Annotated in this window: 48 protein-coding genes and 1 pseudogene (1 of these 49 running past the window's edge); 31 read left to right on the top strand and 18 right to left on the bottom strand. The window is 37.4% G+C overall.

Annotation, left to right across the window (positions count from 1 at the left end):
* Positions 1 to 757 precede the first annotated feature (757 nt).
* Together sucC and Q0252_RS11750 are read left to right on the top strand one after the other, a co-directional pair.
* Complete coding sequence (gene sucC / locus Q0252_RS11745; protein WP_297986551.1) at positions 758 to 1,948, top strand: ADP-forming succinate--CoA ligase subunit beta; 1,191 nt, start codon at positions 758 to 760, stop codon at positions 1,946 to 1,948.
* 102 nt (positions 1,949 to 2,050) lie between these two features.
* Positions 2,051 to 2,503 (top strand): hypothetical protein, encoded by a 453-nt coding sequence (locus Q0252_RS11750; RefSeq protein WP_297986553.1) that lies wholly within the window; start codon positions 2,051 to 2,053, stop codon positions 2,501 to 2,503.
* A 1-nt stretch (position 2,504) separates the two neighbouring features.
* On the opposite strand, the gene Q0252_RS11755 is transcribed toward Q0252_RS11750, so the two are convergent.
* From Q0252_RS11755 to Q0252_RS11780, 6 genes are all read right to left on the bottom strand, one after another.
* Positions 2,505 to 3,422, bottom strand: coding sequence for a mechanosensitive ion channel domain-containing protein (locus Q0252_RS11755; protein WP_297986555.1), 918 nt, complete (start codon positions 3,420 to 3,422; stop codon positions 2,505 to 2,507).
* A gap of 17 nt (positions 3,423 to 3,439) precedes the next feature.
* Positions 3,440 to 3,955 carry a hypothetical protein gene (locus tag Q0252_RS11760; RefSeq protein ID WP_297986558.1) on the bottom strand — a complete coding sequence of 172 codons (516 nt, stop codon included), beginning with the start codon at positions 3,953 to 3,955 and terminating at the stop codon, positions 3,440 to 3,442.
* 83 nt (positions 3,956 to 4,038) lie between these two features.
* Entirely contained in the window at positions 4,039 to 6,237 is a 2,199-nt protein-coding gene (locus Q0252_RS11765) for a TonB-dependent siderophore receptor (RefSeq protein ID WP_297986561.1), read from the bottom strand.
* Positions 6,238 to 6,387: 150 nt separating this feature from the next.
* The gene (locus Q0252_RS11770; protein ID WP_297986564.1) at positions 6,388 to 7,770 is read right to left on the bottom strand and encodes an APC family permease; all 1,383 of its coding nucleotides are present in this window, start codon (positions 7,768 to 7,770) and stop codon (positions 6,388 to 6,390) included.
* A 23-nt stretch (positions 7,771 to 7,793) separates the two neighbouring features.
* On the bottom strand, positions 7,794 to 9,704 hold the full coding sequence (locus tag Q0252_RS11775) for an ABC-F family ATP-binding cassette domain-containing protein (RefSeq protein WP_297986566.1): 1,911 nt from the start codon (positions 9,702 to 9,704) through the stop codon (positions 7,794 to 7,796).
* Between the two features lie 120 nt (positions 9,705 to 9,824).
* Complete coding sequence (locus Q0252_RS11780; protein ID WP_297986568.1) at positions 9,825 to 10,691, bottom strand: GH25 family lysozyme; 867 nt, start codon at positions 10,689 to 10,691, stop codon at positions 9,825 to 9,827.
* Positions 10,692 to 11,015: 324 nt separating this feature from the next.
* Here Q0252_RS11780 and Q0252_RS11785 point away from each other — a divergent pair, with 324 nt between their 5' ends.
* Positions 11,016 to 12,278: an NAD(P)/FAD-dependent oxidoreductase gene (locus Q0252_RS11785; RefSeq protein ID WP_297986573.1), complete on the top strand. Its 1,263-nt coding sequence runs from the start codon at positions 11,016 to 11,018 to the stop codon at positions 12,276 to 12,278.
* The gene (gene trmD / locus Q0252_RS11790; protein WP_297986576.1) at positions 12,275 to 12,952 is read left to right on the top strand and encodes a tRNA (guanosine(37)-N1)-methyltransferase TrmD; all 678 of its coding nucleotides are present in this window, start codon (positions 12,275 to 12,277) and stop codon (positions 12,950 to 12,952) included. The genes Q0252_RS11785 and trmD overlap by 4 nt, the downstream gene beginning before the upstream one ends.
* Before the next feature lie 66 nt (positions 12,953 to 13,018).
* Here trmD and Q0252_RS11795 read toward each other — a convergent pair whose 3' ends face one another.
* Positions 13,019 to 15,268, bottom strand: coding sequence for a chitobiase/beta-hexosaminidase C-terminal domain-containing protein (locus Q0252_RS11795; protein WP_297986579.1), 2,250 nt, complete (start codon positions 15,266 to 15,268; stop codon positions 13,019 to 13,021).
* A 203-nt stretch (positions 15,269 to 15,471) separates the two neighbouring features.
* Between Q0252_RS11795 and Q0252_RS11800 the strand changes: the two genes are divergently transcribed.
* From Q0252_RS11800 to Q0252_RS11815, 4 genes are all read left to right on the top strand, one after another.
* Positions 15,472 to 16,440 carry an endonuclease/exonuclease/phosphatase family protein gene (locus tag Q0252_RS11800; RefSeq protein ID WP_297986581.1) on the top strand — a complete coding sequence of 323 codons (969 nt, stop codon included), beginning with the start codon at positions 15,472 to 15,474 and terminating at the stop codon, positions 16,438 to 16,440.
* 10 nt (positions 16,441 to 16,450) lie between these two features.
* A complete protein-coding gene (locus tag Q0252_RS11805) occupies positions 16,451 to 16,921 on the top strand; it encodes an Lrp/AsnC ligand binding domain-containing protein (protein ID WP_297986583.1) in 471 nt (156 codons plus the stop codon).
* Between the two features lie 150 nt (positions 16,922 to 17,071).
* Entirely contained in the window at positions 17,072 to 18,070 is a 999-nt protein-coding gene (gene deoC / locus Q0252_RS11810; protein WP_297986584.1) for a deoxyribose-phosphate aldolase, read from the top strand.
* 178 nt (positions 18,071 to 18,248) lie between these two features.
* Positions 18,249 to 20,657 (top strand): aldehyde dehydrogenase family protein, encoded by a 2,409-nt coding sequence (locus tag Q0252_RS11815; RefSeq protein ID WP_297986586.1) that lies wholly within the window; start codon positions 18,249 to 18,251, stop codon positions 20,655 to 20,657.
* A gap of 53 nt (positions 20,658 to 20,710) precedes the next feature.
* On the opposite strand, the gene Q0252_RS11820 is transcribed toward Q0252_RS11815, so the two are convergent.
* From Q0252_RS11820 to Q0252_RS11835, 4 genes are all read right to left on the bottom strand, one after another.
* Entirely contained in the window at positions 20,711 to 20,968 is a 258-nt protein-coding gene (locus Q0252_RS11820) for a Txe/YoeB family addiction module toxin (protein WP_297986589.1), read from the bottom strand.
* 1 nt (position 20,969) lies between these two features.
* Positions 20,970 to 21,224: a type II toxin-antitoxin system Phd/YefM family antitoxin gene (locus tag Q0252_RS11825; protein WP_297986590.1), complete on the bottom strand. Its 255-nt coding sequence runs from the start codon at positions 21,222 to 21,224 to the stop codon at positions 20,970 to 20,972.
* 59 nt (positions 21,225 to 21,283) lie between these two features.
* Positions 21,284 to 23,716, bottom strand: coding sequence for a hypothetical protein (locus tag Q0252_RS11830; RefSeq protein ID WP_297986592.1), 2,433 nt, complete (start codon positions 23,714 to 23,716; stop codon positions 21,284 to 21,286).
* Between the two features lie 114 nt (positions 23,717 to 23,830).
* A complete protein-coding gene (locus Q0252_RS11835) occupies positions 23,831 to 24,187 on the bottom strand; it encodes a T9SS type A sorting domain-containing protein (RefSeq protein ID WP_297986594.1) in 357 nt (118 codons plus the stop codon).
* Between the two features lie 122 nt (positions 24,188 to 24,309).
* Between Q0252_RS11835 and hemB the strand changes: the two genes are divergently transcribed.
* Together hemB and Q0252_RS11845 are read left to right on the top strand one after the other, a co-directional pair.
* Positions 24,310 to 25,302 (top strand): porphobilinogen synthase, encoded by a 993-nt coding sequence (gene hemB / locus Q0252_RS11840; protein WP_297986595.1) that lies wholly within the window; start codon positions 24,310 to 24,312, stop codon positions 25,300 to 25,302.
* A 182-nt stretch (positions 25,303 to 25,484) separates the two neighbouring features.
* On the top strand, positions 25,485 to 25,781 hold the full coding sequence (locus Q0252_RS11845) for a hypothetical protein (RefSeq protein WP_297986597.1): 297 nt from the start codon (positions 25,485 to 25,487) through the stop codon (positions 25,779 to 25,781).
* A 16-nt stretch (positions 25,782 to 25,797) separates the two neighbouring features.
* Here the strand turns inward: Q0252_RS11845 and Q0252_RS11850 are convergent, their stop codons facing one another.
* Positions 25,798 to 26,091, bottom strand: coding sequence for a TM2 domain-containing protein (locus tag Q0252_RS11850; protein ID WP_297986599.1), 294 nt, complete (start codon positions 26,089 to 26,091; stop codon positions 25,798 to 25,800).
* A gap of 113 nt (positions 26,092 to 26,204) precedes the next feature.
* Between Q0252_RS11850 and lptB the strand changes: the two are divergent.
* From lptB to Q0252_RS11895, 9 genes and pseudogenes are all read left to right on the top strand, one after another.
* Positions 26,205 to 26,930 (top strand): annotated as a pseudogene (lptB, locus tag Q0252_RS11855) (LPS export ABC transporter ATP-binding protein); the annotation flags it as partial.
* A gap of 426 nt (positions 26,931 to 27,356) precedes the next feature.
* Positions 27,357 to 29,102, top strand: a complete 1,746-nt coding sequence (locus Q0252_RS11860) for a L,D-transpeptidase family protein (protein ID WP_297986603.1) — start codon at positions 27,357 to 27,359, stop codon at positions 29,100 to 29,102.
* An 82-nt stretch (positions 29,103 to 29,184) separates the two neighbouring features.
* Positions 29,185 to 30,996: an ABC transporter ATP-binding protein gene (locus tag Q0252_RS11865; protein ID WP_367174841.1), complete on the top strand. Its 1,812-nt coding sequence runs from the start codon at positions 29,185 to 29,187 to the stop codon at positions 30,994 to 30,996.
* Positions 30,997 to 31,086: 90 nt separating this feature from the next.
* Complete coding sequence (locus Q0252_RS11870) at positions 31,087 to 31,662, top strand: hypothetical protein (RefSeq protein WP_297986606.1); 576 nt, start codon at positions 31,087 to 31,089, stop codon at positions 31,660 to 31,662.
* A 20-nt stretch (positions 31,663 to 31,682) separates the two neighbouring features.
* The gene (gene cmoA, locus Q0252_RS11875) at positions 31,683 to 32,426 is read left to right on the top strand and encodes a carboxy-S-adenosyl-L-methionine synthase CmoA (protein WP_297986609.1); all 744 of its coding nucleotides are present in this window, start codon (positions 31,683 to 31,685) and stop codon (positions 32,424 to 32,426) included.
* Positions 32,423 to 33,145 carry an isoprenylcysteine carboxylmethyltransferase family protein gene (locus Q0252_RS11880; RefSeq protein ID WP_297986612.1) on the top strand — a complete coding sequence of 241 codons (723 nt, stop codon included), beginning with the start codon at positions 32,423 to 32,425 and terminating at the stop codon, positions 33,143 to 33,145. Before cmoA ends, Q0252_RS11880 begins: the two co-directional genes overlap by 4 nt.
* A 262-nt stretch (positions 33,146 to 33,407) precedes the next feature.
* Complete coding sequence (locus Q0252_RS11885; protein ID WP_297986614.1) at positions 33,408 to 33,980, top strand: cob(I)yrinic acid a,c-diamide adenosyltransferase; 573 nt, start codon at positions 33,408 to 33,410, stop codon at positions 33,978 to 33,980.
* Positions 33,981 to 34,160: 180 nt separating this feature from the next.
* The gene (locus Q0252_RS11890; protein ID WP_297986617.1) at positions 34,161 to 34,784 is read left to right on the top strand and encodes a thiamine diphosphokinase; all 624 of its coding nucleotides are present in this window, start codon (positions 34,161 to 34,163) and stop codon (positions 34,782 to 34,784) included.
* 80 nt (positions 34,785 to 34,864) lie between these two features.
* The gene (locus Q0252_RS11895) at positions 34,865 to 36,256 is read left to right on the top strand and encodes an arginine decarboxylase (RefSeq protein WP_297986620.1); all 1,392 of its coding nucleotides are present in this window, start codon (positions 34,865 to 34,867) and stop codon (positions 36,254 to 36,256) included.
* A gap of 55 nt (positions 36,257 to 36,311) precedes the next feature.
* Here the strand turns inward: Q0252_RS11895 and Q0252_RS11900 are convergent, their stop codons facing one another.
* Positions 36,312 to 36,971 (bottom strand): HAD family phosphatase, encoded by a 660-nt coding sequence (locus Q0252_RS11900; RefSeq protein ID WP_297986623.1) that lies wholly within the window; start codon positions 36,969 to 36,971, stop codon positions 36,312 to 36,314.
* Positions 36,972 to 37,145: 174 nt separating this feature from the next.
* On the opposite strand from Q0252_RS11900, the gene speB reads away from it, so the two are divergent.
* Positions 37,146 to 38,003 (top strand): agmatinase, encoded by an 858-nt coding sequence (gene speB, locus Q0252_RS11905; protein ID WP_297986626.1) that lies wholly within the window; start codon positions 37,146 to 37,148, stop codon positions 38,001 to 38,003.
* 252 nt (positions 38,004 to 38,255) lie between these two features.
* Here the strand turns inward: speB and Q0252_RS11910 are convergent, their stop codons facing one another.
* Positions 38,256 to 40,115 (bottom strand): CocE/NonD family hydrolase, encoded by a 1,860-nt coding sequence (locus Q0252_RS11910; RefSeq protein ID WP_297986628.1) that lies wholly within the window; start codon positions 40,113 to 40,115, stop codon positions 38,256 to 38,258.
* 66 nt (positions 40,116 to 40,181) lie between these two features.
* On the opposite strand from Q0252_RS11910, the gene Q0252_RS11915 reads away from it, so the two are divergent.
* The 4 genes from Q0252_RS11915 to Q0252_RS11930 all read left to right on the top strand — a co-directional run bounded on the left by Q0252_RS11915 (position 40,182) and on the right by Q0252_RS11930 (position 43,539).
* On the top strand, positions 40,182 to 40,817 hold the full coding sequence (locus Q0252_RS11915) for an alpha-ketoglutarate-dependent dioxygenase AlkB (RefSeq protein ID WP_297986631.1): 636 nt from the start codon (positions 40,182 to 40,184) through the stop codon (positions 40,815 to 40,817).
* Positions 40,818 to 40,941: 124 nt separating this feature from the next.
* The gene (locus Q0252_RS11920) at positions 40,942 to 41,415 is read left to right on the top strand and encodes a BON domain-containing protein (RefSeq protein ID WP_297986634.1); all 474 of its coding nucleotides are present in this window, start codon (positions 40,942 to 40,944) and stop codon (positions 41,413 to 41,415) included.
* A gap of 6 nt (positions 41,416 to 41,421) precedes the next feature.
* Positions 41,422 to 41,841: an SH3 domain-containing protein gene (locus Q0252_RS11925; protein WP_297986636.1), complete on the top strand. Its 420-nt coding sequence runs from the start codon at positions 41,422 to 41,424 to the stop codon at positions 41,839 to 41,841.
* A gap of 270 nt (positions 41,842 to 42,111) precedes the next feature.
* Positions 42,112 to 43,539, top strand: coding sequence for a cation:dicarboxylase symporter family transporter (locus Q0252_RS11930; protein ID WP_297986638.1), 1,428 nt, complete (start codon positions 42,112 to 42,114; stop codon positions 43,537 to 43,539).
* Between the two features lie 80 nt (positions 43,540 to 43,619).
* On the opposite strand, the gene Q0252_RS11935 is transcribed toward Q0252_RS11930, so the two are convergent.
* Positions 43,620 to 46,418, bottom strand: a complete 2,799-nt coding sequence (locus Q0252_RS11935) for a GH92 family glycosyl hydrolase (protein ID WP_297986640.1) — start codon at positions 46,416 to 46,418, stop codon at positions 43,620 to 43,622.
* A 128-nt stretch (positions 46,419 to 46,546) separates the two neighbouring features.
* On the opposite strand from Q0252_RS11935, the gene Q0252_RS11940 reads away from it, so the two are divergent.
* Both Q0252_RS11940 and Q0252_RS11945 read left to right on the top strand, forming a co-directional pair.
* Entirely contained in the window at positions 46,547 to 47,650 is a 1,104-nt protein-coding gene (locus Q0252_RS11940; protein WP_297986642.1) for an Mrp/NBP35 family ATP-binding protein, read from the top strand.
* Between the two features lie 81 nt (positions 47,651 to 47,731).
* Positions 47,732 to 47,980 carry a NifU family protein gene (locus tag Q0252_RS11945; protein WP_297986779.1) on the top strand — a complete coding sequence of 83 codons (249 nt, stop codon included), beginning with the start codon at positions 47,732 to 47,734 and terminating at the stop codon, positions 47,978 to 47,980.
* Between the two features lie 71 nt (positions 47,981 to 48,051).
* Here Q0252_RS11945 and Q0252_RS11950 read toward each other — a convergent pair whose 3' ends face one another.
* The 3 genes from Q0252_RS11950 to ppk1 all read right to left on the bottom strand — a co-directional run bounded on the left by Q0252_RS11950 (position 48,052) and on the right by ppk1 (position 51,675).
* Positions 48,052 to 48,465 carry a hypothetical protein gene (locus tag Q0252_RS11950; RefSeq protein ID WP_297986645.1) on the bottom strand — a complete coding sequence of 138 codons (414 nt, stop codon included), beginning with the start codon at positions 48,463 to 48,465 and terminating at the stop codon, positions 48,052 to 48,054.
* A 4-nt stretch (positions 48,466 to 48,469) separates the two neighbouring features.
* Positions 48,470 to 49,354 carry an exopolyphosphatase gene (locus Q0252_RS11955; RefSeq protein WP_297986647.1) on the bottom strand — a complete coding sequence of 295 codons (885 nt, stop codon included), beginning with the start codon at positions 49,352 to 49,354 and terminating at the stop codon, positions 48,470 to 48,472.
* A 254-nt stretch (positions 49,355 to 49,608) separates the two neighbouring features.
* A complete protein-coding gene (ppk1, locus tag Q0252_RS11960; RefSeq protein ID WP_297986648.1) occupies positions 49,609 to 51,675 on the bottom strand; it encodes a polyphosphate kinase 1 in 2,067 nt (688 codons plus the stop codon).
* Between the two features lie 583 nt (positions 51,676 to 52,258).
* On the opposite strand from ppk1, the gene dnaK reads away from it, so the two are divergent.
* The 5 genes from dnaK to Q0252_RS11985 form a co-directional block, all read left to right on the top strand.
* Positions 52,259 to 54,151, top strand: a complete 1,893-nt coding sequence (dnaK, locus tag Q0252_RS11965; RefSeq protein WP_297986651.1) for a molecular chaperone DnaK — start codon at positions 52,259 to 52,261, stop codon at positions 54,149 to 54,151.
* Between the two features lie 228 nt (positions 54,152 to 54,379).
* Positions 54,380 to 54,946 (top strand): helix-turn-helix domain-containing protein, encoded by a 567-nt coding sequence (locus tag Q0252_RS11970; RefSeq protein ID WP_297986652.1) that lies wholly within the window; start codon positions 54,380 to 54,382, stop codon positions 54,944 to 54,946.
* The gene (locus tag Q0252_RS11975) at positions 54,943 to 56,193 is read left to right on the top strand and encodes a site-specific integrase (RefSeq protein WP_297986654.1); all 1,251 of its coding nucleotides are present in this window, start codon (positions 54,943 to 54,945) and stop codon (positions 56,191 to 56,193) included. Before Q0252_RS11970 ends, Q0252_RS11975 begins: the two co-directional genes overlap by 4 nt.
* Before the next feature lie 5 nt (positions 56,194 to 56,198).
* The gene (locus Q0252_RS11980) at positions 56,199 to 57,020 is read left to right on the top strand and encodes a hypothetical protein (RefSeq protein WP_297986655.1); all 822 of its coding nucleotides are present in this window, start codon (positions 56,199 to 56,201) and stop codon (positions 57,018 to 57,020) included.
* A gap of 464 nt (positions 57,021 to 57,484) precedes the next feature.
* On the top strand, positions 57,485 to 57,671 hold the 5' portion of the coding sequence (locus tag Q0252_RS11985) for a helix-turn-helix domain-containing protein (RefSeq protein ID WP_297986657.1). Its footprint extends 155 nt past the window's final position; only the first 187 of its 342 coding nucleotides appear in the window; the start codon lies at positions 57,485 to 57,487; the stop codon falls past the right edge of the window.

The raw sequence follows: 57,671 nt of genomic DNA on the forward strand, positions 1-57,671 counted from the left end.
GCGACATGTTGGTAATATTTATTAAGAGGAAGAGTAGACGAGTGCTTTAATTGTATAGTGGTGTAGTTTTTTGTGAGCTGCGAAGCAGCGAAATGTTGGTAGCATTGCGGTTGTCATTTCTTAAAGGGAGCGCCGAAGGTGCGACATGTTGGTAATATTTATTAAGAGGAAGAGTAGACGAGTGCTTTAATTGTACAGTTGTGTAGTTTTTTGTGAGCTGCGAAGCAGCGAAATGTTGGTAGTTTTGCGGTTGTCATTTCTATAAGGGAGCGCCGAAGGTGCGACATGTTGATAGTCTTGACGTGCATATGAAGGAGCGCCAGAGGTGCGATATGTTGGTTTAATTCATTTTGTAGTGATTCGCATAGCGGTGAAAGATTTGTATGAGAGCTAATGCGCAAATATTGGGAGCGCCAGAGGTGCGACATATTGAATTCAAAAAAATTAAATTTACTCTGTGTTCTCGGAGCAAACCTCGGTGAAATCTGTGTCTCTAAAAATCGTGTGAGCGATGATAGCGGAAAGCCCACAGTAAGCGATGGCGCGAGCGAAGCGAGCGTAAATGGAACGAGGACTTGCAGCGGACGTAGCGACCTGAATGAAGAAATGGAGAACAGCGACGACGAAGGAGGAGCTGTTTGTAATGACTGAATGAGGGACACACCCAAAAAACTTGTAGTGTTATACTTCCTACTTCCACCAATTTTCACTATTTTTGTCCATCTTAAAAATCAGAAAAATCTAACAAAAAAATATTATGAATCTTCACGAGTATCAGTCTAAAGAGATTTTATCAAAGTATGGTGTTGCGATTCAGCGTGGTTTCGTTGCGAACAATGTGGACGAAGCGGTAGCTGCTGCAAATCAGTTAAAAGAAATGACCGGAGCCGAAGGGTGGGTTGTAAAAGCGCAGGTTCACGCAGGTGGACGTGGAAAAGGTGGTGGTGTAAAGTTTTCTCCAAATTTGGATAAACTGAAAGAAAATGCACAAAACATCATTGGAATGCAGCTAATTACACCTCAAACTTCTGCAGAAGGTAAAAAGGTAAACTCTGTTTTGATTGCGGAAGATGTGTATTATCCAGGAGAATCTGAAACAAAAGAATTTTATGTTTCTATCCTTTTGGACAGAGCTCAGGGAAAAAATACCGTGGTTTACTCAACGGAAGGTGGTATGGATATCGAGCACGTTGCGGAAGTAACGCCTCATTTAATTCACAAAGAAACAATTGATCCGGCTTTAGGATTGCAAGGTTTCCAGGCGAGAAAAATTGCGTTCAACCTTGGGTTGAGCGGAAATGCCTTCAAAGAATTTACAAAATTCATTACCAATCTTTATAACGCTTACGTAGGGATTGATGCTTCACTTTTTGAAATCAACCCTGTTTTGAAGACTTCTGATGATAAAATTATCGCTGTTGACGCTAAAGTAACTTTGGATGGAAATGCACTTTACAGACATAAAGATTTAGAAGTTTTGAGAGATACGAGAGAAGAAGATCCAATGGATGTTGAAGCTGGTGAAGCAGGCCTGAACTTCGTGAAACTGGACGGTGATGTTGCTTGTATGGTAAATGGAGCAGGTCTTGCAATGGCGACAATGGATATGATTAAACTTTCCGGCGGAAATCCTGCAAACTTCCTGGACGTAGGTGGAACTGCAGATGCTGCGAGAGTAAAAACTGCTTTCGACATTATCCTGAAAGACCCTAATGTAAAAGCAATTTTGATTAACATTTTCGGTGGTATCGTACGTTGCGACAGAGTTGCACAAGGTGTTGTGGATGCTTACAAAGAAATCGGACAATTCCCGGTTCCATTGATCGTAAGATTACAGGGTACTAATGCTGAAGAAGCTAAAAAACTGATTGACGAAGCTGGTCTTCCAATTCACTCAGCTATTACTTTGGAGGAAGCTGCTAATAAGGTAAAAGAAGTTTTGGCATAAGCTGAAATTTTGAATATATTTTGAAGAACGCGCTTTTCGGCGCGTTCTTTTTTGGTTAAAATCTTACGGAACATTTTTTGATGTTTTCTCAAAAAATTAAAAATGCAAAAATTCTCCATTCCTAATCCGTGTCATGAAAACTGGGAAAGGATGTCTCCGCAGGAAAAGGGGAGGTTTTGTGATGTATGTTCACAGTGTGTTTATGATTTCACAAGAAAATCAAATTCAGAGATTTCTCAAATTTTGAATGAAAATAATCATGTATGTGGAAGATTTAGAAAATCGCAACTTTATTCTAAAAATTTGGTTCAGAAATGGGCGTATCAGTTTAATGAATTTATCAGCTCCCGAAATTATAAATCCTCTGTTATTATTATGTTTGCTTCAATTCTTTTACTGATAACGGGATGCAGGAAAAGAGAAGCTTGCATATCAACTACAGGTGTTTTAGTTGTTGAAAATGACAATGGAAATATCATCGGCGAAACACTTATTGAGGAAGATAGTACTCAACACAATTTAAAAAATTTGGACAGTACAACAGTTGTCAAATAAATTAGACAGTGGCTGTCGGAACTGAAGTCTTAATTCCTTCCGCATCCAATCTGTTTTTCAGCTTAACGATGGCTTCACTTCGAACGTTTGAAATATTTTCGCCCTGTTTCATCCAAAATTTAGCCTGCAAACTGTAAACTCCCAATTTTTGTCGAACGAAAACCACTTCCGCTGTATCTAAATTTTCCGCAAAATCAAACGTTTTTATTTCATCCAAAAGTACTTTTTTGGCTGTTTCAAGGTTTTCGGTATTTGGAATTTCAAGGTCGATAATAATTTTTCGGTGCTGCGAAGCTGTTGTATTGGTGAAAGGAGCACTGAAAATTAACTGATTTGGAATGTAAACTTTCTTTCCTTCATCATTAATCACTTTTGTGGTGAGGAAACCTATTTCTTCTACTGTTCCCGAGATGTTATTTATTGTAACATAGTCTCCAACTTTAAAGGCTTTATCAACACTCACCAACATCCCTGAAAACATAGATGAAACAATATCTTTTAAAGCAACACCGGCAATAATACCCGCAACTCCCAAACTTCCCAGAAACTTCATGAAGAAGCCGTTTAAGCCCATAATTTCAAGCGCCATAAAAGTTCCGGCAAGAATAATAAGGAATCTAAAAATACCGATTAAAGAAACAACGGTATCCTGATTTCTACTTTTTGGAAACAGGTTTTGGAAAATTCTTAAAGCAATCTTACTCAGAAATTTGCTGAAGAAAAATATTGCGAGAAAAACAAGAATTCCAACGATGAGGTTGGGTGTATTTTCGGCAAATCTAATCCACCAGTTTTGTACTACTTTATAAACGATATCCACATATTTCCATTCGGTTACTTTCTCCAGTTGCATAATTTCTTTTTTCGAATTTAAGGTTTTTTGAAGCAAAAAATCTGCCGTAAGGGGCAGATTCTGCATTTTTTGAGCGTATTTATTTAAATCAAAAGTAAAATAATCGAAATTACTAAACCAGCGACTGTAAAAATCATTCCGCGTTTAAAAGCCTTTGTTTTCGGGTTGAACATCCAGAAACTCGACAATACAAAGAAGAATAAGCAAGTCCCAAATAGGACATTAAGTCCGCCTAATTTATCTTTCGAAGGAGATTTATGCAGCTTTGTCATTTTATCCAGAATAAAAGGAAGTTCCTTTTTATCGTATTTTGCTTCTCCAGTTGCTGCATTGTATGTTCCACCTTTGAAGTAGATAACGCCGTTTTCTGTTTTTTCCGCTTCCAGACCTTTAATTTTAAGCTCTTTGCCAAGTTCTTTCGCTTCCAGATTTTTGGAAATAACTTTTTCGTAGTGTTTTTCTTTCTTCAGCATATCGGTGTCCCGATATACGAGAAGAACGCCACTTACTGCATAAACAGTCATAATTCCTGCCATAAAATATCCCAAGTAACGGTGTACAACACGCATAAAGGATCTTGTGTTTTTAATTTCTGCCATTCTTTTTGTTCAAAGTTTAATGTTTAAAGTTCAAGGTTTAAAGTTTTAGATTATAAGTTCATCATCCAACATCCAACATCCAATTAAAGTTTATACGTCAAAGTAAAGTAAAAGTTCCTTGGTGTAATAGGATTTACCGAATAATTTTCATGAACATTATAGCTTTCTTGATCGAAAATATTACCCACTTTTCCTTGCAGTAAGAATTTTCCGTACTCATATCCCAATGAAAGATCTACTGTTGTAAATCCGGCTACATCAATCATTCGGGTTACTTGAGACTGGTTTTTAGTATCATTCCATCCTGCTTTTCTGTCACCGGTATAGAATGCTGTTGCTCCCAAAATCAATCCTTTCAAGGTATTGTCGAATTTATAGAAAGCCGAAGCATTTGCTGTGAAAGCAGGAGTTCTTACCAATTTTTGGTTTTCAACATATCCAAAACCATCGGGAGTTTCTGTATAAACGGTATGGTTATAAGATGCACCTCCAATTAAAGAAAGTTGCGTAGTAGGATTTCCTGTGATGTCCAATTCAACGCCACGGCTTCTCACTTTTCCGGCATATTCTCTGAACTGTGAATTTGTAATGGATGTTTGATAGGTGTTATTGTTATTGATTTGATAAGCACTAAGATTTAACGCCACTGCATTATTGAAAATATTTTTCTTTAAACCAACTTCATACTGATCAACATTCGATGGCTTTAATGCTTCTCCATTAATGTCCAATCCGCTGTTGGGCACAAAAGAATTGGTGTAGCTTCCATAAACTGTAAAATTAGCTGTAGGGGTGAAAATTAGGGCTGCTTTAGGAGAAAATGCTCTATCCACTGTAGCGGCGGTAGATTTTGTAGTGTCGGTGTAATTATTGAAGAAAGCAACTTCTGAAGCAGCATTTTCAAGGTAAGAATATCTTACACCGGCCAAAATTTTGAAGTATTTTGAAAGTTCAACAAAATCCTGAACATAAACACCGGCTCTTTTCGTTGGAACACGAACTCTTCTTGCTTCTGAAGTTTCCGGTTCTGCATAAGCTGTCCATGAAGCCGGATTATTTAAAACCCATTTTCCAATCGCATAGCTGCTGCCGAACAATTTTCCGTTTGCGTCTTTATAAACATAAGTATCTGCAGTTCCGTAATCGCCATCTGCACCAAAAAGAATTTTATGATTTACACTTCCTGTCGCAAATTCTCCATTAATATTGAACTGAAGAGAAGTGTAATTTTGCTCGTTGTAAGATTTGTTCAGGTACCTGGTCCAAGTTGGGGTAGATGTAGGAACCGTTCCATCATAAAGCCACTGAACTCTTTCCGCAGAGAAATAATCTTTTGTGTAATTTTGGTATGAAGCTACAGAATTCAAATACCATTTGTCGTTAAACTGATGATTCAGGATGATATCTGCAGTGGCCATTTGGTTGGTTTGATTGTTCCAATCTTCACCTAAAAAAGTAGTTTTGTCTAAACCAGTATCTAGGCTGGAAATTCCGGTTTTGGAATCCATGATAGAACCTAAACCGAAATCCGGAGTAAATTCATGTTTCAAATAATCTCCTTCAACAATAATTTGTGTTTTTTCGCCGATATTGAAGGCAAAAGAAGGATTGAAATATTGCTTTTTGGAATTCACTATATCACGGAAACTATCGGAATATTCATACGTTCCGTTTACTCGGAAAGCAACTTTTTCTGAAAGCGGACCGTAAACATCTACGGTTGGTTTGTAGGAATTCCAACTTCCTGCACTGATTCCTAAACTTCCGCCAAAAGTAAAGCGAGGTTTTTTGGTAATCATGTTTACAATTCCACCGGGACCAACGTTTCCGTAGAGCATTGCGTTGGCACCTTTTAAAGTTTCCACTCTTTCCAATCCGGAGACTTCAGGGAAGATACCGCTGTTTACTTTTACGCCGTTTTTAAACATATTTTCGTTCCCAAAAGTAAATCCACGTCCACCAAAACTGTCCTGAGAACCACCTCGGGAAGAAGTAATATAAACACCGTTTACATTTTTAATAACATCAGAAAGCTGTTTAGCCTGTTGCTGTTCGATAACTTCGTGCGTTACAATGGAAACAGGTTGTGGTGTTTCCATGACCGTAAGATTTGATTTTGCTGAGCTTACTCTCGCTTTGTTGGGATTTCCGGTTTTGTGAAGTTTTACATCTTCAATTTCCTGAACTTTTAAAGTATCACTAATTACTACGTTTGGACCTTTTTGTGCGTAAATAACTGCAGAACAAGCAAGAAAGCCTAAAGCTAAAATCTCTCTTTTCATATAATTTTATTTAGAATGAATTAAAATAACGATGCAAATGTAGAAATTGAGAATGTTTCCACAAAATTTATTTTGATTAATTCTAAATAAAAATTAAAACATTTGTTTAAATTGTTGAAGATTAGAGATTTTAGCTGAAACTGATTTTTGTCAGTTCTGCTTTTTAATGAAAAAATTTCCAACAAGAATGAACAGAAAGCTGATCAGTAAATAGGAAATTCCATTTGGCGCTGTGGCGGTTCCAAATAAAACAACGGCAACTCCCAGAATAGCAATTACCGCCATCATATATTTGAAAAAAGTATTTCCTTTAAAAACTTTCTGCCGGATTAACTTTAGAATTCCAATAAATAAAGCTCCGTTTACGATATAGATAAACGCTATTGGAATGGCCGAAATATCATAATTTCTCGAAGCGAAATACGGAATTGTGTTGGTTAACCAATAAATGAACATATAAACCATAACCGTTACAAATGCGAAAACGGCACTGTTAACGGGCACGTTATATTTGGGATTTACTTTCCCAAGATTCAGAAATTTTTTGGAATAATCCTGATTGTAAAACTGAAACGGAACACGCGTATTCGCCAACAGCAAACCATTTGCAGTTCCCAAAACAGAAATAATCACAAAAAGCTGAATAATAACGGCTCCACTTTTCGAAGCAATATTTCTTGAAAATTCTGTAATGTAGCTGTCTTTCAGCGTCATGATTTCGGTGCTGCTCATTCTCAGAACAATTCCACAGTAGTACAGAACGTACACCAGCAGAACCGCTAAAGTTCCAATAACCAAAGCTTTTGGGAGATTTTTGGATGAATTTTTTATTTCTCCGGAAAGCTGTGTCGCAATATACCAACCGTCAAATGCAAAGGCAATCGGGATGAAACTTGCGGCAACTAGAATCCATAAATTTTGGTTTGCAGTGGTGCTTTTTGCTGCTTCAGCAAAAGGATTTTCCCCATCAACATTTCCGCCAACTAAGCTTAGAATTCCCAGAGAAGCAATGAGAATCAGGGGAATAAGTTTAAGTACGGTTGTGATTTGCTGAAACATTCCGCTTGCTTTCGGACGAAAAACATTTACACCCAAAAAAAGACAAAGATTGAAAACACCTATTAACGTATAATGCGTAAATCCGGGTTTAAAACTTAAAAATTCAGAAAATAAATTTGCAATATAAATTCCAGAAACTGTAAACAAGACGGCTGTTAGAAGAGGGTAAAACAAACTAAGATACATCCAGCCGACGAAAGCAGCAGGTTTTTTCCCGAAACGGTATTCTACATAACTGAGGATTCCACCATCTTTCGGGAGCAGTTCCGCATAATTCGCCATAGAAATGGCCGCAAAAACTACACTTATTCCCACAATCAAAAATCCTAAAAGTCCCGCGAAAATGTTTCCGTGAGTAGCAGTGAGCACATCATCCACTTTAAAAAAAATTCCGGAGCCAATAACCTGTCCAATGACCATAGAAATAGCGGTGAAAAGTCCGTATTTTGCTTCAAGTTTCTGATTGTTTTCCATAGTTTTAGTTGATTAACAATTTTTTATCCTGCAATTTCCTGTAATTCCAGCCAGCGCATTTCCATTTCCTCCAATTGGTCTGAGAGGTATTGCAATTCCTCCGAAAGTTTAGAAATTTTCTCATAATCAGCTTCGTTATTGAGTTTTTCTAATATTTCTGAACGTTTTTTTTCCAGCTTCGGCATTTCAGAATCAATCGTTTCGAGTTCACGCTGTTCTTTGAATGAGAGTTTCTTTTTGGTTTTATTGGGTTTGAAATCGTTTACGTTGGTTTGATGCTGTTCGGTGTTTTCCTTTGTCATGCTGAGCGAAGTCGAAGCATCTTTTGTCGTGTTTCCATCTTCCATCTTCCTGCTTTCTCTGTACTCCGAAAAATTTCCGGTAAAATCTTTAATCGTTCCTTCTCCTTCAAAAGCCAGAACGTGGTCCACAATTCTGTCCATAAAATAACGGTCGTGCGAAACGATGATTAAACTTCCTTGAAAATTCTGAAGAAAATTTTCTAAAACAGTTAACGTTGGCAAATCCAAGTCATTGGTCGGTTCATCAAAAATCAAAAAATTGGGATTTTGATACAGAACGTGCATCAAATGTAAACGTCGTTTTTCACCGCCCGAAAGTTTTGAAATGGGTGAATACTGTGTTTGATCATCAAAAAGAAAAAGCCTCAAAAACTGCGATGCAGAAATGGTTCTTCCGTTGGCCATCGGAAAATTTTCGGAAATTTCTTTTATGGAATCAATCACGCGTTCATCTTCTTTAAACTGAAGTCCTTTCTGCGAAAAATACCCGAACTTAATGGTTTCACCGGTTTCAATTTCTCCTGAATCTTTAGGCTCAAATCCCTGAATAATATTAAGAAGGGTTGATTTTCCGACTCCGTTTTTTCCAATAATTCCGACTTTATCTGCTCTTTGAAATGAATACGAAAAATCTTTCAGCAAAACTTTATCGCCATAACTTTTGTTGATATTCTTGAGTTCCAGAATTTTATTCCCGAGCCTTTTCATATCGAATTCCAGTTCCAGATTTTGCTTTTTGGTATTGGTTTTTGCTACTTTTTCAGTATCGTAAAACGCATCAATTCTAGATTTTGATTTTGTGGTTCTCGCTTTCGGTTGACGACGCATCCATTCCAGTTCCTTTCTGTAAAGATTGTTGGCTTTATCGATGGTGGAATTTAGATTGTCTTCCCGAATCATCTTATTTTCAAGGTAAGTCGCGTAACTTCCGTTGTGAACGTAGAGATTTTGGTCTTCCATTTCCCAGATAATATCACAAACGGAATCCAGAAAATATCTGTCGTGAGTTACCAGCAAAAGCGTTATTTTCTCTTTGCTTAAATAATTTTCGAGCCATTCTACCATTTCAACATCGAGGTGATTGGTTGGTTCATCCATAATCAGCAAAGTGTGGGTATGTTGAGCGCGGGTTTCTGTCAACAATTTCGCCAAAGCCACTCTTTTAATTTGTCCGCCGGAAAGTGTTCCCATTTTAGCATCCAAATCTGTGATTTTTAGCTGGGAAAGAATTTGCTTCATTTCGTTTTCCAAATCCCAAGCTTTTTGATTTTCCATTTCGGCAATGGCTTTTTCCATTTCGTCTGGATTTTGGGAAATCAAAGAATGATGATATTTTTTCAATGCCTGAATTGGTGCGGAATCCAATGTCATCATAAATTCTTCAATCGTCAGTTGAGATTCAAACTCAATTTCCTGGTCAAACAAAACAACCTGAATATCCTTATTGATAACAACCGTTCCGCTGTCTGCAATTTCTTTTCCAAGCAAAATTTTCAGCAAAGTAGATTTTCCGCTCCCGTTTTTTGCAACGATGGCAATTTTATCTCCTTCATTAACGTTAAAGGAAATATTTTTGAAAAGGGTTTTAATTCCGTAAGATTTGCTCAGGTTTTCGGCGGAAACATAGTTCATAGTAGGTTGAGTAATGGTTGACCCTTCAACTTGCTCAGGGGTGACAGTTTGAAGTTGCGAAAATACGAAATTTAAAAACCTTGTAGGTTTCCAAAACCTATAAGGTTTTTGGGATATGTGCTAATTAATCGTCAAGCCTTTCAAACTCCACATTCCACCGTTGTAAACATCTACATCCACTTTAGAATTAATGCCGTAAACAATGCCGTTTTCGGTGAACTGCCAAAAATCCCATTCGTCATCCGGCGAAGGTTGCGGAACATCGTTGTAATTAGCAAGCCAAAGCGGATAATCGTCAAACTCTCCGCGTAAATTGTCTTTATAATAATGGTAGAAAGTGTAAATAATGGGTTTTTCTCCGTAAGCTTCTTCTACTATCTTTAGCCAGATTTTCAAATCGGAAATAAATTCTTCGCGGGATTTCTGTCGCGGAATTTTTTCAATATCCAGAACAGGACGTAGGTCGCCTTCTTCCAATTTTACTGCTTCTAAATAATTATTGGCTTGCCGAACCGGGTCTTCATCTGCTCTGTAAAAATGATAAGCACCGCGAATAAGATTGTTTTCCTTGGATTTTTTCCAGAAATGATCGAAATTTTTATCAGCACTGCGGTTTCCCATGGTTGCCCGAAGAACGACAAATTTGATGGGAATAGCGCGGTTGGCAATACTCAAACTGTCCCATTTAATGTCTTCTTTTCTTTGGTAATGAGAAATATCGATTCCAAACGTTTTGTCGGCATAATCTCCAATAATTCTGTTGATTCGCGCTGCTTCTTTTTCGGAATTTTTTAGTTTTTTGTGTTCGAATTTATTGAAGTACATCGCGTAGTAAAACGCAATTTTTTCCTTTAAATAAAAACCTGTTCCAAGAAGCGCAATGGCTAAAATTGCCAAAAGAATTTCCCGGCGAAAAATCCAGTTTCTCTTTCGCTGCTGATGAATTTTTTTTCGGGTGGTTTTTTTTACCGTTTTCTTTTGTGCCATTTCGGGTGCAAAAATATCATTTTTAAAGATAGTTTTTGATTTGAAGCCCTAATTTCTTCAATGTTAATTGTTTTTAGCTGTGTAGACGCTAAAAGTTGGTGGTACAAAATTAAATTTATAGTTGAGCGCAGTAGATTCGGAATGTTGGTAAAGTTATTGAGGGTTAAATAAAAATCCCAGAGGCGAGAACTATTGAATTTTCTCCGTCTTTAGCCCTGATTGTAATGAAAATCCTTTTTTGTGAGAGGATATGCCGAACAAAAAAGATTGCAATGGAAAGCAGGTTCCCGGCTCCTAAAAAATAATTTACGTAATTTTGTAGGTATGGAAACACGCGAAAAAATCGTAATTGTTGGTGGTGGTTTTGCCGGTTTGAAGCTTGCTGAAACCCTCAACAATAAAAATAAAAAAGTAATTGTTATCGATAAGGTGAACCATCACATGTTTCAGCCGTTGTTTTATCAGGTGGCATGCGGAAGGATTGAGCCGAGTAATATTTCTTTCCCTTTCCGCAAAGTTTTTCAGCGCTCGCGCAATGTGCAGTACAGGATGACTGAAGTGGAAAAAATTGTGCCTGAAGAAAATAAAATCATCACGACAGGTGCGGTTTTTAGTTATGATAAACTGATTATTGCGACCGGTTGTAAAACTAATTTTTTCGGTAATGAAAAAATGGAAAGATTGGCTTTCGCAATGAAAAACACTCAGGAAGCGATCGCCATTAGAAACCATGTTTTACTGACTTTTGAAAAATTGATTATCGAAAAAGGTCGTTCCGACGACGGCAACTGGAATATCGTTATCGTAGGTTCCGGACCAACAGGTGTGGAATTAGCGGGTGCTTTTGCTGAAATGAAAAAAGAAATTCTGCCGCGCGATTATCCGAACATGAATTTTAACCATTTGAATATTATTCTGGTAAGTTCTACTGAAAAACCACTGAGTGTGATGAGCGAGGAAGCTCAGAATAAGTCCGAGGAGTACTTAAAGCAATTAGGTGTGAATTTTATGAGCGGTGAAATAGTGACGGACTATGATGGTGATAAAGTTTTTCTGGCAAGTGGAAAAACTATTCCCACGAACAACGTGATTTGGGCTGCAGGTGTTATAGGAAACGTAATTCCTGGTTTGAATCCTGATATTTTAGTAAAAAATAGGTATAAAACCGACCGTTTTAATAGGGTGGAAGGTTACGACAATATTTTTGCAATTGGCGATATTGCTTATATGGAAACACCGAAATATCCTCAAGGGCATCCCCAAGTTGCGAATGTGGCTATTAATCAGGGTAAAGTTTTGGGTAAAAATTTTCTCAAAAAATCTGAAAACGAATGGATTCAGTACGAATATAAAGACAGGGGAAGTATGGCAACCATTGGAAAACACAGAGCGGTTGTTGATTTGCCTAAGTTTAAATTTCAGGGATTTTTCGCTTGGTATTTTTGGATGTTTTTGCATCTCATGCTGATTCTTTCTGTAAGAAATAAACTGGCGATTTTTTTCAACTGGATGTGGAGCTACTTCAACAAAGACAGTTCACTTCGCTTGATTATCGTCCCAAACCGAAAAAATGATACTGAACAATGAGAATTGATATTATAAGTGTGTTGCCGGAATTGATGGAGAGTCCTTTTCAGGCTTCGATTTTAAAAAGAGCGATGCAGAAAGGTCTGGCTGAGGTTAACTTTCATCAAATCCGTAACTGGAGTACAGGAAAACACCGACAAATTGATGACGAACCTTATGGAGGTGGAGCCGGAATGGTGATGATGGTGGAACCTTTGGATAAATGTATTTCTGAATTAAAGGCAGAAAGAAATTACGACGAAATTATTTATCTCACTCCCGAAGGAGAAACTTTGAATCAAAAAGTTGCAAACACGCTTTCCATTAAAGATAATCTGATGATGATTTGCGGACATTATAAAGGAATTGACCAGCGTGTTCGTGACCTTCATGTTACCAAAGAAATTTCTATTGGTGACTATGTTTTAACAGGTGGAGAATTGGCGGCATGTGTTTTGGCAGATTCCGTCATCAGGTTGCTCCCCGGAGTTTTAAATGATGAACAAAGCGCGTTAACCGACAGTTTTCAGGATGGATTATTGTCACCACCAATTTATACAAGACCGGAAGTATATAAAGGCTTAAAAGTTCCAGAAGTTTTATTGAGCGGTCACAATCAAAAAATTGAAGACTGGCGTCATGATGAAGCCGTAAGAATTACTAAAGAAAGAAGACCCGATTTATTAGAAGATTAAAATTGATTTTGTAAAATAAAAACGCCCCGAAATTTTCGGGGCGTTTCTTTTATGTGTTGATGTAAATTATTTTACAATCACTTTTGAAACAGCATTTCCGCTTTCTGATTTTAATTGAAGAACATACATTCCGGTTTTCAAACCGTTCAGCCTGAATGTTTCTTCCGAAGAAGTACCAGTAAGTTTATAGTTTCCTACCTTTTTTCCGGAAATATCAAAAACGCTGATTGTTCCGCCTTTTGCGTTCGTGTATTTTACTTTCAATTCTCCGTTGGTTGCAGGATTTTGTACTACTAAGGTAGTTTTAGTACTTGCAGTTACATCTTCCGTTCCAAGATTGGAACAAGAAACGCTGCTCACATAAGTTGATGATGTAGGATCCCAAACATAACAAGAGCTTTCCGTAACATTTACGATATCTCCTGTTTTATTTACACCTGTAACTCCTTCTGCAGCTGCATCAGGCAATGCTGTTCTGAAAAGGAAATTGACCTGTGCGATATTCGGGAAAGTGTACATGAACCATCCTGGATTATTTGGATCTGCAGTCATATTGATTGGAGTTGACCATGTTGCAGCAGGAATTCCGCTGTTCGTAGGGATGATATTCCAGTAATGAATTTTCGGTGCAGCCCAGTTTGCATCTCCAGCTGGAGGTTGAAAACGAATCACAATATCTTTTACCGCTTGGAAGGTGTAAGTTCTTTCCATTACGCCAGAAGATAAACCTTGCGAATCCACAGCAATTGCTTTTACAGTAGTAGTGCTTGAAATTGGGATAGCTGTAGTATATTTTGTAGAAGAAGTTGTTGGGTCTGTTCCATCCGTTGTATAATAGATGGTAACTGAACCCCCAGGAACTGCACCGTTGTAATAAGTGTCAAAACCACTCATAGTTATATTTTGTGGTGTTCCACTTGTGAATGTTCCGCCAACCGGAGTAATGTTTACGTTTGGTGCGACATTTATTGGCTTTTTAGACCAAACCGAATAGTTAGTTCCGGAAGTAATTAATGTCCATCCTGTTCCTGCTGGTGTCCAGGAATTAGGCCCTATTTTCATGGCAACAGTAGCTTCAGCGTCACTTCCGTTTGCTTTGATGTAGGCTGCGTACAAACCAACTTCAGCACGGTCAATTGTTAAGCTACTCCAAGCGTTAATACCATTTGCTTTTCTTATGGCAGATAAAACATTGATTTGATTAGAATATGAAGAGTAAGTTCTGGATTTCCCATCTTTTGTATAAGTTCCACCATAATAGTGAGGAGCAAAAACACATGGGATTCCTGGATGTGTTAAAATATAGGCGTATGCTACAGGAATGTTAGTTCCTTGATAAGATGTATCATGTACAAAAGTATCATGGTTGTCAACAAAAGTTACCGCACTTTCAGCATATCCAAACTGTCCAGCAAGTCCAGCCATTTGTCCGCCTGCTGCTCCTGTAGAACTTAGTGCAGAGTAATTATTGGTTGCAGTTTGCGAACCAAAAGTTTGAATTACACTGCTCAGTTTATAATAAGTAGCAAAATCAAAAACTCCGGAAACATTTGCTCCATTTGCTTTTGTTGCGTTCACCCAATCCTGAAGAGCAGAAATATTGCCGTCCCAAAATTCACCCACCGAATAATAAGGCTGACTTGCACCTATGTACATTCCAAAATATTGTGGAGCAAATCCTTTAGCAACATCCCATCTCCATCCTTTGAACCCTAATGCTTTTAATCTTGTTAAAAATTCTTTGTAGCCATTTTGTACGGTAAGATTGGTGTGGTCCATATCTCTGGAACCATCAAAGCCTTCTCCTGTATCTGTTGCGCCTGTTGGTCGGCAGGAAACTCCAGCGGTTCCTGCATCGTAAGCAGCTGTTGCTTCATCATTAATAACAATTGCATCACATCCCCAAGCTGGATTTGTAAAGGTAGTCCAACCTGTAGTTCCACTTCTATGGTTTGCGACAACGTCTGCAATAGGATAGATGCCCCTTGTGTTCATGTTGGTTAACATTTTTGTCAACTGAGCCTGTGTTCCCCAGGAAGTATTGGAGAAATTATAAAGTTCAGTTGGGAAATAACCCACACCTCCGGTTGATGCACTTGGTGGTGGTAGCCAAACCATGTCCATTCCCATCGCACGTAAATTTCCGGTTCTAGTGTTGTAGTATTCATACAGACCTCCTTCGTTCGAGATTCTGCTTTGTGCATACTCGTCCCATCCGAAAGACTGAAACATGATGTCGTCCAAATAAGCTTGTGCTTTTAAACTTATTGTAGAAGAAAACATCATTAAAAATGTAATAAGTAATAGTTTTCTCATGAGGATTTTATTTATAAAAATTAATTTTTGAGCCTATAAATCTACAATAATTTCAGCATAATATGTAACTAATCTTAGTTTCATCAAAATATCTTTATTATTAATGCTTTTATAAATATTTTCAGTGAAATTAACTTTAAAATTAAACAATAGTTTAACAGAAATTTTTGTAATTTAGTTTATATCATTTTCAAACGCCTTAAATGACTAACGAACGTCCTTCATCCATTTCTTCAGAATTTGCGATGTTCTATAATGTAGAAAACCTTTTTCAGCCAGATCCAAAACCTATCCATAAACTCGATCCTACTGCTTCCGGACTTAGAAACTGGAACGACTATCGATATACCAATAAAATTCATAAAATCGCTCATGTATTCGAACTGGTTAAAGAAACAAAAGGCGAACTTCCGATGATAATTGGTCTAAGTGAAATTCAGGGGCGGAAATCTTTGGAAGATTTGGTTGCGAATCCAATTTTTGAAAATAATTATGGTATCGTTCACTACGAAAGCATGGATGAAAGAGGAGTAGATGTTGCGTTGCTGTATGATAAAACTAAAATAGAAATTGTTTCATCAGAGCCTATCAGTTTTTTCTTCGAAATAAAGGATGATAATCCCGAGAATTACGATACAACAAGAGATATTCTTTCTGTTAAATTGAAATATGCTACTGATATCATCAACGTTTTTGTATTTCACCTGCCATCAAAAAGAGAAAATGACGTCAATAAACCGAAACGCGCTTATATTGTAAAGGAAATTAAGGAGAGAATTTTAAAAATTCAGGCTGAAGAAAAACAGGCAGTTTTGCTTTGTGGAGACTTCAACGAAAATCCTGATGATGATAATCTCCGAAATCTTTTAACCGATGATTTGGCCAATAAAATTTTAACAAATCCGTTCGCGGAAATGTTCCAAAACAAAATTTTTTCAACCTTTCATTATAAAGATGGCTTACTTTTTGACCAGATAATTTTGTCAAATGAATTTTTTCATGAAAATTTTTCGCTGAAATATGTTTCGGCCGAAGTCTTTAAACCCGAAAAAATAAGTAACTGGGACAAAAAATTTCTTGGACGTCCGTTCAGAACTTATGCAGGAACAAGATATTTGGGAGGTTACAGCGATCATTTCCCGGTAATTGTAGAATTTAATAAAAATAGATAAAAAATAAAAAATGAAAAGTGCTATTAATGCGGGTTATCATCTGGATTCTGTTGATAAAGAAATAATCTATATGTTGATGGATAACGCCAAAACTTCATTGGCGCACATTTCCAAAAATGTAGGGATTTCCACAACGGCGGTTCATCAAAGAATCAAAAAGTTGGAGCAGGCCGGAGTTATCGAAAATTCGATATCATTTCTCAACCCAAGAAAAATTGGTTATAAAGTAGTTTCATATATCGGCGTTTTTCTGGATCAGCCAAGTCATTATCCGGATGCTGTTAAAGCTTTAAAGGATGTTAATGAAGTTGTAGAAGCGCATTACACCACAGGAAATTATACCATTTTCCTTAAAGTTTTGTGTCGCGATAACGACCACTTGATGGAAATCCTGAACAAACTTCAGAAACTGAAAGGTGTTACCAGAACCGAAACATTTATATCACTGGAGCAAAGTATCAACAGGCAGTTAAAGGTATAGTTTTCGAACTAAAACTATATAAAAAGGTTACATTTTCAGATGTTACCTTTTTTTGTTTCTATTCCATTTAAATAGCTAAAAATCACTAAATTTGTTTTCCATCAAAAATTGAGTTTTGATGAATTCAGTTCATATTTAAAACAATTTTCTATGCCAAAAGTTTTGGATAAACCGAAAGCAAACGGAAAAGTTCAGCATCACGAAGAAAGAAATGAAGGACTTCCGTTCAATACAAAATATTTCGACCACATCAGCGTCAACAGAAGTGCCGTTGAAAGGCGTGTAAATACCTTAACCGGACGCCGTTCTGTGAAGAAAGAGTTTCAGGCAGCGTGGTTGCTGAAAGCGATTTCGATGATTGATTTAACCACGCTTGCAGGTGACGACACGCGCGGAAACGTTCTTCGTCTTTGCGAAAAAGCCAAAAATCCTGTTCGTCACGACATCCTCGAAAAATTAGGCGCCGCAGATTTAAATCTTACAACAGGCGCAGTTTGCGTGTATCACAACCTGATTCCTTACGCAAAAGAAGCACTGAAGGGAACCAAAATTCCAATCGCAGCAGTTTCTACAGGTTTCCCTGCCGGAAAGAATTCTCTCGAAGAAAAAATTGCAGAAATTAAAAAATCAGTAAAAGCCGGAGCAACGGAAATCGATATTGTAATTTCCCGCGATTTGGTTTTGGAAAGCCGCTGGAAAGATTTGTACAACGAAATCAAGCTGTGTCGCGAAGCTTGCGGCGACGCACACATGAAAACCATTCTCGCAACGGGAGAAATTCCGACGTATACCAAAGTGGCGAAAGCATCTTGGGTAGCGATGATGGCGGGTTCGGATTTCATCAAAACTTCCACCGGAAAAGAGTCTGTTAATGCCACGTTGGCAGTAAGTTTGGTCATGATCCGCTGCATCCGCGATTATTATGAGTTAACCGGCGTAAAAATCGGCTACAAACCTGCCGGAGGAATCCAAAAAGCAAAACAGGCCCTGGATTATCTGATTCTTTTGAAGGAAGAATTGGGCGACGAATGGCTAAATCCGGAACTTTTCCGTTTCGGGGCGAGTTCTTTGCTCGGCGACATCGAAAGACAGCTCGAACATTACGTTACCGGCAGTTATTCCGCAGGATTCCGTCATCCAATGGCTTAAATTATTTGGGCGTCTGTTTCCGTCTTCCGCTCCCGCTTTTTTGCTCCACTTCGTTGCGCAAAAAGAGCTCCGCTCAAGCCGGGACGCGTTTGGGAAATAAAAATAAAATTCACAAACAATAAAAACAATTTGAAATTATTTTAAAATTTTCAAATTCGCACATTTTCAAACTAACAAAATGGAAATCAAAGAAATATTCAACACTATGGTTTACGGTCCCGCTCCCGAAACAGCTGCTCCTGCAATGGATTGGCTGGAAGCTCACAACAGAAGTTTTGACCTTTTTATCGATGGGGAATGGACGAAACCGCTTTCAAAAAAATACGCAGAAACCGAAAATCCCGCAACCAAAGAAGTTTTGGCAAAAATTGCCGAAGCTGATGCAAAAGATGTTGACAAGGCCGTAGCTGCAGCCAACAAAGCACTTCCGGAATGGGTGAAAATTGGTGGTTTCGAACGCGCAAAATATTTGTATGCCATTGCAAGACAAATTCAGAAACATTCAAGGCTGTTTGCCGTTTTGGAAACCTTGGACAACGGAAAACCAATCCGCGAAACAAGAGATATTGATATTCCCATCGTTGCGAGACATTTTTATCATCACGCAGGTTGGGCAAAACTCATGGATACCGAACTGAAACATTATAAAGAAGTCGGCGTTATCGGACAAATCATCCCTTGGAATTTTCCAATGATGATGTTGGCGTGGAAAGTAGCTCCTGCTTTAGCCATGGGAAATACCATCGTTATCAAACCTGCTGAATTGACTTCTTTAACGGCACTTCTTTTCGCAGAAATTTGCCAAAAAGTTGGGCTTCCAAAAGGCGTTGTGAATGTTATTACAGGACGTGGTTCTGTTGCAGGTTCGGCTTTGGTTGGTCATCAAGATATTCAAAAAGTCGCTTTCACAGGTTCTACCGATGTTGGTAAAATTTTAAGAAAACAAATTGCAGGTTCAGGCAAGAAAATTTCTTTGGAACTTGGCGGAAAATCTCCATTCATCGTTTTCGAAGATGCAGATTTGGATTCTGCGGTGGAAGGTGTTGTAGACGCTATTTGGTTTAATCAGGGACAGGTTTGTTGTGCAGGTTCAAGATTATTGGTTCAGGAAAGCGTTGCTGAAACATTCTACAAAAAATTAAGAAAAAGGATGGAGAAACTTCGAGTTGGAAATCCTTTGGATAAAGCGATTGATATGGGAGCCGTCGTTTCGAAAACACAGTTGAAAACCATAGACGATATGGTAAAATTGGGCGTTGAAGAAGGCTGCAATATTTATCAGGCTAAAAATAAAGTTCCGAAAGACGGTTGGTTCTATCCTCCTACTTTGTTTACTGACGTTTCTACAAGTTCCACAATTGCACAGGAAGAAATTTTCGGGCCTGTTTTGGTGGCGATGACGTTCCGTTCTCACAACGAAGCAGTTGCTTTGGCGAACAATACAAGATATGGTTTGGCTGCAAGTTTGTGGACAGAAAATATCAATTTGGCTTTGGATATTGCTCCCAAAATTAAGGCCGGAAGTGTTTGGATTAATTGTACCAATCAGTTTGATGCTTCTGCAGGATTTGGTGGTTACAGAGAATCCGGTTTTGGTCGCGAAGGCGGAAAAGAAGGTTTGTACGAATACATGAAACCGAAAATCGAGGACGAATTTACTGCGAAACCAATTGTTCCGAAAGCAGTAAAAACAAGTCTTCGACAAGCTCAGACTGACACAAAATCTAAAAATATTCTCGAAAATATCGACCGTACTGCAAAAATGTACATCGGCGGAAAACAGGCTCGTCCGGATGGTGGTTATTCGATAGACATCAAAAACTCTTTCGGAGAATATATTGGCGAAGTTTCCGAAGGAAATAGAAAAGACATCAGAAACGCGGTGGAAGCTGCTCACGGAGAAAAATCTTGGGGTGGAATGACAGGTCATGCGAGAGCACAGGTTTTGTATTTTATCGCAGAAAATCTATCTTACCGTTCTGAAGAGTTTGCTCAAAGAATTGCAGAACAAACCAACCAATCTATCGAATCTGCGCGTGAAGAAGTGGAAAAATCGATTTCAAGAATTTACACGTACGCTGCAATGGCGGATAAATATGACGGTCAGGTTCACTCAACGGTGCAAAGAATGGTGACTTTAGCAATGCCGGAATCTGTCGGCGTTATGGCAGTAATTTGCCCCGACGAAAATCCTTTGCTTGGATTTATTTCAACTGTAATTCCTGCAATCGCGATGGGAAATAATGTGGTAGTAGTTCCATCTGAAAAACATCCGTTCTCGGCGACAGATTTCTATCAGATTTTAGAAACTTCAGACGTTCCGGGTGGCGTAGTGAATATTGTTACCGGTCACAAAAAAGAACTGGCAAACGAATTGGCGAAACACTATGACGTAGACGGAATTTGGTATTTCGGCGAGAAAGATGGTTGCAAAGACATCGAACTTCTCGCCACCGAATCCATGAAGCGTTCCTGGTGCAGCTTCGGAAAATACCGCGACTGGATGAACGACGCACAAGGTGAAGGCCAGGAGTTCCTGCGCCACGCCACAGAAATTAAAAACATCTGGATCCCTTACGGAGCTTAGAAAAGAATTTCATAATAACAAAAACCACAGAAGTATTTGTGGTTTTTGTTATTTTAATCATAATGAAATCTGCACTTTGCAATTTGAATTTCATCTTTTTCGTAGCGGTAGATTAAACGGTGTTCATCATCAATTCTTCGCGACCAAAACCCCGAATATTTATGTTTTAAAGGTTCCGGTTTTCCGATACCTTCAAAAGGGTTTCGCGAAATATCTTTCAGCAAATCGTTGATGCGCTTCAGTTTCTTTTTATCAGTTTTTTGCCAGTATAAATAATCTTCCCAAGATTCATCTACAAAAATATATTTCATATTAATCTTCGATTAAATTTTTCTCAAAGGAATCTCGTGATTTCAATTTATCGATTGCCGAATCCAAACGCATTTCATTGACTTTAGAAGATAATTCATGATTTGTTGCCATTAAAGAATTATATTCTTCCAGAGACATGATCACAATTCCCGAATCTTTTCCTCTGTTAATAATAAGGGTTTCGAAGTTTTTAGCAACTTTATCAAGATAAGTTTTAATATCTTTTCTGAAATCTGAAACGGAAGCAATTAACATATTATGTATTATATTTTGTACAAATATATGTACAATTATTTAATAAAACAAAATTGGTTTTATTCCTTCAAAAATCCATATTCGTAAATTTTTGGCTGTATTTTTTCCGCTAAAATGCTGAGTTTATTTCTAAGTTCCGCGATGAGTTCTGTGTATGTTTCGTCTGAACTTCTTGCGTTCATTCTGCCTTTGTCGTTCCTTCCCTGAAAATATTCTCGGATGTCGTACAAACTCGCATTTACATTGATATCTTTCTGTGAATGATAATATCTCCAAAGTTTTCTCCCTGCATCAAAAACAGCGCGGGCTTCCTTCGAAAATTCTTTTGGCTTACCATCGTACAGTTGTAGAGCGACCGTTTCGCCAAACAGATTTTCGGTAACTTCTGCTTTTAGTTTCCCGTTAATAAAATCCGTCATAAAATGGCTTTCAAATTTTTCCTTCGCATCCACTTCATGCTCGGTAAAAGGAATCCAGTGGTTTGTGCCAAATTTTGACTGAATATTATTGCTGCCGTCAAACAAAGTAAATGCTAAACAGTCGTTTTGAAATTCTTGGTCGGTTTTCCAGTTGTCGTTTGGATATAGGAATTGGTCTCTATCGTTGAGCCAAGTTGCTGGAATGGCTTTTCTGACCGCAAAGTAAATTGCGGTTTTAATAAGATTTTCTTTGGTAATATTAAAACAATAACGTTCTTGCCTTTTACTAAGAATCGCTAACTGTATATTGTGTTGAAAATCTGGTGCGCAACTAACAATTAATCCAATGTGAGAATTAATCTTATCATCAAAGGTTTTTATCCATTTATTAATCGACTGAGAAGACTCTCCATAAATTGTTTTTACACTTATAAAATTATTGCTTCGATCAAAGACATCTGCTTGAATTTCTTTAAATATTTCCTTATGTTCTAAATTCCAAATAAAGAATCCAATAGGAAATTTCCCCGTCACATTATCGAAAGTATCTGCTGGAACTACAAAAATTTTCTCGAGCGAAGCTCGAAAGAAGTTTCTGAAATCCGAGAAGTTTGAAGATTGCAAATTTTTCAACTTTGAAAAATTTGCAATCTTGCTGTTTGGGATTTCTCCATAAATTCTTGCGAGGAACTGCGTAAATAGTTCGTTACTTGCTTTTCCAATAACTCCTTTATATTTTGAATGGGTTTTGTTATCATTGCTTGTATTAGCCTTATTGGATCCGGTTCCTGTTATTGTTTTTGCAGTTGTCGCTTCCGCATACGGCGGATTAATATAAATCACGAGTTTCTTGCGTTTTTCCTCATCATTAATAATGTCCTGCAAACCTTGCGGCAGTTTTGTGAAATCGTCATTCAGAAAATCAAACTGAAAAACATGGCTGTCCAAAAGATTGGCGCCGTGTTCTATACGTTCGTGCATTACGTTGACGTCGGCTTGGTCTAATGTACTTGCCCAAATATTGTATTTGTTGGTTAATCCGGCTAAAAGATTTCCGGTTCCGGCTGCGCAATCCCAAATGTAGTATTCGTCCTGCCAGTTTTCGCCTAGATAATCAGTCAAATATTTTTGGGAAAGTTCCACCCATTTCCTTGGCGTAAAAAAAGCGCCTTTTCTTTCGCGGATATCCTGTGGAACCAACAAATCTCTTCGCTCAATAATATACTCCTGAAACTCTTTTATTGGAGGTCTTTTATACCTTTTCCAGAATTGTTGGTAAGTGTCTTTGCTGCGAATGTTGATGGTCGCATCAAACATCTGCTTGATGTTTTCCTTTGCGATTTTGTACCCCTGGTTTTGGTAAGTTACAAACAGATTGTCTCGAATGGTGGAGTCGTCTTCAATTTTCTGGGTATCTTTATCATCCACAAAAAGGTCAGCGAGATAAAAATCGCTGTCTAAAATGTTCGCTTTTCTCAAATCATCCCAGTTGACTTCAATAATGGGTTTTACAATTTCGAGCCAACGCAGATAAATAGGAATGAAGTTGTTTTTGTCGATTCTTATTTTTCGAACTTCAGATGCTTTAGCAATATTATTTTTGATGAAAAAACGTAAATCCTTTTCATCTTTTTCGTAATCGTAAACAGAAGTATCCGTTTTTAATATTGCGTCAACACGCTCTTTTATGATTTTAAATTCTTTTGTTTCGTGGTTGCTTGGTGTAACATTCCAGTTGAAGTCATTCAGATAAAAAATATCCTGAATACTGATGTACGGAACAAACGCAATTTTTTTGAAATCGAAGGCGCCAAGAAATGCAGGTGGATATGCTTTGTCGAATGTTCGCGCTCTTCCAATGGTAAGAATAAGCTGCACGAACATAGTGGTCGCATCGTAATTTCCGGTTTTGGCTTCTGCCCAAAGAAGTGCCGTTCTTCCAAAAAGTGTTTCCTGCTTCGGCAAAACCTTGAAATCGATATTTCCTAAAATTTCGGTGGTATCAAAATCCTTGAAAAAATCCGCTCCCACTTTATTTTTCAGTTCTTCTTCGCGGATATTTTTGTATTTCATTATGTGGTTATTGTCTTTAAAAAAGTGTCAACTCAAATATAATTAATTAAAAAGACTTTACACAACAAAAAAAATCCCCAAAAAATGGGGATTTCAAAAATATGTTAGTTCAATTTACTGCTTAATAATCTGCGTTACTTTTTGTGTGTTGTCTGCCATAACGTAGCGCATCAGATATTTCCCGGGTCTTAATTTTTCAAGATTAATTTCTCCGGACGTCATGTTCACGTTTACCTGCAAAACTTCAATACCCAAAATAGAGTAGAACGTTACAGATTTAATTTTCTGGAAAGAATCTTTAGATTTTACAATGATAAAATCGCGGGCAGGATTTGGGTACGCCACCAAAACACCGTCATCAGTTTTTTGTGTCGTGGACATCGGTTCTCTTAAACTTGTTTGCGCGGAAACTTTTTCCGCAAAAACTGTTAAACTGCCGATAAATATTAAAGAAAATAGTAATTTTTTCACCTATAGCTGCTTTTTTATATGCGATGTTCCTTACAAATTTAGGAAAATCGGATTAAACTACAATAGTTTTTCTGTAAACTATATTTAAATTTGCAGTATCAAAATCAAATATTATTCCAAAAATGATTATATATTCAAGAAACCGAAGATTAAGAACCAATGCCTCTGTTCGTGCTTTGGTACAGGAAACTGTACTCACAACCAACGACTTTGTAATGCCAATGTTTGTGATGGAAGGGGAAAATCTTCAGGAACCCATTGCTTCAATGCCCGGAATTTTCAGAAGATCTTTAGACTTAACAGTGAAAGAATGTAAGGAGCTTTTTTCATTGGGAGTTAAAGCCGTAAATCTTTATATGAAAGTTTCAGAAGATTTGAAAGACAACACCGGAAAAGAAGCCTGGAATAAAGACGGTTTAATGCAAAGAACCATCCGCGAAATTAAAAATGCAGTTCCCGAAATGATTGTAATGCCCGATGTTGCTTTGGATCCGTATTCAATCTATGGTCACGACGGAATTATCACAAACGGACAAATTGACAACGACGCTACGAATGATGCTTTGGCAATGATGTCGGTTTCTCACGCAGAAGCCGGTGCAGACATTGTTGCGCCAAGTGATATGATGGATGGAAGAGTTTTGGCCATTCGCGAAGCTTTAGAAGAATCCGGACACACCAATGTTGGAATTTTAAGTTACGCCGCAAAATATGCGAGTTCGTTTTACGGCCCTTTCAGAAGTGCTTTAGACAGCGCTCCGAAAGACAATATGGAAATTCCAAAGGACAAAAAAACGTATCAGATGGATTTTCACAATTCCCGTGAAGCACTCAACGAAGTGTACAAAGATATCGAAGAAGGAGCCGACATTATCATGATAAAACCCGGAATGCCTTATCTGGATATTGTTTCCAAAGTTCGTGAGGCGATAGATTTACCGATTGCAGTGTACAATGTTTCGGGAGAATATGCCATGCTGAAAGCCGCAGCGCAAAACGGTTGGCTGGATAATGATAAAGCCATCATCGAAAGTTTAACGTGTATCAAAAGAGCCGGAGCAGATATGATTTTCACGTACGCTGCGAAAGAAGCAGCAATTCTTTTGAACGGATAATGATTTTTTGGGCGCCTTTTTCCGCCTACAGTTCCCGCTTTTTTTCGCGGCGGCGAAGCCGCCGCGAAAAAAGAGCTCCACTTTCGTCGGGGCGTGGTTCAGAAATAAAAAGAACTTTCAGGAAACTGAAAGTTTTTTTGTGCAATAATTTCAGAAGATTTTTCGTTGCAAAAGAAAAAACCATGGCAACTTTACTACAAAGAAAGGCAGAGAAACATTACGAGACTTTGCTTTTATTAGCAGCATCATTTATTATTACCAATTTCTTTTTCTTTATTGATGAAGGTTTTAATAATTTCACCTGGATGAAATCCTTTGGTAACTGGATGGTCTTTGTGATTTATTTTATCACAATTTTTGGATTTCAGATTCTTTTTGCCACATACATTTTTCGAAAAACCGACAGTAATATCAAATTATTTTTCAGTAGCATTGCTGGAACGGCCGTTGCTTTATTGCTGCTGTTATGGATATTCTAAAAAGAAAAGCCTGGTTTTAAAACCAGGCTTTCTTATTTTGTACGTAAGTTCTGTCGAACTGCTCATCGCTCATTGTCAGATAAATAATGCCTTCAATAAAAGGAATAATTCCTGCGATTCCACATGTCACAATATTCAAAACAATTTGGATAATTCCTTCATTAATGTAACCAAGATAAAATTTATTAGCGCCAAAGCTTCCCAATAAAATTCCTAAAAGTCCAGCTGCCAATTTTTTTTCAGAACGGTAATTTTTGCTGTTGCCGAAATTTTGTTGAGGTTCGGGATTGTTGTATCCGTAAGTTTCCATTTTTAATTTTTTTTGTGATTAATTTTTCATAATCTGTCGCTTTAGTATGAAATTTGTTACAACTTCAAGCTTCAATCTTATATACTAAGACAAAAATATTATCTTTGCCCGATATGATTTTACGCGGAGAAAATTTAATCAAAGAATACGGTCCCAAAAAAGTAGTAAAAGGTGTTTCTGTTCAGGTGGAACAGGGACAAATTGTAGGTCTTCTTGGTCCAAACGGTGCCGGAAAAACCACTTCTTTCTATATGATTGTAGGATTGGTAAAACCTACTTCCGGAAAAATTTTCCTGGATAATAAAGACATCACTTCCGATGCGATGTATCGCCGCGCACAAAAAGGAATCGGTTATTTGGCGCAGGAAGCGTCTGTTTTCCGTAAACTTTCTGTGGAAGATAATATTATGGGTGTTTTACAACTCACCAATCTTTCGAAACGCGAACAGCAAATGAAATGCGACGAACTTATTGAAGAATTTTCGCTTCAGCATGTTCGTAAAAACCGTGGAGATTTGCTTTCCGGTGGTGAAAGACGTAGAACTGAAATTGCAAGATGTTTGGCAACAAGTCCGAATTTTATTCTTTTGGATGAGCCTTTCGCCGGAGTTGACCCAATTGCGGTAGAAGATATCCAAAAAATCGTAAGAAGCTTAACTGACAAAAACATCGGAATTTTAATTACCGACCACAATGTTCAGCAAACTTTAGCGATTACGCATAAAACGTACATAATGTTCGAAGGAAGAATTCTGAAAGAAGGTCTTCCTGCAGATTTGGCTGCAGATCCACAAGTTCGTGAGGCATATTTGGGTGAAAACTTCGTTTATCAGGATATCCTGAACAAGGCATCAAAAAAGCATTACATCTATAATATTTGGACAGGAAACTTCGATTCCAGAGACCAGTTCCAAAATTTTGTGAATGCTAATTTTTCTGGTGTAGATAATTTACGTTTAATGCATGGCCTTGATGAGATTGGTTTTGCTTCTCTGGCCAATTCCGATATTGAATACGTTTTTTCTAATATCGTGGATAAAAATGCCAACAATTCTTTCCTTTTCCAGAAGAGAGAAATTACTACACAGTTTCCGCAAGAAATCGCAGTTGCTGAAGCACAAACGGTAAGTAAACCGGAACTTCATTATCTTACGACCTATTCTTTCGAAGGGTAAATTCGGTTAAAATATAAGTTTTGTGGGGATTTCTGTAAAGATTTCCTTACATTCATCATCTAGATTTGTATCAATCTTCTAGCAAAAACGATGATGAAATTTTTACGCTTACTCCTGCTGTTTTCGGCAGTCGCTTTTCTTTATTCCTGTTCCAAAAAGTCAGAAGCCGTTTCTTCCAATACAGATGCGCAGAAAGATATTCTTGCAGGTGATTATCAACAGGGCTTTGAAAGCGAAGGTGAAATGATGGATGTTAATTTTGACCCAACTTTAATTGGCGCTTTCAGTCCTCAAACAAAAAAGAAGATAGAGTTGGATTCTATCAATTATTTTTTTAATCAGTACAAAGAACTTGCTGATTTAAAGGACGATATCAATCAGTTTTATACCGAACGTGACAGTGCTTTTGCGTGGTTTGATGAAAATGGTTTAACGGAACAAGCAGACCATCTTGCTGTAAAATTAATGAACCTTGAGAAAGACGGAAAAGAAGAGAAAATCGTTTATCATAACCAATTTCATCAAATGATGGATAATGTGGTTGAGAAAAAAGATGAAGAAAAAGTGGAACTGATGTTGACGTCGCAATATCTGCTTTATTCCAAAAGAAAATTTGAAGGAAAAGCTGCTCAACTTGCTTCTGCTGCAAACTGGCTAAAACCAAGACAGAAATTTGATGCTTTGGAAGCTATTAAAAAATCCGAAACCAACGGCGGAAAAATTTTTGATGAAGAACCAGTTCATCAGCATTACATTGCACTGAAAAATAAAATGCTCGATTTTCACAAAAAGGGATTCGATACTGTAAATTCTAAAATTCCTACAGGAACTTATAAATTGGGAGACAGTTCCGCAACTGTGGCGAAAATTCGGGAAAGACTGGTGTTTTTTGGAGATTTAAAAAATGCTGCAAAATCCGGAGAATTCGACAAAGAAATGTTGGATGCTGTTCACTCTTTTCAGCATCGAAACGGGCTTGATTCTGCTAATATCGGCAAACAAACTATTGAAAAGCTGAATGTTTCAGGGCGTGATTTACTCGAAAAAATGTTTGTTAACCTTGAAAGAATGCGTTGGATGAGTCCGGAAGAAGGGCAGTATCTTTTGGTGAACATTCCTGCTTTCAAACTTTTTGCATACGATGATGCACAAAAATATCTGTGGGACATGAACGTTATTGTAGGCAAATCCAATCACAGGACAGTGGTTTTTAGTGATAAAATGACGTACGTTGATTTTGCACCGTATTGGAATATTCCACCAGGAATTATGAAAAACAAAATTATGCCTGCGATGAAAAGAAGCGGAAGTTATTTGGCAAGAAATCATATGGAGAAAACGAAAGGTTGGGCTGCAAAGGGAATTCCGGCTGTTCGCCAAAAACCCGGACCATGGAATTCTTTAGGAAAAGTGAAATTTATGTTTCCGAATACGTACAATATTTATCTTCACGATACCAATGAACGTTATCTCTTCAAAAATCAGGACAGAAACTACAGTTCGGGTTGTGTAAGAGTGGAAGACCCTTTTAAACTCGCAAAATTTGTTTTGAAAGACAATAAAGATATCGACGACAGTTTAATCATCAAAAGAATGGATTCCACCAAAGAAAACCGTGTGGTTTTAGCGAAAAAAATGCCGGTTCATTTGGCTTATTTTACCACTTTCGTGGACAGTAATGGAAATTTAGTCATTAGTAAAGATATTTACAAAAGAGATGAAAAACTCAAAAAAATGATGATGATAAATGCTGTACAACCTTCAAATTCGAATTCTGTTACCAAAAATCCAGTCAAAAAAGATTCTTCAAAAACAGTGGTTAAGAAATCTGCTTAGAAAATAAAACACTAATTTTATCTGTCGGAAGCCAATTCCGACTTTTTTGATTTTAAAGATGGCAAAACCTTTCAACAGAACTATTACACTTATCGGGATTTTTCAACAGCTTGTTCCGTTCATCAAGCCTTATCGGTTGATGATTTATGGGACTTTGTTTCTAACATTTTTGGGAGCACTTGCAGCTCAGGTGAATCCTTTGGTGTTGAAATATACTGTTGATGAAGTTTCGAAACTGGTGGATTTGCCCAATCCAATGCAGGAAGGAATTCACGTTTTGGTACTGATTTCCGCAATTTTATTGGGTAAAGAACTGTTGAATATTTTTATCAATTTCGGTCAGAAATTTTACGGTGAAAAAATCAGGATCAACACAAGTTCGGTTCTCGCACAAAGTGCGATTGACAAAATTTTAACTTACAGAGTTGCTTATTTCAATGATGAAAACCATGAATCCGGAAAACTTCAAACGAGAATCGATCGCGGAATTGAGAGTTTAACAAGATTGGTTCAGAATTTTTTCATCGATATTTTACCACTTTTTTCCAACGCGATCATCGCCTTGGTGATTATGTATATGCAGAACGTTTACGTTGGTTTGGTTTCCACCATCATTGTTCCAATTTACTTTTGGGTTACTTCACTTCAGGCCAAAAAATTGGGTGGAGTTCGCAGAACATTAAGAAATCAACGAGAACAAAAAACTTCCGGACTTTTAAATTTGATTAATTCCATCATGGTCATTAAAAGTTTTGTGCGGGAAAAATTTGAAGGCAAAAAACAGTACGATTTGCAGATGCAGTTGATGGAAAGTCAGATGGAAACTCGCCGTACAAGCTTTATTTATGAAGGTGTGAAGACTTTTATTGAGCAAATTGGTGTCGTTTTAATTATTCTACTGACGGTTTATTTGGTGTTGAATCAGCAAATGACAATTGGTGCAATTATGCTTCACATTATGTTGTTCAACAACGTTTCGGCGCCAATTCGTCAACTTCACAGGATTTACGATGATATGAACGATGCTATGATTTACGCCGAAGGTTATTTCGATATTTTGAATGCAGATTCAGAAACCGAAGCCAACGGAACCCAAAAACCGGAAATTGTTGGAAAATTTGAGCTTCAGAATGTCGATTTTACCTATCCGAACGGTACAAAAGCACTTCACGATGTTTCGATGACCATTGAAAACGGAAAAACGACAGCTTTGGTGGGTTTGAGCGGCGCCGGAAAATCTACTGTCATCAATCTTTTGTGTAAATTTTATTTGCCTGATTCAGGGAAAATTTTGCTTGATGGAATTAATTTAAATGATTTTGATAACTCATTTCTGCGCGACGATATCGGTTTGGTGCTTCAGAAAAACCATATTTTTCAGGGAAGTATTGATGATAACATCCGTTATGGGAATATGAACGCGAGTTTTGAAGAAATTCAGGAAGCTGCAATAAAAGCCTATCTCCACGACCAGATTATGGAACTTCCGGAACAATATAAGCACGATGCAACACAGCTTTCCGGTGGACAACAGCAAAGAATTGCCATTGCCAGATTATTTCTGAAAAATCCACCGATTATTTTCCTTGATGAACCAACCGCAAGTCTCGACGCCATTGCAACAGAACAGATTAAAAACTCCTTGGATGCGATAAAAGAGGGAAGAACCGTGATTATTATTTCGCATTCGCTTTCCCAAATTTTGGATTCGGATAAAATTTATGTGATGAAAAAAGGTCGGGTTGTGGAAAGCGGAACTCACGATGAACTCATCGATTTGAACGGAACTTACCGTGAAATTTTTGATGCTTCGGCAAGAAGTTTAAATCTGGATAAATTGGTAAATTCCTTTAAGCAGGAAGATGGAAGCGTGAAGCTGGAAGACAAAAACTAACCGCAAATTTTTGTAATTTTCCGCAATAAAATTATCTGAAGAATGTTATCACTTCGTGCTTCATACTTCAAGCTTCAAACTTTTAAATAAATGAAAAAATTCATCATAGCACTCGCCGCATTTTCAGTTTTATTATCCTGCCAGAAAATTGAAGAAATCTTTACGACGGGCGTTGAAAGTGCGAAACAGAAAGCTCAGGAAAAAGCCAACGAAATGGTTCAGGAAACCGTAAACGAGCAGCTGAACAAATATGTAAATAACCAAACGGTAAAATTTGACAGCGTTTTTCCTCATCAAAATACTTTGGTTGTAGAAAATGAAATCGGAAAGAAAGTGGCTTTTCCAAACGGTTCACCTTTTTATGTTTTCAAATACAAAACTGCGGATAAAGATGCTTTACTGAAAACTTTAGTTGAACAGCCAACAACTAATGAAGCCCAATCTAAAAAGGAATTTCAGAAAATTGACGGCGCTTCAATTGTAGAAAAACTGACATTCATTGAGAAATTTCTCCCACCAAATACAATTGATACGGGCTTTCTCAACGATATTAAGAATGATAAAAATATTGAGTACTATAAAGTAAAACGCTTCCCGAATTCCAGCACCATTATCTACAATCCAAAAACTCAAATGGTGTATCAGTTTGTTGAAGTGAAAAAATAATTTAAACTAAATTTTTAGTTATGGAAAACAGTCTGGAAAATTCAGATAAAGTCTTCAGCGAAATTCAGAAGCCTTCTGATTTTGAATTTAATACTACCGTTGCCGGAGTATTTGATGACATGGTAAGCCGCTCAGTGCCTTATTATGAGGAGATGCAGCGTATGGTTGCAGAAATTGCAGGTAAGCATGCTCAGGAAGGAACCAAAGTTTACGACCTCGGGTGCTCAACAGGAACAACGCTGCTGCTTATGGACAAAACCGTTGATGCCGGCGTTGACTTCGTGGGGATCGACGACAGCAGCGAGATGATTACCAAATGCCGCGAAAAAATTAACAGTTATAAGCTGCACCGCAAAATCGATCTTGCAGTCGCGGATCTGACAGCAGAAGTTCCGGTAAAAAATGCTTCTGTTGTCGCAATGGTTCTTGTGCTTCAGTTTATACGTCCCGTTAGCAGACATGAAATTCTGAAGAAAATTTATGACGGAATGAAGGACGGAGGTGTTTTCATCATTATTGAAAAGATACTCACCGAAGAAAAATCGTTTAACCGCGAGTTTATCGATTATTATTACGACTACAAGCGCCGCAACCAGTACAGCGAGCTCGAAATCTCCCAGAAAAGGGAAGCGCTTGAAAACGTGCTTATTCCGTATAAAACAAGCGAAAATATAAGTCTGCTGCGCGAAGCTGGTTTTGCTGAAGCAGAAGTATTTTTCAAATGGTATAATTTTACAGGCATTATCGCCAAGAAAATCTCATGATACAGATAGGTAATTTTTTCTTTAAGTACAGAAACTGGCTTTTCATAATCCTTTATTTACTGCTCTTCGTCCCTTCACCACCGCTTTTTGGTGAAAAAACATTTGGACCGAATTATTATTGGTATCCTATTATTTTGGGTCTGATTGTCACGGTTGCCGGACAGCTCATCCGTGGTATGACGATTGGGCTGGCCTATATTGTGCGCGGCGGAAAGGACAAAAAGGTTTATGCGGAAGGTCTCGTAACAGAAGGAATTTTCAGTCATGTCAGAAATCCGCTGTACGTGGGAAATATTCTGATGCTTCTGGGTGTAGGCATTTTGGCCAACTCGATGATTTATACTTTTATTATTATGCCGCTTTTTCTGTTTATTTATCAGGCAATTGTACTTGCAGAAGAAAATTTTCTGCGTGGAAAATTCGGGCCGGGCTTTGATGAATACACGAAAAAAGTCCACCGCTGGATCCCAAATCCGGCCGGTTTAGGCAAAACCTTTGCATCGATGGAGTATAAATGGAAAAGATGGCTTACGAAAGAATATAATACACAGTTTGTGTGGCTCTGCGGAATTGCGCTGATTTTGCTGTTCAAATATCCGCAGCTTACCAATGGCGATGAAAACCTGCGCAATACACTGGCGATTGCTGCCGTACTGATTTTCGGGGTGTACTATCTGTTTGTACGGTACATGAAAAAGTCCGGTAAATGGACGGATTAATATTCTGATTTTTTTTATTTGGGCGTGTCCCTCATTCGGGAACCCCATTGCGCGGCCTGCGGCCGCGCAATGGGGTTCCTCTTTCGGGCCGGTCTGCGGCAAGTCGCTTTTCTTTGTTTTTTGGCGGCGGCCGCAGGTCGCCGCCAAAAAACAAAGAAAGAGCTCCAACAGTTGCCTCCGCCCTCACGCGTGCGTTGCCTCTCACCAGTTATCGATTATTTTTCCGAAATTTGTTTTCTTCGGTAATCTCTAAAAAGAAAAAATGAAAATATACACAAAAACAGGCGACAAAGGTGAAACGGCGCTCTATGGCGGAACACGCGTCTCTAAAGCTTCTGCAAGAGTAGATTCCTACGGAACCATTGACGAACTCAACGCTTTTATCGGCGTGGCGAAAAGTCAGATTGAAAGTAAAGTGGTTTTAGAACAGCTCAAAAAAATTCAGTTTGATTTATTTACAGTCGGTTCCGAAGCCGCAACTCCGGTAGATAAAATGTTTTTGGCCAACGGAAAGTCCCGGCTTCCATTAATCATTTCCGAAACCGAAATCGAAGAACTCGAAAACTGGATGGACAAAATGGAAGAATCTCTGGAGCCGCTGCAATTTTTTATTCTTCCCGGTGGTGGAAAAGCGGCAACTTCGCTTCACGTTGCAAGAACTGTTTGCAGAAGGGCAGAACGCGCTTTGGTTTTTCTGAATGAAACTGAAGAAGTCCGTCCGGAACTCATCAAATATCTCAACCGGCTTTCCGATTATTTGTTTGTTCTGGCGCGTTATGTTTCAAAACTTCAAAATGAAAAGGAGGAATATTGGAATCATAGTGAAAGAAAATAAGCTGGAAAAAATTTAGAACCACAAAAGTCACAAAAGAAAAGTTAAGATTAATACTTTTGAAAAGTGAACAAAATGAAAACCGTCGGTTTTCTACTTTTGTGCTCTGATTTTTAAGCGTAAAAATGAAAAATCTTTATTTCTTATTTGTAAAAAACTTTTGTGACTTTTGTGGTTAAAAATATGAAAGCTGTTTTATTCATCAACGGAACGCCTCCAAAAAATCTTTCAAATGTGGAAGATTATGACGTTATTGCCTGTTCTGACGGTGCTTTCCATTATCTCAAAGAGAAAAATTTCCCCTTAGAAAAATTGGATTTTATTTCAGGAGATTTCGATTCCCATTCGGGTTCGGACGAAAATATCTATTATGAAAAATTTATTCACACTCCTGACCAAAACAAGACCGATTTCGAAAAATCTTTGGAAATTTTAATTGATAAAGGTGTTGAAAAGGTAGATGTTTACGGAGGAAGCGGTGGAGAAATGGATCATTTTTTAGGGAACCTAACTGTGGTTTTTAGTTTTAAAAATCAACTTGAAATTAAGTTTTTTGATGAATTTTCAACGTATTATTTTATACCGAAAGATTTCGTTTTAAAAAATGTTAAGGACAAATTGATTTCGCTCTACCCATTTCCGAAAGCAGAAAATGTTGTTACAAAAGGCTTAAATTGGACTTTAAATAATGAAGATTTAAATATTCATTCAAGAATTGGGACAAGAAATTTTGCTGTGGAAGATGAAATTTCTATACAATATTCAGCGGGAGATTTGCTCCTTTTTGTGGGCGAAAAATATCTTTAAAAAAATTCACTTTCAAAATCGATTTTATCTTTACGATTTGTAGTATTTTTGCATCTCAATTTTAAACTTTTTGTTCGCTGATGAAAATCAAATATTCTGAATTAATCGACCAGACTTTGTATTTCCCAACCGAGGAATTCAACGTTTTGGAAAATAGTTTACAGTTTCACGATATTCCTTTAATGGAGGTCGTCGAGAAGTTTGGAACACCTTTGAAGTTCAATTATTTGCCAAAGATCTCTATGAATATTCAGCGTGCGAAAGGTTGGTTTAAAGAAGCGATTGAAAAAAACGAATACAAAAAAAGTTATAGATATTGCTACTGTACCAAATCAAGTCATTTCAAATTTGTTTTGGATGAAGCTTTGAAGAATGATATTTCTATTGAAACTTCTTCGGCTTACGATATGGACATCGTGAAATCGCTTTACGATGAAGGAAAATACGATAAAAGTATTGAAGTAATCTGTAACGGTTTTAAAACCGACGATTATTTGCAGAAAATTGCTGATCTCATCAACAACGGTTTCGAAAATATCACTCCAATTCTCGACAATTACCGTGAACTGGACAAGTTAACTGAAAGCATCGATACGACTTTCGATATCGGAATTAGAATTGCTTCGGAAGAAGAACCAAAGTTTGAATTTTATACCTCAAGATTAGGAATTGGTTATAAAGACATCATTCCTTATTACTCACAAAAAATTGCAGAACATCCGAATGCAAGACTGAAAATGCTGCATTTTTTCATCAATACTGGAATCAAGGACACTGCTTATTACTGGAACGAACTGTACAAATGTCTTCGCGTTTATGCCCGTCTGAAAAAAATTGCTCCGGAAGTGGACTGCCTAAATATTGGTGGCGGTTTCCCAATCAAAACATCGTTAAATTTTGACTACGATTACCAATATATGGTCAATGAAATCGTATCACAAATCAAAAAATTCTGTGAGGAAGAAGGGGTAGAAGAACCTAATATTTATACTGAATTCGGGAGTTTTACCGTTGGTGAAAGTGGAGGACATTTGTATAAAATCATCTCCCAAAAACGTCAGAACGACAGAGAAAAATGGAACATGATCGATTCGTCTTTCATGACAACGCTTCCTGATACTTGGGCGATTTCCCGTCACTTTATTATGCTTCCTTTAAACCGTTGGGATGATACATACGAAAGAGTTTTCCTTGGTGGATTAACTTGCGATTCCGATGATTACTATAATTCTGAACAGCATACCAACGCGATTTATTTGCCTGTTTTCAGCGATACAAAACCTTTATACATCGGATTTTTCCATACCGGAGCGTATCAAGAAACAATTGGAGGTTATGGCGGTGTTCATCACTGTTTGATGCCTCAACCAAAACACATTCTTATTAATAAAGATGAAGAAGGCAATTTTGTTTATGAAGTTTTCCGCGAGGAACAAAAACCGGAAGAGGTTTTAAAACTTTTAGGATATTAAAAAATTAGCCACGAATTCACGAATTTGTGGCTTTTTTATTCGTGTATTATTGGCATTAAAAATACTTCGAAATTTTATCCATCCTCAAATCTTCAAAATCATAAACCAAAATATCTGCGGTAGAATAATCCTGCAGTTTAGAGTGCTCACTTGCAAAAGCCGCGACAAAAATTTCGGCTGCGTTTGCGGCTTTAATTCCGTTGGTGGAATCTTCGATGACCATGCAATTTTGCTTGGATTCACCACTCATTTCCGCAGCGAGTTCGAAAATTTCCGGATGAGGTTTGGATTCCTTTAAATCGGCACCACTAATTTTTGCAATGAAAAATTTCTCCAAATCAAATTTTTCAAAGACCCAGTTAATGGTATTCATATGTGCGGAAGAAGCTAAAACTAACTTTATTCCGTTTTCAAAATAATGAACAATTAAATCTTTCACGCCGGGAATCAAATCAAAATCCGGGTCGGTATCAAAATAGTGTTTGAAATAATTTCTTTTGATGGCAGCCAAATCTTCCCATGATTCATCAAACTTAAATCTTTCAACAAGTCTGGTCATCACGCTTTGCGTGGAGGAACCGGTAAACGTGGTATACAGTTCTTCATCCACCACAATTCCCAAATCATTAAACATTTTGAAATAGGCTTTACGGTGAAGCGGTTCTGTGTCCACAATTACACCATCCATATCGAAAAGTACTGCTTTTAAAGGCATCTGAAAGAATTTTTGCAAAAATACCTTTTTAGTTTGATATCGTTTAAGTGTTTAACTTTTTTTGATAATGTTCAAAATTTCAAAAGGGAAAAATCAATATCAAACGGTCATACAACATCAAATCCAATCAAACAATTTCTTTTATCTTTGTTCAACTTTAATATTGAACTTAAAATGAAAACATACGCAGGAATTCCTGAAGAAAACGCGACACTTGAAAACTCGAAAGTAATGTTGGTAACTGTTCCTTACGACGGAACTTCAACCTGGGGAAAAGGTGCAGACAAAGGTCCTGAACTATTTTTGGACGCTTCCGAAAACATGGAGCTATATGACATCGAAACCGGAACAGAGCCTTATCTGGAAGGTGTTTGGTTGGCCGGAGAAATTGCTGAAAATTCTTCACCGGAAGCGATGACAGATGCGGTTTACAATAAAACTAAAGAAATGATGCAGAACGAAGGGAAATTGTTTACCCTTTTTGGTGGCGAGCATTCAGTTTCTATAGGTTCTATCAGAGCTTTTGGAGAAAAATATCCTGATTTAACGGTGCTTCAATTGGATGCTCATACCGATTTGCGTCCCGATTTTCATGGTTCTACTTCCAATCATGCCTGTGCAGTTTTTGAGGCTTCTCAGAAATTAAATTTGGTGCAGGTTGGAATCCGTTCCTGTGATGTTGAAGAAATGCAGTACGTTCCGGAAGGTCAGTGTTTTTGGGCACACGAAATTGCCAATAATGAAAACTGGATTAATGATGTTTTGGAAAAAGTTTCCGGAAATGTTTATATCACCATCGATTTGGATGCTTTTGACCCGTCTTTCGCACCTTCAACAGGAACACCGGAACCAGGCGGTTTACAATGGTATCCAACTTTGGAGCTTTTGAAAAAAGTTTTTGAAAAATGTAATGTTGTGGCTTTCGACATTGTTGAGTTAATGGATTCTCCTTACGTGAAGCCTACTGCTTTTCTCGCTGCAAAACTTTATTACAAGATGCTGGCTTACTATCATTTGAATCAAGAAGCCTAATTTACAATATAAAAAAATATTCGTGCATTTGTGGCTGGAGATTTTGCCACGAATGCACGAATATTTTTGTTGAAGACCCTGTCTAAAATTCTCCGAATTTTATCCTCCAAGGTTGGAATCGTTCCTCGTAATGTGAGGGGGATTTTTCGGCGCGGCAGCGAAGCTGCCGCGCCGAAAAAACATACGGTTTGTCAGGCTGAGCTTGTCGAAGCCTTCTAAGAATCTGCTCCGTCCAATTAATCAGCGAGAAATTTACTTCAAAACATCTGCTTCAATAGAGCTGTCTCCAAAAATCTTAATAAAAGCTTTGGTATAATCTTCTTTAGTGGCAAAATTCGGATTATCCAAAAATTTCTGAGGATTTACCGCAAATAAAGGATACCATGTGCTTGAAATCTGAATTTGAATTTTATGTCCTTTCTTAAAAGTATGAACTACATCTTGTAATCTGAAGTTTACCGCTGTCTTTTGGTTTGGAGATAAAGCATCAGGCTTTTCACGAGAATTTCTGAATCTTGCCGGCATAATTTCGCTTCGAATCATCTGATGATAATTTCCGTAAATCACGCCGTCTTTCTTTTCTGCTGGCTTAAAATCTTCAGGATAAACATCAATTAATTTTACCGCAAAATCCGCATCTGTTGAAGTTGAAGCGATATTTAAATTTGCTAAAATTTCTCCGGCAAAAGTCATATCTTCAGTTAAAACAGGATTTGTAAAAGTCACAACATCAGGTCTTCCTGCAGCAAAACGCTGGTCTTCACTCATGTAATTTCGTGGTGTAAATCCGTTGAAATCTTTCAAATTATCGGAACTTAAAACCGGGTTGTTTGGATCGCTGTAATATTCTGTCGCTGTTGATGATCGCGAATTTTTTAAAGTTCCGTCAGCAAGATAAAAATTGACTTTCTTAGCTTCTTTTGGAGGATAAACAGAGAATTCTTTCCATTCTTTTTTTCCGGTATCAAACATCACGGCTTCTGGTAAACCGGCATCTTTTTTAGTATCACCTTTCAGATAATGATTAAAAAATTTAGTTTCAAGATTTTTCTGATAATAAGTCGCGATGCTGTCACCAAAATAGATGTCGTTGTGGAAATGCTTTCCGTTTTCACGAGACCAGCCACCATGAGAAAATGGTCCCATTACGATGGTGTTTTTGGCTTTCGGACTTGTTTTTTCAATGGTTTTGTAAATATTTAATGGTCCGAATAAATCTTCAGCGTCGTACCAACCGCCAACAGTCATAACGGCGTGATTAATATTTTTCAGATGAGGAAGAAGGCTTCTTTTTTGCCAATATTCATCGTAGTTGGGGTGATTCATAATTTCTGTCATGAAAAAATTATCCTTGTAATATTTTTCGTACCCGTCCTTTAAAGTTCCAAATTCTCGGTAGAATTTAAGACCGTCTTCAGAAGTTTGTTTCACGAAGGTGTCATTATACCAACCTGATTTTTCAGCTTTTGTTTTTTGAACTCCAAACACAGGAAACGTTCGGAAATATCCCATCATAAATTTTCCGTTGTGTAGGAAATCATCATTCCAAAAATCGGAGATAGGAGCTTGCGGAGAAGAAGCTACCAAAGCCGGATGTTGTGCTAAAGTTCCTGCAGCAGCATAAAAACCGGGATAAGAAGTTCCATATTGTCCAACTTTTCCGTTATTGTCAGCAATATTTTTCAAAAGCCATTCAATCGTGTCGTAAGTATCGGTACTTTCGTCGATGTCTTTTTTAGTTTTTCTTTCAACCTGTGGCGTCATATTCGTAAAAGTTCCTTCACTCATGTATCTTCCACGAACGTCCTGATAAACAAAAATATATTTGTCATTCAGCAAATATTTATTCGGACCTAAAGATGTTTTATATTCAGTTTCGCCGTACGGAGCAACGCTGTAACAGGTTCTCTGCATCAAAAACGGATACTTTTTATTTTTTGCAATATCTTTCGGGATGTAGATGGAAGTAAAGAGTTTCACTCCATCTCGCATTGGGATATAAACTTCTTTTTTAGTGAAATTGTCCTTTACAAAAGTGGTATTTTGTTGATTTTGCTGAGCAAAGAAAGAGGCAGAAAATAATAGTAGAAAAATTTGAAAATACTGCTTCATCGGTTTAATTTTGAACTAAATTATAAATTATTGTTGATTTAATCTTCATCACTTTAATAACATAACATGGAATTATTCGAAAATATTTTTGATGCTGAGCAGAATTTGCTTCCAAAAGACGGCACCGTTAATTACTATGGAAAAGTTTATAAAAGAGACGAAGCGGATAAATTCTACCAATACTTACTCAATGAAATTCCTTGGAAAGCCGATGAAGCCATGATTTTTGGTAAACTCATCGAAACTAAAAGAAAAGTAGCCTGGTTTGGAGATGATCATTTCGAGTACACCTATTCCGGAAGAACAAAAAATGCACTGAAATGGACACCTGAACTTTTAATGCTGAAAAAGAAATGCGAAGAAATTACCGGAGAACAGTTCAATTCCTGTCTTTTAAATTTATATCATGACGGAAATGAAGGCATGGCTTATCACAGCGATGGCGAAAAAGATTTAAAAAAGAATGGCGCCATTGCATCACTCACTTTCGGAGCAGAACGGAAATTTTCCTTCAAACATAAAGTTTCAAAAGAAAAGGTAGAGCTGGTTCTCAACCACGGAAGTTTGCTTGTCATGAAAGATCAAACCCAAAGTTACTGGCTGCACAGACTTCCACCAACCAAAAAAGTTTTCACACCGCGAATCAATCTGACTTTCAGAACAATTGTTAATCACTCAAAAGAAAATCACCGTGAAAAATAATACATTTGATTATTAACAATTTGCAGAAAAATTAAGAAAATTTTACAATTTTTTAAGAAATCGGCATACTATTTATTAGTAAATTTGGGAATAAAATTTTTTTTAACATTAAATAAATTCAACTATGAAAAAAACATTCGCAATGGCTGCTTTGGCACTTGCTGTCTCTTTCGGATCAGTAGCATGTAAGAAAAAAGTAACTGATGCTGATTTGCAAACTCAGGCTACTACTGTAGTAACATCTAACCCTAACGCAAAAGTTACAGTAACAGAAGGTACTGCTCATTTGGAAGGAACTTTCGCAGATCAGGCTTCTAAAGATGCTATGGTTGCTCAATTGAAAGCAATTCCAGGTATTAAAGACGTTATGGATATGTCAACAGTTGCTGCTCCTGTAGTAGTTACAACTGCTGTAGATCCTGCAGTTCAGCAAAAAGTAAACGATGCTGTTAAAGATTTCCCTTCTGTAAAAGTAGAGGTTGTAAACGGCGAATTAACACTTACAGGAAATGTTTCTCCAGAGCAGGCTAGAAAAATCAAGCAGTCTGTAGATGCATTGAAAGTAGGAAAAGTAAACTTTAATTACACAGTAAAATAATTGAAAATGAGTGCATTACAAGATAAATACGCAAGCGTAGTTTCAGCAGCACAGTCTGCAGGAATTTCAGGACTTCAGGTTACAGAACAGGATGGTATCCTTTATGTTTCAGGAAACGCATCAAACTCTGCGGCAAAAGATGCAGTTTGGAACGCTCTTGGAGCAATCGATTCTACATATTCAGCTTCAGATATCAATATCGATGTTCAGGTTGCAGGTCTTGCAGCTGGTACAGCGCTTAGTGTTGCAACTGAAGAAGGAAACCTTAACATCAGACAGGAGCCTTCAACTGAAGCTGCAATTGCAGGAAAAGCTGCTCACGGTTCTTCTGTAACTTTGGTGGAGCAAACTTCCGACGAGTGGTGGAAAGTAAGAACTGCTGATGGAGTAGAAGGTTACGCATACGCAAGATATTTGCAGGCTTAATAGAACCTCAAGAAATTTTGAGAACCTCTGGATTTTTTCCGGAGGTTTTTTTATTTGGGGCCATTCTGTAAAAATTTTCAGACGCTGATTCCCAAATCAAAATTTTTACAGAACCGCGCTTTCCGCTATATCTTTTTTACGCGCTGCCTCGTCTGAAGACGAGTCCGCGCGTAAAAAAGGATGCCGCTTCAATCGTTTGTCCATAATTTCGTTGTTTAACACATTTTTAACAAAAAAAACTATATTTGTGCAACATTCAATAAATTACTTATGAGTTCTAAACTTCTAAAGATATTTCCTTTAATAACTCTTTCGATTGCCGTTATTCTCCACGCAATTAATTTTTTACAGCCACTGCCAAAAGATTATCTTGTATTTGGACATCTTTTGCTGATCTTAGGGATGGTTACTTACGCTTTAAACCGAAGAAATCTTACCACATGGATTTTGGTAAGTATTGTGATGGGAATTATTGTCGGAAGAGATTTTCCGGGAATTGCTCTTTCTTTACAGCCGTTAAGTCAAGGTTTCATCAGGTTGATTAAAACCATTGTTGGACCAATCCTTTTTGCTACACTAGTTTATGGAATTGCAGGACATTCTGATTTAAAACAAGTAGGAAGGATGGCTTGGAAATCTTTGTTGTATTTTTATTCAGCTACCACAATTGCACTATTTATCGGTTTAGCAGCAATTAATATTTCTCAGGCCGGAGTTGGGATTGATGCGTCGAAAATTCCTCATCAGGAACTTCCAAAAACTTCGGCGGTAAAAGAGGCGGATGTAAAAGCACTAGAGCAAATCCCAGAAGCTAATCATTGGATTTTTAAAACTACAGCATTTTTCAGGGACGTTTTTCCGGAAAATATTATTAAATCTATTTACGAAAATCAGGTTTTACAAATTGTCATCTTTGCCGTTATTTTCGGAATCGGATTAGCTCAGCTTCCCGAAAAGAAAAAGAAACCGCTTGTCGATTTCGTCGAAAGTCTATCAGAAACTATGTTCAAATACACACACATCATTATGTATTTTGCACCGATTGGAGTAGGAGCTGCAATGGCTTATACCGTAGGACATATGGGAATTGATATTTTGAAATATCTGTTCATGCTGCTTTTGACCTTGTATTGTGCGCTTTTTGCTTTTTTGTTATTGGTTCTTCTTCCAATTGCTCTTTACATGAAAGTTCCCATTAAAAAATTTATTGAAGCTATAAAAGAACCTGTTTCCATCGCCTTTGCAACAACAAGTTCAGATGCTGCGCTTCCTGTAGTAATGCAGAATATGGAAAAATTTGGAGTGCCAAGAAAAATCGTTTCTTTTGTAGTTCCCACTGGATATTCGTTCAATTTGGATGGAACGACACTTTATCTTTCTTTGGCTTCAATTTTCGTCGCTCAGGCTGCAGGAATGCATCTTTCTTTTGGGCAGCAATTGCTAATCTGTCTAACGCTAATGATTACCAGTAAAGGAGTTGCAGCAATTCCAAGAGCATCTTTAATTATCCTTATTGCAACTGCGGACCAATTTGGACTTCCGGTTTTCATCATCGCAGCAATTTTGGGAATAGATGAATTAATGGATATGGGAAGAACTTCTGTAAACGTTATTGGAAACTGTTTGGCTTCCGTCGTCATTGCAAAATGGGAAGGTGAGTTCGACCAGGAAAAAGCCCTCAATTTTGTAGAAGAATAAAATAAAAAACTTCGGAAATTCTCCGAAGTTTTTTGTTTTGATAAAGATTCACAATTGACTATTCACCATTCACCATTCACTTACCTCACCTCAATCTCATCCACAAAAATAAACGCATCACCTCCAAACCCCTGATGCCACTGCGGAAGTTTCCCAAAATTGTAAGCTTTTACCTTTACATATCGTGCTTCGGTCGGTAAAATTTCTGCCGAGAAATTTTTGATGATGTTGTCAGTATTTTTTGGATTAACATCGTTATTTACGGTTGCAACGAGGAAATAATCTTTATTGTTGGACGAAAGATAATATTCAACTTTTGTCGGCATCAAAATCCAACTTTTGGAATCTTGAAGATAAGTAGAAGATAGTTTTGTAAGACGCTGTAGCATTTTCAAATCAACCACCGCTTCAAAATCCTGACTTTGGTAACCCTGCCAATCACCTTTTCGCCAGTTTTCCGTACCGTGAATGCCATCAATCAGCCCGTATTTTCCACCAGCGGTGTATTGCGGATTATAAACGCTTTTAATATCAATTTCCCAATGGTTGGGTCTTTTGTTGAAAACCGCAGTTCCAATCGAACTTTGCTGTCCGTTTCTTTCAGCATAGGCCGTAACAGTCGTTGTTTTTGAAATTTCGAAAGGTTTTTTATACGGAATGTGGCGTTTTCGTACGTTCGCATCGCTTTCATCCATCGTCATATAGAAAATTTTGTCTCTTGGATGGAGTCCTTCAATGCTTATTTCATTCTGAAAATCAAACAGCCTGTTCCCTTTAATCAAAGGCGTGGAAACCAATTCCGAATATTTCATTTCCGGTTTGAAATTCACATTTTCAAATCCTAATTTTTTCAGTTCTGCCGCAGTTGAATTTTTCGTAATCGTTCTTGTCGTTCCGTCTTCCAGATGAATTTTTACTTCATCGAAATACGGTGTTGTGGTTTCCCATTCCGGTTTTCCGGGTGTTACGCTGTAAATTCCCATCGAACTTAGCACAAACCAAGCGGACATTTGTCCACAATCTTCGTTTCCAATTAAACCGTCGGGTGAATTTTTATAAAAATTATCGAGGATAAATCTTACTTTTTCGGCCGTTTTTTCCGGTTTTCCCACAAAATTATAGAGATAAGCAATGTGGTGACTCGGCTCGTTTCCGTGCGCATATTGACCAATTAATCCTGTGATATCAACTTGTTCACGACCAGTAGTTTTTTCGGGAGCAGAAAAAATTCCGTCCAGAAATTTTTCAAAGTTTTCCTTTCCGCCGTGCGCAGAAATCAAACCTTCCAAATCTTGCGGAACAAAGAATGAATATTGCCACGAATTTCCTTCGGTAAAATTATTGTTGACTTCTCGCGGATCAAACGGTTCCAGCCAGTTTCCGTTTTTTCGTGGCTGCATAAAACCTGTTTTTGGATTGTAAAGATTTTTCCACGATTGCGAACGCTTCATAAAATACTCGTAATCGTCTTTTTTGTTCAGTATTTTCGCCATTTGCGCAATGCACCAATCATCATAGGCATATTCCAAAGTCTTGGAAACGCTTTCGTGTTCATCATCTACAGAAATATAATTGTTCTGTTTGTAGGCATTCAACCCAAAAATATCAAGGATTGCGGAATTTTTAGCCGCCTGAAATGCTTTTTCATAATCGAAACCGGTAATTCCTTTCGCCATTGCATCTGCAATCACGGAAACCGAATGGTAACCAATCATACATTCCGTTTCGTTGGCTGCCAATTCCCACACCGGCAATCTTCCTCCTTCTTCATACTGTTTGATGAAGGTTTTGATGAAATCAACCGTTCGTTTTTTATCGATTAAAGTCATCAAAGGATGCGCTCCACGGAAAGTATCCCAAAGTGAAAAAACAGTGTAATAATCGTGATTTGCGGTGTGAATTTTATTGTCGCGACCGCGGTATTTTCCGTCAACATCCTGATAAATATTCGGTTGTGTGAAAGCGTGATACAGCGCAGTGTAAAAAATAGAGAGTTTGTCTTTATCGTCGGATTTTACTTCAATTTTAGAAAGTTCTTTGTTCCAAAGTGCTTCTGCATCTGCTTTTGTTTTGTTGAAATCACCGGAAGTACCTTCTACAAACATATTTTTTTCGGCGCCTTCAAACGAAGTTGGAGAAAGGGCGACTTTCACTTGAATTTTTTCGCCTTTTTTGACATTTGAAGAAAGTGAAACTGCCAATTCAGTTCCGGTAAATTTTTTATCTGAAATACTACTGTTACCTCTTAATTTTGAAATTTTTAGTGGTTTTGAGAACTCAATTCTCGCAAAAACGTATTGGTTTCTTGCCCAACCTTCACTTTGTCTCAAAACTTCAATGGTTTTGTTATTGATGATTTTGATTTCGCCTTTTAATAATTTATCGCGATGATTTAAATCTAAAATAATATTCGCTTGTCCTGCTTTATTGAACGTGTATTCATGATAACCCACTCTTTTTGTTGTTGTTAAACGGACATCGATATCATCATCCAACAATTTAACGGAATAAAAACCTGCGCTGGCTTTTTCATTTTTGTGAGAGAATTTTGAAGAATAAACCTTGTTATCCAAACTTGGCATTCCCATTGTCGGCATCAGCATAATATCTCCATAATCCGAAACTCCGGTTCCGTTTAAATGCGTATGCGAAAATCCATAAATCACAGAATCTGAATAATGATAACCGCTGCAACCGTCCCAACTCCCGTCAATTCTCGTGTCAGGAGAAAGTTGCACCATCCCGAAAGGAACGGTTGCACCCGGAAAAGTATGTCCGTGACCACCGGTTCCGATGAATGGATTGACAAATTTTGCGTAATCCTGCGAGAAAATATTCAAGAAAATAAAAGAAAGGATGACTGGAAAGAGTTTTTTCATTTTTAGATTTTGATGCTTAAAAATAAAGATTTTAACAATAACACCAATGTGACAAATCTCTTATTTTTATTCAAACTAAATTGCAAAAAATCCGTAAATTTGTGGCACTAAAAATTTAGTGAAAAATTATGTTGACGAAAACAAAAGTTCAGGATTTTCTGAAAGAAATTGAAGTGGATGATTTGGTGCACAATATCCAGGTAATGGGAGAAGATGTGTATATTGATATGACGGCTCATTCACCGGCAATGCACGAAAAAAAGAAACTGGAAGCAGCAATGAAGCAGGCTTTTGCTTCAGAATTTGGAGAAAATATCAATTTGAAACTCAAAATAGCTTCTCCTGAACAAAGTGAAATTCAGCAAAATCAAATCAAAGGAAAACAAATCCCGGGAATTCAGAATATTATTGCGATTGCCTCTGGTAAAGGTGGAGTAGGAAAATCTACCGTTGCGGCAAATTTAGCTGTGATACTATCGAAAATGGGCTTCAAAGTTGGAATTTTGGATGCTGATATTTACGGACCTTCCGTTCCTACAATGTTTGATACAGAAGGAGCAAAACCTCTTTCAGTAGAAGTTGAGGGTAAAAATTTGATGCAGCCTATTGAAAATTATGGTGTGAAAATGCTTTCCATCGGATATTTTTCGGGTGCAAATCAGGCAGTCGTGTGGAGAGGACCAATGGCTTCAAAAGCCCTCAATCAAATGCTTCGTGATGCAAATTGGGGAGAGCTGGATTTCCTTTTAATCGACCTTCCTCCGGGAACAGGTGATATTCACTTGTCAATTATTCAGGAAGTGCCGGTAACGGGAGCGGTTATTGTTTCAACGCCACAACACGTTGCTTTGGCCGATGTAAGAAAGGGAATTGCGATGTTCCAAATGGAAAGCATCAACATTCCGGTACTTGGTTTGATTGAAAATATGGCGTATTTTACACCTGAAGAATTACCTGAAAATAAATATTATATTTTTGGAAATCAGGGTGCGCAATATTTGGCAGACGATTTAGGAATTCCTGTTTTGGGTGAAATTCCAATCATCCAAAGCATCAGAGAAGCTGGTGATGTTGGAAGACCTGCAGCATTACAGGAAGGTTCTAAAATTGAAGAAATTTACAAAAAGACTGCACAAAATATGGTAGAAAGTTTGGTTGAAAGAAACAAAAACCTTCCTCCAACCGAAGCCGTGAAAATTACAACAATGGCGGGATGTTCGCCGAAGAAATAAATTTTTGTTTTGATATTGTTTGAAACCGTTCGAACATTAAACAAACTCAAACAACTTTAAACAATTTCAAACTAGAAAATGATGAATACAGATACAAAACACGAAGGAACAGTAACCAAAGTAATGGAAGCCCTAGAAAGCATCCGACCTTTCCTAAACCGTGACGGCGGCGATATTGAATTGGTTGATGTAAAAGACAATAAAGTTTTTGTAAAACTTCAGGGCAACTGTAACGGCTGTCCAATGAGTTTTTCAACGATGAAACTAGGCGTTGAAAATACGATCAAACAATATGCTCCTGAAATTGAGGAGGTTTTGAGTGTGGAGTAAAAACTTTTTAGAAAAAATAAAAAAACCGGTGAAGTTAATTCATCGGTTTTTTATTTTTAATTCTGGATAATTTACTCTGATATTGAACTCGGAATTTTTTCAGATTTTCTTCCTGCCTCCAAAATCGGTAAATTTCCTTCGGTAGGAATGTAAATTACCGTTTTATCATTAAGATTATTTTGCTGTCTAACCCATAAATACTGGATATACTTCTCGGAGAGCGCGCCATTTTCGATTTTTATTGCGGATGCAGCACCTTTTGCACGTTCAACTTCCGCTTGTGCATTTAGTTTTTCGGCTTCTAAGTTCGCTTTTGCTTCTTCAATTTTTATGCGTCTGTTTTGTTCTGCTTTAGCAAATTCTGCTTTTCCTTCCATTTCCTGAGACCATACTCTATACTTTGGATAGCCCCACATAATTATTGCTAATCCTGCGATTGCAATAAAAGCCAGAATTGCAAATCCTGTTAAATTAAAATTTTTCATAGTATTATTTTTTCTTCAAGTTATCATAAATGTTATGCACCAAACCATCGGCAACAGAAATTTTAGGAACAAAAATTTTGCTGATGTCGCTCCAGTTCATCACATTGCTGTAGATTTTTAAGGCGGGCTCCAAAACATCGGCTCGGTCTTCCCGAATGTTGTATTTGGCCATTCTTTCAGCCACAGAAAGTGATGCAATTTCTCTATGAAAAGTTTTAATATAGTTCAGTGTAAGTGGCTTGCCATCTTTGGTTTTACTCATGGAAAAAACTTTATTGATGTTTCCACCCGAACCAATCGCTACAATAGGTTTTTTACTGTTGATGTTTTTCCGTATTTCCTCCTTCATTTCCTTCCAGTTGTCTTCCGTAACCAAACCGTTCAAAAGTCGGATCGTTCCGATGTTGAAAGAGTGTTCGTACTTCATCTTGCCGTTTTCGTAGAAAGTAAGTTCTGTGGAACCACCACCAACATCCACATAAAGGTAATCGAAATTTTTGTCGAGACCTTCTGCCACGTGATTTTCGTAAATTAAAGTGGCTTCTTCATCCCCGGAAATAATTTCGATGTCAATGCCTGACGTTTCTTTTACAATTTTGCGGATTTTATCGCCGTTTTTAGCGTCGCGCATTGCAGAAGTAGCACAGGCTCGGTAATGTTCCACGTTGTAAATTTTCATCAGGTCCGAAAATACTTTCATAGAATCGATAACCATTTTCTCTCGTTCCTTCCCAATTTCGCCATTAGAAAATACGTCCATTCCCAAACGAAGCGGAATTCTCAAGAGGTTAAGTTTAATAAATTCGGGTTTATTTTTGGGTACTTCCTTTACTTCGCTAATGAGTAATCTGGCGGCATTACTTCCGATATCTATGGCTGCTATTTTCATTACTTAAAATTACAATTTTTAATTTTTTTTGAAGCAGAAAAAGGGGTTATCTTTCTGTATTTCGGTCCCGCTTTGGCTACGCCGAACCACTACGTTAGTTTTCCGCTCTATCTTTTTAGTTTCGGCGGCAGCGAAGCTGCCGCCGAAACTAAAAAGGATGCCACTACAAAACGAGGAACGAGTTTCGACGTTTCCTTAGAAAACCTTACATGTTTTCAGAGTCAATCGGGGCTAGAAATCTCTTTCAGCTTTTTTCAGACTTTTGCTTTCAGATATTTATAAGTTTCAATCTGAGAGCGGAAGTCCTGTTCATTTTTTTCATGTTCCACGTATTCGTTGCTGAGGTTTTTATCCAAAATCCTTGCTTTTACATTATCACTAAGCTGAATTTCCAGAATGTCGAGCAATTCTTTTTTGAGGTTTTTCTGTTTAATCGGCACAGCTGCTTCAATTCTGTAATCCAGGTTTCGTGTCATCCAGTCTGCGGATGAAATATAAATATCTTCAGCGCCTCTGTTATAAAAATACATCACTCTTGCGTGTTCCAGATATTCATCAACAATAGAGATTGCACGAATTTTCTTCTTGAAATCTTTCTGGTTTACTGCACAGTAAATTCCACGCACAATCAATTTAATTTCCACGCCCACTTTTGCTGCTTCGTACAGTTTTCTAATGCATTCGCGGTCGCTAAGGGAATTTACTTTAATAATCATTTCTGCTTTTCTTCCGGCTTTGGCTTCAGCAATTTCTTTATCAATATGCCAAAAGATTTTTTCACGCATAAATGGAGAAGAAACCAACAAACTTTTACAGTGTTTAAGCGTTTCGGCAGGATCTTCTTTGGGTTTTCTCAAAGCGGAAAACACTTTATTGATGTCTGCCATTATTCCTCTGTCGGAAGTCATCAACAAATGGTCTCCATAAATTCGAGCGGTCTTTTCATTAAAATTTCCGGTGCTTACAAAACCATACTGAAATGTTTTTCCGTGTACGCGTTTTTTAATAACGCATAATTTTGCATGGACTTTTCTGTTCGGTATTCCGGTGAGTACTTTTATTCCTTCCTGTTCCAAAATTTCTTTCCATTCCAAATTACTTTCTTCATCAAATCTTGCCCTAAGTTCCAACATTACCGTTACCTCCTTTCCATTTCTGGCGGCGCCAATTAAAGCATTAATAATTTTGGAATTACTGGCTAAACGGTATGCTGTTATTTGAATGGATTTTACATCCGGATCCATTGCAGATTCGCGCAAAAGGTCTGTAACAGGACGATAATCGTGATAAGGGAAAGTAAGAAGAACATCTTCTTTTAAAATAACTTCTGTAATACGTTGATCATTAGGGAATTTAGGATGAAGGAAAGAGGTTCGCTCTTCCGGTTTTTTAGATTGTTTAAAAACATCTGGAAAATCCATAAAATGGCGGAAATTGTGGATTTTTCCACCCGGAATAATACTGTCACGCTTGGTAAGATTTAATTTTCTAATCAGAAATTCCAAAAGCGCTTTGTCCATATTTTTGTCGAAGGTAAAACGCGTTGGTTTTCCTTTACGACGGTTTTTAACTCCCTTCGAAATTTTGTCTGCTAACGTGGTTCTAATGTCATTGTCAAGGTCGAATTCTGCATCTTTGGTTATTTTAAAAGCATGCGCTTCATAATCATCATACCCAAAAAAGTTGAAAATTTCCGGCAGCATAAACGTAATCACATCTTCCAAAAGCATCACATTTTTTTCGCCATTTTCAGATGGCAACATCACAAAACGACCAATAAAGCGCGTAGGCATCTCGATAATTGCAAAACTGCTTTCGTATTGCCAGTTTTTTCTGCGCATCGCAACACCCAAATAAAGGCTTTTATCCCGTAAATAGGGCATTGGTTTATTTTCCTGAAGCATAATGGGAACCACATGAGATTCTACCACTTCATCAAAATATTCTTTTACAAATTTTTTATGCTCAGCATTCAGGTTTTTAGCATTTTTAATGAACACTTTCTGTTCAGCCATTTCTTCCTGAATTTTCTTCCAGATTTTATCGAAAGTTTTCTGCTGCTCAATAGCGATATCATTTATTCTCGCCAAAATTTTCGATGGTGGCTGAAAAAAAGAATCTGTAATAAACTTATCTTTAAATTCCATGGCACGTCGTAAACCGGCTACACGAACACGGAAAAACTCATCCAAATTATTAGAAAAAATTCCCAAAAAACGGATTCTTAAAGCCAAAGGAACAGTTTGATCCATTGCTTCCTGTAGAACACGTTCGTTAAAAGCCAACCAAGTGACATCTCTAGGATTGAAAAGTTGTGACATTTTTCTTTTGTTGAATTTCCTCAAAAATACGGATTTTAAGACAGATTCTTATGATTTCAGCCATATAACCTGTGCTAAATTTTCGTTAATTTTGAAACAAGCCCAAATCATACCTTCAACAAATTCTTTTTAAAAACAAAATCGCAAAACATAACTTGATGAACGAGAATATCCTGTTTCGTGAAGAGGAGAAGGCTCTATTTTCAAAAATTGATTCGTAGTTCGTTCCTCACTCCTCGCACCGAAAGCGCTATGTTATAGCCCTGATTTACTCTGTATTTTTATTTTTTTTGATGGAATCGTCAAAACTCGTTCCTCGTTTTGAACGGCATGCTTGAGCTCTTTTTGGCGGAACTTGAAAAGAACTTGAGCAAAAAAGCGAGTAGCGAAATCAGGTTCCCGGCTCCTTCCTTCGACTCCGCTCAGGATGAAAAATTTTGACACGCGATTTCGACTGATTTCATCAACATTCTGTCAATTTGTCACAATTTTGTGCTTGGTATATTTTTAGAGAATTTGGTAGCAACGCTTGAGTATGTTCAGCGTGACAATCATTAATAGAAAATTAAAAAATATAAATAACATGAGTAAAATTATTGGAATAGATTTAGGAACAACCAACTCTTGTGTTGCCGTAATGGAGGGAAAAGACCCTGTTGTAATTCCTAATGCAGAAGGGAAAAGAACAACGCCTTCTGTTGTAGCATTTACGAAAGACGGTGAAAGATTGGTAGGTGATCCTGCTAAAAGACAGGCGGTTACAAATCCTCACAACACGGTTTATTCAATCAAAAGATTTATCGGGACACACTTCAAAGATGATGCTAAAGAGGTATCAAGAGTTCCTTACACCGTGGTTGCTGGACCGAACGATACAGTAAAAGTTAAAATTGACGACAGAGAATATACACCACAGGAAATTTCAGCAATGATTCTTCAGAAAATGAAGAAAACAGCGGAAGATTATCTTGGAACTGAAGTAACAAGAGCGGTAATTACAGTTCCGGCTTACTTCAACGATTCTCAAAGACAGGCTACAAAAGAAGCGGGAGAAATTGCAGGTTTGAAGGTGGAAAGAATTATCAACGAACCAACTGCGGCTGCGCTTGCTTACGGTTTGGATAAAAACCACAAAGACCAAAAAATTGCGGTTTATGACCTTGGAGGTGGAACATTCGATATTTCTATCCTTGATTTGGGCGACGGTGTTTTCGAAGTTTTGTCTACAAATGGTGACACGCATTTAGGTGGTGATGATTTTGACGATGTAATTATCAACTGGTTGGTTGACGAATTTAAAAATGAAGAAGGCGTAGATTTGAAAGCGGATCCAATCGCACTTCAGCGTTTGAAAGAAGCGGCCGAAAAAGCAAAAATTGAACTTTCTGCAACTACGCAAACAGAAATCAACCTTCCTTATATCACAGCGACTGCGACAGGTCCAAAACACTTGGTGAAAACGTTGACGAGAGCGAAATTTGAGCAACTTTCCGAAGATTTGGTAAGACGTTCAATGGAGCCTTGTAAAAAAGCGTTATCTGATGCTGGTTTGCAAACTTCTGACATTGATGAGGTAATTTTAGTGGGTGGTTCTACAAGAATTCCAATCATCCAAGAACAGGTTGAAAAATTCTTCGGTAAAAAACCGTCAAAAGGCGTAAATCCTGACGAAGTTGTGGCTATTGGTGCCGCAATTCAGGGGGGAGTTTTAACCGGTGATGTGAAAGACGTTCTTTTATTAGACGTTACACCGCTTTCATTGGGTATTGAAACAATGGGTTCAGTTTTCACGAAATTAATTGAAGCGAACACCACCATTCCAACCAAAAAATCTGAGGTTTTCTCAACAGCTAGCGATAATCAGCCTGCAGTAAGCATTAGAGTTGGACAGGGTGAAAGACCAATGTTTAACGACAACAAGGAAATCGGTAGATTTGACTTGACTGATATTCCACCTGCACCAAGAGGTGTTCCTCAAATCGAAGTAACTTTTGATATTGATGCGAACGGTATTTTGAGCGTTTCTGCGAAAGATAAAGGAACAGGTAAGGAGCAGTCGATTAAAATTCAGGCATCTTCAGGACTTTCTGACGAGGAAATCGAAAGAATGAAGAAAGAAGCAGAACAAAATTCTGCTGCCGATGCGAAGAAAAAAGAAGAAGTTGAAGTTTTCAACAAAGCCGACGGTTTGATTTTCCAAACTGAAAAGCAATTGAAAGAATTTGGCGACAAACTTTCAGCAGACAAAAAGTCAGCAATCGAAACTGCGGTTGCAGAATTGAAAACTGCTTTCGAAGCAAAAGACGCAGAAGCTACAAAAACCAAAACCGAAGCGTTAGACGCAGCTTGGATGGCCGCCTCCGAAGAAATGTACGCAGCTGGTCAACAAGCACAAGGTGCAGATGCTGGTCAATCTCAAGGTCAAGCAAACAGTGCAGATGATGTGCAAGATGCTGACTTCGAAGAGGTGAAGTAATCGCCGATTACAATCAATCAGAAATAATCATAAGATCGCTGTAAATGAGTAATTTACAGCGATTTTTTATTTTTGACAATTATTGAAAATGCTTGATTTTGATCGATTTTTATACTATTTTTGTAACATATTTGTACCGCGCCTTAAATGCGGATAATGTGCGCCTTATTAGGACTTATTTAGCCTTAATTGCCTTAAAATGCACGTAAACCGAAAAATAATTTTTTAATGGGTTTTAGTCAACTGAAAATTCCGAAACTATGTGAGTTCTGCGAAAAACCTTTCGAAGCAAAAACTGTTTCGACAAGATTTTGTTCTAAATATTGTTCGGAGAAACAAGGAAGACGACAGAAACAGTTAGACAAGGAAGTGAAGGAGAAGCAATCTCTTTTAGAAAAAAAGAGTAATAGAATTGCTGAAATTCAAACACGACCGTATATTTCTGTTAGTGAAGCTGTGATGCTTTATGGAATTTCGAAGGATACCATCCATAGATTAATCAAAAATGGAAAGATTCCTGCGCATAATTTTGGACACCGACTTACAAGAGTAAGCAAATTTGACTTAGAATTATTGTTCACTCCTGCAGACAACTTTGTGGAAGCACAAAAAGAAGAAAATAGAGATTTTGAAGTTGGGAACTGCTATACGATTTCAGAGATTAGTGAGAAATATAAAGCAAATCCCAGCACCGTAAGTAATGTGATTAAGAAAAATAAAATTCCAACAAAACAAGTCGGAAGTTTTGTGTACGTTCCTAAAAGATACATTGATGAAATTTTTGATCCAAAATGAAACAAAAATTAATAAGAACAAAAGTCACGGTAAGACTCAGAAAGTCTGAATATCGAAAAGAATGGTATATCTACTTGGAAAGTTATCCGGTAATTGTGGCAGGAAAAGCGGAAGTTCAGAGAATTCGTGAGTATCTAAACAGAACTGTTACCACCGTTGAGTTTGATAAGAAAAGAGTTGCAAGAAAGACTGAAAATTCCATTTCCTTTAAGCCGAAAAGGGACGATAATGGTGTTATCATTTGCAAAAGTGATCTTGATAAGGAAACTATGTTTTATGCGGATTCTGTACGAAAAATCAGACAGAGGGAATATGATAAAAAAAATATTTACAATGAAGTTGATTTGCTGCAGGAGGCATTGAATGAAAAAAGACAGGAGAACTTTATTGACTACTTTAAATCTCTGATTAAAAGACGACATAAAAACAGTTCGGATTCCATCAAAGTTAATTGGGAAAGGTCGCTTGAGTTTCTTAAATCTTATGGTGATGATTTTATACCGTTTGGAAAGATTGATATGAAATTTTGTGAAAATTATAAAACCTTTCTTTTGAGCGCACCACTTGGCGGAAACAAAAAGGGAACATTGTCGCAAAACAGTGCTGCAACGTATTTCTCGATCTTCAAAGCAGTATTGAAACAAGCTTTTATCGACGATTATTTCTTAACTGATATTTCCGCAAAATTGAAAGGAATTTCTGAAATAGAATCCCGAAGAGAATATTTAACTATTGATGAACTGAACACATTGGTGGAAACTCCGTGCGACTATGAGGTTTTAAAGCGTGCAGCACTTTTTTCAGCATTAACAGGGTTGCGACTTTCCGATATTCAGAAATTGAAGTGGGAAGAAATAAGCATGGAAAATGATGCACCGCGTATTCATTTTACCCAGCAAAAGACTAAAGTTGTGGAATATATGCCCATCTCTGCGCAAGCGCTGCAACTTTGTGGCAAAAGGAAATCATCAACAACGTTAGTTTTTAGTGGACTTCCTGATTCAGCATGGATCTCCCGACCTTTAAAAAAATGGATTACATCCGCAGGAATTATCAAGAAAATTACATTTCACAATTTTCGACACACTTTTGCGACCTTGCAACTTTCTAGCGGAACCGATATTTACACAGTTTCGAAAATGCTTGGACATACCAATGTGAGGACAACGCAGGTTTATGCGAAAGTGGTGGATGAGAAGAAAAATCAAGCGGCAGAAGCGATACAATTGAAAACACTAAAAAATTAGTATTTATGAACCGTAAAAATCGCGATTATGTTCTGCAGTATTTTTTAGTAATTATCGCTTGTGTACTAGTAGGATTCATTTCCAGATACTTTTATCGGAAAGAATCTAATGATGATTTCGGCGGAACTATTATTTTTTGGGGAGCTGCCGGATTTGCATTTGTGATATATTTACTGATTATTGTTTTACTTGATGAATTTTTGGAGAAAACTAATTTTGTAGAATGGGTAAGAAAAAAGGTGGTTAAAGAAAATGTATTTGATTCAGAAGAATTGATAGATTGCAATAATCAATCTAAAAATGAAATTACTGAAGTTTCTAATGCGGAATCTCAGACAAAAGAAAAAGAAATCGTCGAATTTTTACCTTCCAAAGAAACAGGAACTTTATCAGAATCTGAAATAGGGAATGATTCAGTAAAGGATTTTAATAAAATCAGAACCCAACAACAAGTTTTGCTCGATAAAAAGAAACAAAATAAACTGGACGTTGCATTAGATTATACAAGGAAGAAATTTGCTTTGTACACAAATGATGAAGATCTTTCAATTTTATGTGACGCAATAAAAAATTATTCCGACCAAAAGTATATTTCGGAAGATGTTTCAATCACAACAACAGAACTTTCCAATTTAGACCTCTATCATTTTGGATGGAATATTTGGAATTATTTCAAAGTGAGCAATCAGGATTCTATTGCAAAATTTTTGAAATCGGTTTTTGTTTCTTTGAAAGATGTGGAACAAGGCAGCATCAAATCGCATCTTCGGGATGATGAAAAAAAGGGAATTATTAAGATTGAGGAGATCACTGATCTAGTAAATTAATTTTGATTAGGATTAGAAACTAATTGAAAAAAAATTCTAAAAAAAACTAAGAGGGGTTCATCTTTTTAGTTTTTTAAATCAACTTGAAATCAGGTATTTACAAAGATATTTTCGTGAAATATGTCGCAAATTTATCCAATATTTGCGACACTTTATTTTTTTGTGTCTGCTTTAATTGATGATTTCTTCCGCAGTATGAAAATACTAGACGGTGTCTCCTAAATTCTCTGGTTGAAAAACATATCGAAATTCGGATTTTTCATCAGATCATTAATTGCGAATACACTGCGTTCGTAATTGTGTTTACTTTTTTTCGATCTTATATTTCCTTCCAAGTTCTTTTTTACTAATAAAAATTAAAAACAAAAGTGTTTCATAAGTGATTTCTCTGTGATTACGTGTTTATCGGCATCACAGAGAAATCACTTTTTTTCTTTGCACCATAATAATTAAAATCAATCATTATGGAACACAAAGAAATTTCATTTGAAAACCTACCAAGTGCGGTTGCGCATTTGAACAACCAAGTCGAGGAACTTAAGGAGCTTATCCTGCGAAGAGAATTGGCTTCCATTCCTCAAAAGAAAACACCAATTGACATTGACCGAGCTTGCGAAATTATCGGAAAAGCAAAACCGACAGTTTATACAT

The organism is uncultured Chryseobacterium sp., assembly GCF_936933875.1.
In the GTDB taxonomy this organism is placed as follows: Bacteria; Bacteroidota; Bacteroidia; order Flavobacteriales; family Weeksellaceae; genus CAKZIK01.

Coding starts and splice junctions, on each gene's coding strand:
- Q0252_RS11845 (WP_297986597.1), top strand. CDS start 25,485: ATGGCAACTTTACTACAAAGAAAGGCAGAGAAACATTACGAGACTTTG.
- Q0252_RS11765 (WP_297986561.1), bottom strand. CDS start 6,237: ATGAAAAGAGAGATTTTAGCTTTAGGCTTTCTTGCTTGTTCTGCAGTT.
- Q0252_RS11820 (WP_297986589.1), bottom strand. CDS start 20,968: ATGAAATATATTTTTGTAGATGAATCTTGGGAAGATTATTTATACTGG.
- hemB (WP_297986595.1), top strand. CDS start 24,310: ATGATTATATATTCAAGAAACCGAAGATTAAGAACCAATGCCTCTGTT.
- speB (WP_297986626.1), top strand. CDS start 37,146: ATGAAAACATACGCAGGAATTCCTGAAGAAAACGCGACACTTGAAAAC.
- Q0252_RS11795 (WP_297986579.1), bottom strand. CDS start 15,268: ATGAGAAAACTATTACTTATTACATTTTTAATGATGTTTTCTTCTACA.
- Q0252_RS11850 (WP_297986599.1), bottom strand. CDS start 26,091: ATGGAAACTTACGGATACAACAATCCCGAACCTCAACAAAATTTCGGC.
- Q0252_RS11830 (WP_297986592.1), bottom strand. CDS start 23,716: ATGAAATACAAAAATATCCGCGAAGAAGAACTGAAAAATAAAGTGGGA.
- Q0252_RS11770 (WP_297986564.1), bottom strand. CDS start 7,770: ATGGAAAACAATCAGAAACTTGAAGCAAAATACGGACTTTTCACCGCT.
- Q0252_RS11775 (WP_297986566.1), bottom strand. CDS start 9,704: ATGAACTATGTTTCCGCCGAAAACCTGAGCAAATCTTACGGAATTAAA.
- Q0252_RS11950 (WP_297986645.1), bottom strand. CDS start 48,465: ATGAAAAATTTTAATTTAACAGGATTTGCAATTCTGGCTTTTATTGCA.
- deoC (WP_297986584.1), top strand. CDS start 17,072: ATGCCAAAAGTTTTGGATAAACCGAAAGCAAACGGAAAAGTTCAGCAT.
- Q0252_RS11750 (WP_297986553.1), top strand. CDS start 2,051: ATGCAAAAATTCTCCATTCCTAATCCGTGTCATGAAAACTGGGAAAGG.
- Q0252_RS11895 (WP_297986620.1), top strand. CDS start 34,865: ATGAAAATCAAATATTCTGAATTAATCGACCAGACTTTGTATTTCCCA.
- Q0252_RS11815 (WP_297986586.1), top strand. CDS start 18,249: ATGGAAATCAAAGAAATATTCAACACTATGGTTTACGGTCCCGCTCCC.
- Q0252_RS11915 (WP_297986631.1), top strand. CDS start 40,182: ATGGAATTATTCGAAAATATTTTTGATGCTGAGCAGAATTTGCTTCCA.
- Q0252_RS11800 (WP_297986581.1), top strand. CDS start 15,472: ATGACTAACGAACGTCCTTCATCCATTTCTTCAGAATTTGCGATGTTC.
- dnaK (WP_297986651.1), top strand. CDS start 52,259: ATGAGTAAAATTATTGGAATAGATTTAGGAACAACCAACTCTTGTGTT.
- Q0252_RS11945 (WP_297986779.1), top strand. CDS start 47,732: ATGAATACAGATACAAAACACGAAGGAACAGTAACCAAAGTAATGGAA.
- Q0252_RS11870 (WP_297986606.1), top strand. CDS start 31,087: ATGAAAAAATTCATCATAGCACTCGCCGCATTTTCAGTTTTATTATCC.
- Q0252_RS11860 (WP_297986603.1), top strand. CDS start 27,357: ATGATGAAATTTTTACGCTTACTCCTGCTGTTTTCGGCAGTCGCTTTT.
- Q0252_RS11900 (WP_297986623.1), bottom strand. CDS start 36,971: ATGCCTTTAAAAGCAGTACTTTTCGATATGGATGGTGTAATTGTGGAC.
- sucC (WP_297986551.1), top strand. CDS start 758: ATGAATCTTCACGAGTATCAGTCTAAAGAGATTTTATCAAAGTATGGT.
- Q0252_RS11930 (WP_297986638.1), top strand. CDS start 42,112: ATGAGTTCTAAACTTCTAAAGATATTTCCTTTAATAACTCTTTCGATT.
- Q0252_RS11970 (WP_297986652.1), top strand. CDS start 54,380: ATGGGTTTTAGTCAACTGAAAATTCCGAAACTATGTGAGTTCTGCGAA.
- Q0252_RS11955 (WP_297986647.1), bottom strand. CDS start 49,354: ATGAAAATAGCAGCCATAGATATCGGAAGTAATGCCGCCAGATTACTC.
- Q0252_RS11980 (WP_297986655.1), top strand. CDS start 56,199: ATGAACCGTAAAAATCGCGATTATGTTCTGCAGTATTTTTTAGTAATT.
- Q0252_RS11760 (WP_297986558.1), bottom strand. CDS start 3,955: ATGGCAGAAATTAAAAACACAAGATCCTTTATGCGTGTTGTACACCGT.
- Q0252_RS11975 (WP_297986654.1), top strand. CDS start 54,943: ATGAAACAAAAATTAATAAGAACAAAAGTCACGGTAAGACTCAGAAAG.
- Q0252_RS11755 (WP_297986555.1), bottom strand. CDS start 3,422: ATGCAGAATCTGCCCCTTACGGCAGATTTTTTGCTTCAAAAAACCTTA.
- Q0252_RS11880 (WP_297986612.1), top strand. CDS start 32,423: ATGATACAGATAGGTAATTTTTTCTTTAAGTACAGAAACTGGCTTTTC.
- Q0252_RS11825 (WP_297986590.1), bottom strand. CDS start 21,224: ATGTTAATTGCTTCCGTTTCAGATTTCAGAAAAGATATTAAAACTTAT.
- Q0252_RS11920 (WP_297986634.1), top strand. CDS start 40,942: ATGAAAAAAACATTCGCAATGGCTGCTTTGGCACTTGCTGTCTCTTTC.
- Q0252_RS11910 (WP_297986628.1), bottom strand. CDS start 40,115: ATGAAGCAGTATTTTCAAATTTTTCTACTATTATTTTCTGCCTCTTTC.
- Q0252_RS11935 (WP_297986640.1), bottom strand. CDS start 46,418: ATGAAAAAACTCTTTCCAGTCATCCTTTCTTTTATTTTCTTGAATATT.
- Q0252_RS11925 (WP_297986636.1), top strand. CDS start 41,422: ATGAGTGCATTACAAGATAAATACGCAAGCGTAGTTTCAGCAGCACAG.
- trmD (WP_297986576.1), top strand. CDS start 12,275: ATGAGAATTGATATTATAAGTGTGTTGCCGGAATTGATGGAGAGTCCT.
- Q0252_RS11890 (WP_297986617.1), top strand. CDS start 34,161: ATGAAAGCTGTTTTATTCATCAACGGAACGCCTCCAAAAAATCTTTCA.
- Q0252_RS11785 (WP_297986573.1), top strand. CDS start 11,016: ATGGAAACACGCGAAAAAATCGTAATTGTTGGTGGTGGTTTTGCCGGT.
- Q0252_RS11780 (WP_297986568.1), bottom strand. CDS start 10,691: ATGGCACAAAAGAAAACGGTAAAAAAAACCACCCGAAAAAAAATTCAT.
- Q0252_RS11940 (WP_297986642.1), top strand. CDS start 46,547: ATGTTGACGAAAACAAAAGTTCAGGATTTTCTGAAAGAAATTGAAGTG.
- ppk1 (WP_297986648.1), bottom strand. CDS start 51,675: ATGTCACAACTTTTCAATCCTAGAGATGTCACTTGGTTGGCTTTTAAC.
- Q0252_RS11885 (WP_297986614.1), top strand. CDS start 33,408: ATGAAAATATACACAAAAACAGGCGACAAAGGTGAAACGGCGCTCTAT.
- cmoA (WP_297986609.1), top strand. CDS start 31,683: ATGGAAAACAGTCTGGAAAATTCAGATAAAGTCTTCAGCGAAATTCAG.
- Q0252_RS11805 (WP_297986583.1), top strand. CDS start 16,451: ATGAAAAGTGCTATTAATGCGGGTTATCATCTGGATTCTGTTGATAAA.